Annotated in this window: 40 protein-coding genes; 35 read left to right on the top strand and 5 right to left on the bottom strand. The window is 34.1% G+C overall.

Annotated features, from left to right (window positions below; genetic code table 11):
- Positions 1–24: 24 nt before the first annotated feature.
- Positions 25–1,098 (bottom strand): hypothetical protein, encoded by a 1,074-nt coding sequence (locus CKF54_RS00975; RefSeq protein ID WP_119524421.1) that lies wholly within the window; start codon positions 1,096–1,098, stop codon positions 25–27.
- Positions 1,099–2,458: 1,360 nt separating this feature from the next.
- On the opposite strand from CKF54_RS00975, the gene CKF54_RS00970 reads away from it, so the two are divergent.
- From CKF54_RS00970 to CKF54_RS00825, 30 genes are all read left to right on the top strand, one after another.
- Positions 2,459–3,445 (top strand): single-stranded DNA-binding protein, encoded by a 987-nt coding sequence (locus CKF54_RS00970; RefSeq protein WP_119524420.1) that lies wholly within the window; start codon positions 2,459–2,461, stop codon positions 3,443–3,445.
- A 2,124-nt stretch (positions 3,446–5,569) separates the two neighbouring features.
- Positions 5,570–6,202: a RusA family crossover junction endodeoxyribonuclease gene (locus CKF54_RS00965; RefSeq protein WP_222987466.1), complete on the top strand. Its 633-nt coding sequence runs from the start codon at positions 5,570–5,572 to the stop codon at positions 6,200–6,202.
- Between the two features lie 534 nt (positions 6,203–6,736).
- Positions 6,737–7,513 carry a hypothetical protein gene (locus CKF54_RS00960; protein WP_119524419.1) on the top strand — a complete coding sequence of 259 codons (777 nt, stop codon included), beginning with the start codon at positions 6,737–6,739 and terminating at the stop codon, positions 7,511–7,513.
- Between the two features lie 377 nt (positions 7,514–7,890).
- Positions 7,891–8,271 carry a hypothetical protein gene (locus CKF54_RS00955; protein WP_119524418.1) on the top strand — a complete coding sequence of 127 codons (381 nt, stop codon included), beginning with the start codon at positions 7,891–7,893 and terminating at the stop codon, positions 8,269–8,271.
- The gene (locus CKF54_RS00950) at positions 8,255–8,806 is read left to right on the top strand and encodes a lysozyme (RefSeq protein WP_119524417.1); all 552 of its coding nucleotides are present in this window, start codon (positions 8,255–8,257) and stop codon (positions 8,804–8,806) included. Before CKF54_RS00955 ends, CKF54_RS00950 begins: the two co-directional genes overlap by 17 nt.
- Positions 8,799–9,194: a hypothetical protein gene (locus CKF54_RS00945; RefSeq protein ID WP_119524416.1), complete on the top strand. Its 396-nt coding sequence runs from the start codon at positions 8,799–8,801 to the stop codon at positions 9,192–9,194. The genes CKF54_RS00950 and CKF54_RS00945 overlap by 8 nt, the downstream gene beginning before the upstream one ends.
- Before the next feature lie 224 nt (positions 9,195–9,418).
- Positions 9,419–10,291 carry a DNA adenine methylase gene (locus tag CKF54_RS00940; RefSeq protein ID WP_119524415.1) on the top strand — a complete coding sequence of 291 codons (873 nt, stop codon included), beginning with the start codon at positions 9,419–9,421 and terminating at the stop codon, positions 10,289–10,291.
- 17 nt (positions 10,292–10,308) lie between these two features.
- Positions 10,309–10,743 carry a DNA adenine methylase gene (locus CKF54_RS00935; protein ID WP_119524414.1) on the top strand — a complete coding sequence of 145 codons (435 nt, stop codon included), beginning with the start codon at positions 10,309–10,311 and terminating at the stop codon, positions 10,741–10,743.
- Positions 10,673–11,179 carry a hypothetical protein gene (locus CKF54_RS00930; protein ID WP_222987465.1) on the top strand — a complete coding sequence of 169 codons (507 nt, stop codon included), beginning with the start codon at positions 10,673–10,675 and terminating at the stop codon, positions 11,177–11,179. The genes CKF54_RS00935 and CKF54_RS00930 overlap by 71 nt, the downstream gene beginning before the upstream one ends.
- An 863-nt stretch (positions 11,180–12,042) precedes the next feature.
- The gene (locus CKF54_RS00920) at positions 12,043–12,762 is read left to right on the top strand and encodes a hypothetical protein (RefSeq protein WP_119524411.1); all 720 of its coding nucleotides are present in this window, start codon (positions 12,043–12,045) and stop codon (positions 12,760–12,762) included.
- On the top strand, positions 12,749–15,040 hold the full coding sequence (locus CKF54_RS00915; protein ID WP_119524410.1) for a terminase gpA endonuclease subunit: 2,292 nt from the start codon (positions 12,749–12,751) through the stop codon (positions 15,038–15,040). Before CKF54_RS00920 ends, CKF54_RS00915 begins: the two co-directional genes overlap by 14 nt.
- A gap of 166 nt (positions 15,041–15,206) precedes the next feature.
- Complete coding sequence (locus CKF54_RS00910) at positions 15,207–15,503, top strand: hypothetical protein (protein WP_147396799.1); 297 nt, start codon at positions 15,207–15,209, stop codon at positions 15,501–15,503.
- Positions 15,500–17,149, top strand: a complete 1,650-nt coding sequence (locus CKF54_RS00905) for a phage portal protein (RefSeq protein ID WP_119524408.1) — start codon at positions 15,500–15,502, stop codon at positions 17,147–17,149. Before CKF54_RS00910 ends, CKF54_RS00905 begins: the two co-directional genes overlap by 4 nt.
- Positions 17,142–19,634: an ATP-dependent Clp protease proteolytic subunit gene (locus CKF54_RS00900; RefSeq protein WP_119524407.1), complete on the top strand. Its 2,493-nt coding sequence runs from the start codon at positions 17,142–17,144 to the stop codon at positions 19,632–19,634. The genes CKF54_RS00905 and CKF54_RS00900 overlap by 8 nt, the downstream gene beginning before the upstream one ends.
- Positions 19,635–19,643: 9 nt before the next feature.
- Positions 19,644–19,985, top strand: coding sequence for a DUF2190 family protein (locus CKF54_RS00895; RefSeq protein ID WP_119524406.1), 342 nt, complete (start codon positions 19,644–19,646; stop codon positions 19,983–19,985).
- Positions 19,986–20,051: 66 nt separating this feature from the next.
- The gene (locus CKF54_RS00890) at positions 20,052–20,534 is read left to right on the top strand and encodes a hypothetical protein (RefSeq protein WP_119524405.1); all 483 of its coding nucleotides are present in this window, start codon (positions 20,052–20,054) and stop codon (positions 20,532–20,534) included.
- A gap of 27 nt (positions 20,535–20,561) precedes the next feature.
- Positions 20,562–21,320 carry a hypothetical protein gene (locus CKF54_RS00885; RefSeq protein WP_147396798.1) on the top strand — a complete coding sequence of 253 codons (759 nt, stop codon included), beginning with the start codon at positions 20,562–20,564 and terminating at the stop codon, positions 21,318–21,320.
- Positions 21,321–21,322: 2 nt separating this feature from the next.
- Positions 21,323–21,796, top strand: a complete 474-nt coding sequence (locus CKF54_RS00880) for a hypothetical protein (protein ID WP_119524403.1) — start codon at positions 21,323–21,325, stop codon at positions 21,794–21,796.
- Between the two features lie 9 nt (positions 21,797–21,805).
- Positions 21,806–22,528: a hypothetical protein gene (locus CKF54_RS00875; RefSeq protein WP_119524402.1), complete on the top strand. Its 723-nt coding sequence runs from the start codon at positions 21,806–21,808 to the stop codon at positions 22,526–22,528.
- A gap of 224 nt (positions 22,529–22,752) precedes the next feature.
- The gene (locus CKF54_RS00870) at positions 22,753–23,151 is read left to right on the top strand and encodes a hypothetical protein (RefSeq protein ID WP_119524401.1); all 399 of its coding nucleotides are present in this window, start codon (positions 22,753–22,755) and stop codon (positions 23,149–23,151) included.
- A gap of 83 nt (positions 23,152–23,234) precedes the next feature.
- Positions 23,235–23,429 (top strand): hypothetical protein, encoded by a 195-nt coding sequence (locus CKF54_RS00865; RefSeq protein ID WP_147396797.1) that lies wholly within the window; start codon positions 23,235–23,237, stop codon positions 23,427–23,429.
- Positions 23,430–27,194, top strand: coding sequence for a tape measure protein (locus CKF54_RS00860; RefSeq protein WP_119524399.1), 3,765 nt, complete (start codon positions 23,430–23,432; stop codon positions 27,192–27,194).
- 4 nt (positions 27,195–27,198) lie between these two features.
- On the top strand, positions 27,199–27,348 hold the full coding sequence (locus CKF54_RS08110) for a hypothetical protein (protein WP_222987464.1): 150 nt from the start codon (positions 27,199–27,201) through the stop codon (positions 27,346–27,348).
- Positions 27,341–27,697: a phage tail protein gene (locus tag CKF54_RS00855; protein ID WP_119524398.1), complete on the top strand. Its 357-nt coding sequence runs from the start codon at positions 27,341–27,343 to the stop codon at positions 27,695–27,697. Before CKF54_RS08110 ends, CKF54_RS00855 begins: the two co-directional genes overlap by 8 nt.
- Positions 27,697–28,281: a hypothetical protein gene (locus CKF54_RS00850; protein ID WP_119524397.1), complete on the top strand. Its 585-nt coding sequence runs from the start codon at positions 27,697–27,699 to the stop codon at positions 28,279–28,281. Before CKF54_RS00855 ends, CKF54_RS00850 begins: the two co-directional genes overlap by 1 nt.
- Positions 28,268–28,681, top strand: coding sequence for a Mov34/MPN/PAD-1 family protein (locus CKF54_RS00845; RefSeq protein ID WP_222987463.1), 414 nt, complete (start codon positions 28,268–28,270; stop codon positions 28,679–28,681). Before CKF54_RS00850 ends, CKF54_RS00845 begins: the two co-directional genes overlap by 14 nt.
- Complete coding sequence (locus CKF54_RS00840; protein ID WP_147396796.1) at positions 28,617–29,759, top strand: MoaD/ThiS family protein; 1,143 nt, start codon at positions 28,617–28,619, stop codon at positions 29,757–29,759. Before CKF54_RS00845 ends, CKF54_RS00840 begins: the two co-directional genes overlap by 65 nt.
- Positions 29,759–34,357 carry a phage tail protein gene (locus CKF54_RS00835; protein WP_119524394.1) on the top strand — a complete coding sequence of 1,533 codons (4,599 nt, stop codon included), beginning with the start codon at positions 29,759–29,761 and terminating at the stop codon, positions 34,355–34,357. The genes CKF54_RS00840 and CKF54_RS00835 overlap by 1 nt, the downstream gene beginning before the upstream one ends.
- An 8-nt stretch (positions 34,358–34,365) precedes the next feature.
- On the top strand, positions 34,366–35,127 hold the full coding sequence (locus CKF54_RS00830) for a hypothetical protein (protein WP_119524393.1): 762 nt from the start codon (positions 34,366–34,368) through the stop codon (positions 35,125–35,127).
- An 18-nt stretch (positions 35,128–35,145) separates the two neighbouring features.
- Positions 35,146–35,877 carry a hypothetical protein gene (locus CKF54_RS00825; protein ID WP_119524392.1) on the top strand — a complete coding sequence of 244 codons (732 nt, stop codon included), beginning with the start codon at positions 35,146–35,148 and terminating at the stop codon, positions 35,875–35,877.
- 110 nt (positions 35,878–35,987) lie between these two features.
- On the opposite strand, the gene CKF54_RS00820 is transcribed toward CKF54_RS00825, so the two are convergent.
- From CKF54_RS00820 to CKF54_RS00805, 4 genes are all read right to left on the bottom strand, one after another.
- The gene (locus CKF54_RS00820; protein ID WP_119524391.1) at positions 35,988–36,920 is read right to left on the bottom strand and encodes a hypothetical protein; all 933 of its coding nucleotides are present in this window, start codon (positions 36,918–36,920) and stop codon (positions 35,988–35,990) included.
- A 7-nt stretch (positions 36,921–36,927) separates the two neighbouring features.
- Positions 36,928–38,061, bottom strand: coding sequence for a tyrosine-type recombinase/integrase (locus CKF54_RS00815; protein ID WP_119524390.1), 1,134 nt, complete (start codon positions 38,059–38,061; stop codon positions 36,928–36,930).
- A 206-nt stretch (positions 38,062–38,267) separates the two neighbouring features.
- Entirely contained in the window at positions 38,268–39,440 is a 1,173-nt protein-coding gene (locus tag CKF54_RS00810) for a DNA repair protein RecO (RefSeq protein WP_119524389.1), read from the bottom strand.
- A gap of 18 nt (positions 39,441–39,458) precedes the next feature.
- Complete coding sequence (locus tag CKF54_RS00805; protein ID WP_119524388.1) at positions 39,459–40,457, bottom strand: MurR/RpiR family transcriptional regulator; 999 nt, start codon at positions 40,455–40,457, stop codon at positions 39,459–39,461.
- Positions 40,458–40,568: 111 nt separating this feature from the next.
- On the opposite strand from CKF54_RS00805, the gene CKF54_RS00800 reads away from it, so the two are divergent.
- The 5 genes from CKF54_RS00800 (at position 40,569) to CKF54_RS00780 (ending at position 47,102) form a co-directional block, all read left to right on the top strand.
- On the top strand, positions 40,569–42,542 hold the full coding sequence (locus CKF54_RS00800) for a Mur ligase family protein (protein WP_119524387.1): 1,974 nt from the start codon (positions 40,569–40,571) through the stop codon (positions 42,540–42,542).
- A 243-nt stretch (positions 42,543–42,785) separates the two neighbouring features.
- Entirely contained in the window at positions 42,786–43,757 is a 972-nt protein-coding gene (locus CKF54_RS00795) for a helix-turn-helix domain-containing protein (protein WP_119524385.1), read from the top strand.
- 176 nt (positions 43,758–43,933) lie between these two features.
- Positions 43,934–45,052, top strand: coding sequence for a flavodoxin-dependent (E)-4-hydroxy-3-methylbut-2-enyl-diphosphate synthase (gene ispG / locus CKF54_RS00790; protein WP_119524383.1), 1,119 nt, complete (start codon positions 43,934–43,936; stop codon positions 45,050–45,052).
- Between the two features lie 83 nt (positions 45,053–45,135).
- The gene (gene hisS / locus CKF54_RS00785; protein ID WP_119524381.1) at positions 45,136–46,389 is read left to right on the top strand and encodes a histidine--tRNA ligase; all 1,254 of its coding nucleotides are present in this window, start codon (positions 45,136–45,138) and stop codon (positions 46,387–46,389) included.
- A gap of 14 nt (positions 46,390–46,403) precedes the next feature.
- A complete protein-coding gene (locus CKF54_RS00780) occupies positions 46,404–47,102 on the top strand; it encodes a YfgM family protein (RefSeq protein ID WP_119524379.1) in 699 nt (232 codons plus the stop codon).
- The last annotated feature ends 34 nt before the right edge of the window (positions 47,103–47,136 follow it).

Raw genomic sequence — 47,136 nt, 5'->3', positions numbered from 1 at the left:
GTGGTACTTATTTTTTATTTTTATTTATTGTTTTGGTCTATAACGGAGCGAACAAACTCCTAAAATATTTATATTTTCATAAAGTTCAGACAGCAGGCAAGCTTTAGTATCTTCAACACTTTTCACAATATAAATGGAGTCAGTATCTTGTATTTTTTGATGATCTAATATAGCAAGAGTTTCCCCCTCATCTTCATTGTTCTTTTCTGTTATTAAATATATACCGTTGCCGTTAAATTTATCGTATAAGGTAAATTCTAAAATATCTCCGTAAGAAGCCGCTGGGCTAAGTTTTGCATTGGTTATTAATACATGCTTATGCTCTCTTATATTCCAATCTTCTAAAGCATCAGTTCCAGTGGGTAGCATTGTAATTGTATAATCTTCTAAAGAAGAAACAGATAGCCCTGTAGATTTATTTATTTCTTCAGATAATTTTTTTAATTTATCTCGTGTACTATCGTTATCGAAGAAATTTATAAAGTTATCATCACTATATAGTTTTTTCTTATCAAGCCAACCCTTAGCTTCGCAATATTCTATAAAAGGCATAAAGTTATTTTCACGGAGATCGTACCTTAAACTAAGAGCATGCAAAACATTTTGCGCCATTGTAGAGTTATACTTTAATTTATTAATATACGAAGAAGCAAAACCTAACTCTAATGATAGTTTAGTTCCATTTGTATCTAGGTATTTATAGATATCAGATAAGAACTCTAACAATTGAGATGAACTTAATTGGATAAAATTAGTAAGATGAGCTAAGTCTTTATTAAGTTCATTATTTTTTAACATCTTTATACTATACATATCTGTTTCTGTGTATAAAAATGATTGAAAATTTATTGAGTAAATATCAAAAAAAGTTAACAGTTGCTTAGCGGTAACTTTGTTTTTAAAACTTAAAGGTAATATTTTATTATCAGAAATAACATCTTTAACAAAAATATCATTCCCTTTGGTTATACGTCTTATAATTTCTTCATTGTCAATGTTTTTTATATGAGCTAGACCATGATACCAGTCTAAAATATATTTCTTTTCTTTAACATTAACAAGAGATAATTTTTTAAAAAAATTTACTATTTTCGTCATTATATTTTCTTTCACTTGCAAGTTAGTATAATTATAATACTTTTTTGGGGCATATGTTTGCTTTCTTTCTAGCAAAAAAATAAAAAGTAAATATTTTCTATCCTAAAAAATGAAAGGATGCCCCTAAAAAAATTAAAATTTAGGAGCGAAAAATAATAAACTTTTTTATTAAATTAGTTTACTTTAGTAAAAGGCATAATAAGAAGTAAGCTAAACTTAGTTAAAATATACATTAAGAAAATAAAAAACAATTATAAAGTTCGAGAAAACAATGCTAAAGTAAAAAACAAAGCTAAAGTAAAATAACTATTTTTTATAAAAATTTAAAAATAACTGAAAAAAAATGAAAAGTATGCTAAAATCTGAAAAAATTAATTTGAATTTTTCTTACGATTTTAATTTAAATATTTAAAATAATTTATTTTTGACAAGGATAAAGTCTTACTCTTAATTATAGTAATATTGCCCTTAATTTAAGAATATTAAAATTTAAAGATTAATTTACTTTTTATTAAAACTAGCTTCGCTATTAAAGTAAAAAAGAAATTAATTTATCCTTGACAAGGGTGAGAATATACGTTCTATTCCAAAACAATTAGGTTCGCTATAGAAAATTAAACTTTCAAATTAATTTTCTGTTGTAAGGGGGGTATATCCTTAATTATCCTTAATTTATTTACAATTAACAATTTTTAACATTTTTAACATTTAGAGATTTTCTAATATAAAATAAAAACCAATTGTTAACTGTTATACTCCTGACAGAAAAGAATTAAATTATAATCTTATACATTTTTTTATGAAATTTAATTTTAAGAGTTAGTAGAATATTCTTCCCCATGTCAAAAAAAAATTAATTTTCTAAACTTAATATTTGCTTATGAAATTTAATTTTAAGAGTTAGTAGAATATTCTTCCCCATGTCAAAAAAAAATTAATTTTCTAAACTTAATATTTGCTTATGAAATTTAATTTTAATAGTAATAGGATATTCTTACCCTTGTCAAAAATAAATTAATTTCTAAACTTAATATTTGCTTATGAAATTTAATTTTAAGAGTTTATAGAATATCCTTACCCTTGATAAAAAAGAATAATTTTTTATTTTTAAACATTTGATAATAAGATTAAAATTTTATATTTACTTTTCTGTTTTTCTGTGAAAATATAATTTTAAGAGCTATCAATTATATTGGTAGCTCTTTTGCTTTAGAATGCAATCACAAAATAGGGTTACAAAATACCCCATTTAGGTATTGACTGGCTTAAAAAATTATTATATAATTACAAGCGTAAACAAAAAAAGATTTTTAAACTCTGTATTTATCGATTGATATTTTTTTAAATTAAGGATTGATAAATGCAAATTATATTTAAAGGTCGATTAGGTCAAGATCCAACATTTTACAATTCACGCCAAGGTGGCAATGAGTTTGTAACTTTAAGCGTTGCTTATAATCAGGTCTCTTTTGATCAAAGTAGCAATCAATGGGTTACCGAGTTCGTTGAGTGGTACAATGTGGTCTGCTATAAACCGAACATAGTTGAAAGATGTAAAGCTTTAGCTAAAGGTTGTGAAGTTGTCATTATAGGCGATTGTTCGTTTAAGGACTATATCGATAAAAATGGTATTCAGAAAGTAAGTAAGAATATCACAGCGAGTGATATTTTTTACACAGTAACAGGTCGTAATGCTATCTTAAAATCTATAGAAGCAGTTAACGATCTTCTTAATCAGTATTCGAACGGTAACGGCCAAGGTTATAACAATAACCAAGGCTTCAAAAATCAAAATCAAGGTTTTAACAACCAAGGATTTAATAATAACCAAAACCAAAGTTTTAATAACCAAGGTCAAGGTTTTAATAATAGTATTCAGACGAGTTCCAATTATAATTCAGGGTTTAATCAGAACCAAGGCTTTAGTAACCAACAACAAGTGGGTAGTTCACAAAGTCAAGGCTTTAGTAATAACTCTGGTTATAACAATAATAATGGTTTTACTCAAAACCAAAATAATAATATTCAGACGAGTATCAACAACCAAGGGCAAGGATTTAATCCTAACCCTGGATTTTCAAACCAACCAAATGGTTTCAATAACGTAGGATCAGATTACGATCTACGTAAAGGGTTAGAAGAGCTAAAGGATAAATATTCTGGCGCTCATATAACCACTACAAACGAGGTGGCTAAAGCTCCTACAAGCGCAAGCAATCCGTACGAGCCAACCCCTCCGCAACCACAGAGCCGACATGTAAATAATGGCGCTAGGGTTGCAAATGATTTCAGTTCTGGACGCTCTGATGAACAGACGAGCATACCAGACGATGATATGCCTTTTTAAATACAATTTTGCTTCTTCAATTTACTCTTAGTTCTTTTCTTAATACTTTGTTGTTTGGATAATACAGTTACTTATTTAGTAATATTTTGAAGTTTAAGCATGTTACAGAACGATTTCGTGGATTTTTTATAGTTCCGTTTCTCCTAATGGGTCTCTCTAAAAATAAATAACCTAGTAACATGCTTATGCTTTTTTATGCAGAAGAAAATTTTTTAACAAACAACATGAGGGGAGTAAATTCGAGGGGAGTAAGTTGATATTTAAAAGTTCTTCTTTAGGGATTAAAATTGCTAACTAAATGTTAGCTAGTATTGATTTAATTTTTGCCTCATTGTAAACCTTTATTTTATAGTTTTGATTGTGACTTGTTTCGTTTAATTAATAAACGGTCACTAATTAAAAGCGTATCTTATGATCTAAAATTTTACCCAATCAATTAGATACCGATTAGTTCGAGAAATCTGCCTGATATCGAGCTAATCCTCTGATAATTGTGGTAAAATGTAGGAGAATTTGAGGGCTTTTAATTCAGAGCCGTTTTTTAAGTGACCGAGACGTTATAAAAGCCTTTTCTTTTCTCAAGTCCGGAGGAGGGGGGAGGCTTTTTTTGCCTATTTTTTGGCAAGCAAAGATCAGACTAAATTGCTGGATTGGCAACTTTAAAAACTAAGCTCCAGTTATATTAATAGGATTACTAGAAAGCAAACCTCAAATAAGCTACATATTGCGCGAAGCGCAAACAGTGCTAAAGTTTTCATAAAAACGCTAAAGAGCTAAAGTTACTATAATAATACTTCAAGGGTTAATAACACTTCTTTAGCTTGTGCTAAGCATGTAAATACATGCTAAAGTAGATTAGTAGCTAACTTATAGTTTAAGGGCTAAAGCTATTACTGTTAAGCTAGCTTTGCTAATAAACAAGAGCAATCGATACAAGAAACTAAAACATAACACCCACATGCTTTGAAACAAAAATAACATTATTAGGAGTTGACAAGCAAACATAAATTTGCTATTCTAGTAATGGTTTAATATTGATTTATCTCCATAATGGTATATTAAAACCTCTGTTTATATTTTTTAGTGAAGTGTAAGAATTCTTTTACTAACATACTTCTTGAGTTTAGGCTTGAGATACTCAAGCTTAAACTAAGCAATGCAGTATGGGATAGTAAAGAGAACTTTTATTAAAGTACTAATCTAAAACGACTTACCATTGTGTTAAGACACGACGGTAGGTCGTTTTTTGTCTAAAAATCATAAAAACTTTCCCCTTTAAATTTTAAATTTAATATAATATAAGGGATTACTATCAAATGAAAATTTAAATTAAGTTCTCTTAGTTATTATATTTTTTAAGTTTTAAATTCCCTAAAAATTTCCTAATCGGTCTTAAATGTGTTAATAACACTTTTAGGACTTTTTTTAGGCTTAAATATTTCTGACCATTTCTGAACCTTTAAAAATAAACTTACACAACGCTTGGATATTTTGTCTAAATATCATTAAAAACTTTAAACTGATATTAAAAATTGGATATAATAAGTATTATCTTCATAGTTATAAATCAAACTCTCCTTATCTTTATCATAAGGTTATTCTTAATTTTATGGGCATTCATTTTGATCAATTTATACTTTGAAGTATTTTTATTCAAATTCATTGTTTTCTTAATTTTTTACATACAATTCTCAAGTCCTTCCGGTCTTAAATGTGTTAGTAGCACATTTAAGCCGTTTTTTTTGGTTTAAATAATTCTGACTTGTTCTGATTACTTCAGAGCTATTAAATCATTCATTACTTCATAAGAAACTGTTATTAGGTTACAACGTATGAGGTTGTTAAAAAAAGTATAAAAAAGTTTAAATTTCGTATTGACAGAGTTGTCAGAATATGATAATATTAAAAAAGAAAGATAGTATAATGGTTTTATAATTTTTCTATTGATTTATAATATTATTTTCCAATGTAGAAGTACCTGTCAGGTTAAGCTTGGGACTCCCAAGTTTAATTCTGGCTATTTAAAAGACTTCTAAATGTCTCACAAACAGGTTATTAAAAAACGGCTTACCTTTGTGTTAATCGCACAACGGTAAGCCGTTTTTTGTTTGAAAAAATTTAAATATGTTATTAACGCTAGATTTCCCTGTTACTGCTAATCAGATGTATATCTATCGAAGTCCACGTGGTAAAAAAGGGACTAAACAAAAAGATAGGGCAATTACTCCTATATATAGAGCATTCAGAAATAAGCATATTTTTCTTATCCGTAAACAGATGAGAGAACAACTCTGGGAGGAGCCTATTCCAGACAATAGATATGCAGTCAATATTATCTTATCTCCAAGTGATAACACTAGAAGAGATATAGATAACTATACTAAGACGCTTTTCGATACCTATACTAAGACGCTTTTCGATACTATGACCAAGGCAGGTGTATGGTGTGATGATAGTCAAGTTATTCGTTTATCGATTTACAAGATAGAAAATATCATCGATAAGACTAAACCCGCCCAGTGCTTCGTTCAAATCACTAAAGTTGCAACCATAAGTAAAGAAGAAAATACAAAGAGCGCTAGCAAAGCTAAAGCTAAAGCTAATAAAAAAGCCCCTGCTAAAGTTGCAAACTATCGCCCTCTTACAAAAGAGATGAAAGTAAAACTTAAAGCTTATACAGAGGGTAAACTTTTAAAACTTGAAGAGCGTTTTAAATTGGATCACTCTATGAAAGTAAACACTAAAAAGAAATCTTAAGCCACTTAGATTTCCTCTTGCTTTAGCTTTTATTGCTTTAGCATTAATAACTTATTTTCCTCTTTTCTTATCCACACAGAATTGCTCCTTTAACAAAAACAAACTAACAAAATAACTTAGAGCTCAATTTAGTTATAAACTGATTAGCTATGGTTATTAATAAATTTATCTTTTAACTTAAGGCTAATTTGTGTGGATATAAAACTAAAAAATAAATTACAAATTTCTAAATGAAATTTAAAAAATAAATTACAAATTTGCAAACGAAATCTAAAAAAATAAATTACAAACTTTCAAACGAAGCTAAAAAGAAATAAAAATCAATAAACTAAGTTTAAAATAAATAAATTACAAATCATAAACTTAGTCTAAAAAATAAATTACAAATTAGTAAAAAAAAATAAATTACAAATTTGTAAACAAAATAAAAAAAATAAATTACAAATCAACAAACGAAGCTTTAGCTTATTAGTAACAAACATAATGAAGATTTACAATAAGGCTCCTTTACCCTTTACAGGGCAAAAGAGGAGAATGTTAGATAATTTTAAGCTTGCATTAAACAAGATACCTGACCAAGGTCAAGATTGGATTATAGTTGACCTTTTTGGAGGTTCTGGTTTATTAGCTCACATTGCTAAACGTCTAAAACCAAACGCTAAAGTTATTTACAATGACTTCGATAACTATGAAGAGCGTTTGTTACATATAGAAGACACAAACAGATTGATAAAAGATCTTTATTCTACTTACCACAATGTGGTGCCTTTTAAGCAAAGGTTAGACGATTATAAAGATGAGATTATCAATAAGATTAAGAACTTCGACGGTTATCTAGATATACCTACATTAGGCGCTAATTTACTATTTAGTAGTATTAACGCCACTACGTGGGAGCATATTGAAAAGAACGCATTTTTTAATGTAATTACGTCAGGTAATTATAGTGCATACGAGTACTTAGACGGTTTAGAAATTACCAGACAAAATTACGATGAACTAATTGAGCAATATAAAGAGTATTCAAAAGTTATGTTCATTATTGACCCGCCTTATATTTTCACAAGTCAGAGCGCCTATAAGAGTGAGTTTAATATTGAGGATCTAGTTAAGCTAATTAGCTTAATTACTCAAAATAAAAATAAGTTCATAATGTTTGGCTCTTCAAAATTCAACTACGCTCAATTAATGATTGCTTTAGGTAAGTACCCAATAGATTGCGAACAACTGCGTGATTTTAACACATACAAGGGGTTTGGATCTACCCATGGGGGGGGGTATTACGATGATATTATGATAGATAATTCATAGCGTTATGCGGGTTAAAAAGCTTATATTAATATGTTTATGTACCTTATTGTGGCTACTCTGGTTACTAATGGCAAGCTCAACAAATTTATAAGGACGTATTACTTTGAACAAGCTAGTGAAATTAATTTGTACGTTGGAGGTGGTTAGATTTGGGATCTATTATCCATTATCACAATACTATGATAGTGGCATGATTACCTCTAAATTCTTTATCTACCTTTACTATTACTTAGTAGGTTTCTACAACTATTATGATTATCAGGTAGTGGTTATGGTGGTTTTAATTGGTTGTATTTATTTCACAAATTTCAAACCTAGTAAAAATAAATCCTCCCATATACACAAGCAATCCCTTAACTCTAATAGTAGAAATATAAATGAAGTCGACAAGCGTAGAACTTCCTAGAGTATTCAGTGACTTTCAGACCTTTATCGAGTTCTTTATTAATTTACAAAGTTTAAAATGGGCGCTTATTGGCGTAGCTTTCTACCTGTTTAGGTTCAAGAGGGACGGAAAACGAACTATTCTTAAATATTGGTATGAAGTGCTCTTCATATTTAGCGCTGTCTATATTGGCGCTCCAATTTGCATTCTCCATGGTATACCAGAGCAATACTTACCAGTATTGGCCGCCATAGTTGGATATGCAGGGATAGATAGCACAGTTAGCGCTGTGCAAAAAGTGATTACTAAAGTGTTCGATATTTTTATAGATAGAAAATTAAAGTTTAAAGGTAAAGATGACAACGACAAATAATTACATCGATGAAGAAGAATTAATTAGAGCTGAGATTGACGCTAGAGCTCAAGCAAATAAAGAAAGAAATAGAAAATTAGCTGTAGCTAAAGCTGTCCCATTTATTGCAAAGTGGGAGGGGTTTAGAGAAAAGAAATATCTGGATCAAGCAGGTATTTGGACTATTGGCTACGGCTTTACAGATAAGGCAATTCTAGCTAAGTATGAGAATACCCCAATGACTAAAGAGGAGGGTATGGAGCTAATCAAATTGCATGTTGATAAACTTTCGAAACAGATTGAGCTTTTAGTAGAGCGTACATTAAACTCAAACCAATTAGCTGCTCTTTATAGCTTAGCTTATAACATTGGTATCGGTAGATTTAGCACTAGCACTCTGCTAAAGGTGTTAAATAAAAAACCTCATAGCCCTGAAGTTGATAAGCAATTTAGAGTATGGCGATACGTAAGCGGTATGGTATCAAGTGGTTTGGTTAATCGAAGAAATGATGAAGTTAAACTCTATCATTCTACGGAGGAGTTAAACAATGCTTAGCTTTTTAAAGTTATTCTCTAAGTACTTTCAGACTAATGCGACTTCTCTTATTATGATGATTTTGCTAGCGTATGTGGGTATTACCCAATACCAAACAACTAATAAGAATGAAGAAATTTATCGATTAGCAAAACTAAACGGTGAGTATATCAAGCAGATTGAACAAGAGCAAAGATATGCCAGTGAAATGCGTCAACGTATTCTCGACATGCAGAAAGCTTTGCAAGAAGCTAATGATCAAAAAATACAATTCAACAAATCATTTCAGTCCGCCCTAGAGTTGCTATCCGATGAGCTTAAAGTTAATCAATGTTCTGCTATCCCTATCTCTGATAATCTTGTTAAGTGGTTGTCAGAGAACAATACCGAGTCAACAACAAGCAAGTAGCACAGTTAATCAGTTAACTGTGATTGAGGTCTTGCCTAACGAACTTTTAGCTATTTGTGTAGTCCCTGACTTTAAAGGATCTACATGGGGAGATGTATATAGATACGCTATTCATTTGCAGAATGCGTCAAGGACGTGTGCCATAACACACAACACACTTGTAGATATCCTCCTAAAAGAAAAGTACAAAACTAACAAGTAGCTAAACTTTATTTATTCAAACTATGAAAACTTATAGCAAGGCGCCAGTACCATTTCATGGACAAAAGCGCTACTTTCTACAAGATTTAAAATCCTTTTTAGAGAAAGCAATAGGCAACGCTAAAGGTGACGGCTATACCATTATTGACCTCTTTGGAGGTTCAGGTTTATTAGCTCACAATGCAAAACGTCTCTATCCTAATGCTAGAGTTATCTACAACGATTTTGATAACTATGCTAAAGAGGTGGAGAAAATACCAGTCGCCATGCAGAATTGGTTAGATCTCAAAGAGATTTTAAAAGGTAAAACTTATAAACATAAAGAGAAAATTACCGATAGTAAAGTCCTATCAGATATTAGAGATTATATTAATAATCAATCTCTTAAAGATGAGAGTAGTTTAAACTTTCGTTTTCTTTCTTGTTGGTTTTTATTCTCCGGTCGTATTGCAAGAGACAAAGAAGAATTCTTGTATCATCTAAATGATCTCTATCATGGTATCCCGCAAAAGCAAATTAATCCTTGCACGGGATACCTTGAGGGGCTTGAGATAGTGCAATGTGACTTCAGAGAGATTTTAAACAAAGAAGAATTTAAAAAGGATAAAGTAATTTTCTTATTAGATCCGCCATATCTTGGCACTAACTTAAAAGGATACTCTCAACAAGGTCGAGAATTTAATTACGCAGACATGCTTATGCTCATGACGCTAATTAGACCGCCTTATATGCTTTTCTACATTAACAATCAGTTATTACAGATAGAAGACCTTACAAAGAAAATGCTAGAGCAAAATCTAAATGCTAAAGCATTTCGTTATATGCAAATGTTACATAGAGATGTAGGTTTAAATGTATCTGCAAGTAGAAAGGAGAGCATCTACTACCATTTATAAAAATATTTTTGTTAGATATGAAGATTTACAACAAGGCGCCTGTGCCATACTTTGGGCAAAAGCGCTATTTCTTAAAAGATGTAAAGGCATTTTTACAAAAGGTTATTTCTAACTCCGACGGTGCTGGTTACACAATAGTTGATCTATTTGGTGGCACTGGATTGTTAGCACACAACGCTAAGCGTTGGTTTCCAGAAGCTAAAGTGGTATATAACGACTTCGATCATTATACAAATGAGCTAGCTAATATTTCAGTGGCAAGGTCAAATTGGTCTGACATTACCAGAATTATCGGAGAGAATAAACCTAGTAGAATGGGTAAATTAGACGATAAGAACATCCTATCAGAAATTAAAAATTGGCTTAATAATCAAGAAGTTAATGGGGGGGGGGGTAAACTACCGCTTCCTGTCTGCTTGGTTTCTTTATTCGGGCAACATTGCCTTAAATAAAGAGCAATTTTTAAAATACATTAACTGCCTGTATTACCGTGTGCCACAAAAACAAATTGAACTTTGTGAGGATTATTTAGACGGTATTGAAGTAGTCCACTGTGATTACAAAGAATTATTAACCGCTAAAGAATACCAACATGACAAAGTGGTGTTTTTATTAGACCCCCCTTATATAGGCACTAACCTAGAGGGATATTCTGAAGAGGGTGAGACTTTTAACTACGCTGACTTACTTGAGTTAATGCTGTTAATAAGACCGCCTTATCTCTTCTTCTACATCAATAACAGATTTCTTCAGATCGAGGATTTGTTTAAGAAAATGGTTAAGCATGATCTAAATGCTAAAGCTTTTAGTGACGTGCAAATGGTTGATAAGTGTGTGACAATGAGCCCAAACGCTCGACGTAAAGAAACAATATATTACCATTTGTAAGTTAGCTATAGGCTAAAGTATCCGCCCCATAGTTAATTGGTTAACAAAGCAACAATTAATTATAGGGGGCATTGAGTAGCTGGTTATGTAACTTACATGGCTAGTGAGGTGTGGGACAGATATCTAAGCGGGCAAGGTATCCGATTGGGTGGATAAGCATAAGGCTGATATGTGCTCTTAGTGATGTGGGTGGGGGCACATGATCAGATAAGCTCGCATTGTTATGGTGAGCCAAGTGACCATAACATACCATAGGCCTAGAGGGTGGGTGGCATGCCCCTCCCCCCTACCCTTATCTAATAGAAAAATATAATAATTATATCAAAGCCTAACCTTTAATTTATAACATTAAAAGCATAATAAAGGGAGGGTGAGGTAGGTCTAAGGTACTTTATAAAACCCGTCGCGTTTGGGGGCGCTTCGCCAAACCAGACAAAAGGTGTTTTTTTTTGCACGCAACTCGTTGACGCCGTTTTTTTGGTATTTTGTTGTTGCTGCGAAAAAATTTTAAAAAAATCGATAAAAAATCGCTTGGTTTTTGGGATAATTTCGGGGTTTTTTATTTTGGATTTTTTAGTGCCAAAAAAGTTAAAAAGAAGACATAATGCAGAGCGAGTTTTCATAAATTTTTTTGAGTTCAAAAGTTTAAATTTTTCTCGATTTTGGAGATTTTGAAATTTTTGGATGACGAAAAATTTGGTCGTTTTAGAAAATTTTTAACTTTCATTTTTTCGAAATTTTATTAATAACATGAGTTAATTAATTCTATCTTAAGGGTATAAAAGCGTAGCTTATTATTGTATAACTAGAAAGTCTTAATAAGTGCATTTTGTTTATAAAAAAACTCGCTGGAGGTTTGAGTTTTGTCTAGTAAGAAAACACAAAAAGAGCAGTTAAATCTACCTGCGAAATTACACTGTAAGCATGTAGCGGACGACCTAAATATTGACTTCAGAACTCTTAGAAAAAATTTAGAAAGAATTGGAGTCCCAATTGAACGCAATTATTTTTCTACTAAAGATTTTTTTAAATGGTTCTTAGAGTATTGTCAAACGCTAGACAAGCGTAGAGCAATAAACAAAGCAGGAGACAGTTCTGATGATATTTACTCAGAGAAGTTAGTCAAACCATTTGGCAAGCTTCACTTAAAAAATCCAGCAAAGTATGATCAGATTTTTAAAGGATTATATTCTCAGATAAGAGTTTTATTAGCTACTGAAGTGTTAGTGCATGAAGACGATGTGAGAAGATTAATTTTTGTTATGTTTTCAAAACTGTCGTCAATTCTTACAGGATACTCAAAAGAATTAACAGATCAGGGGGTTGAACCTAAACTATTAGATTTATTAGATCCTTTAATCCATAGACTTCAAACAAAGATCTATAAGGATCTAGCGGAGACTATAGAAGAAATAACAATGGTAGAGGGCGAGGAGATTTCCTTGACGCAAGTAATTGAAGGATTAGGAGTAGATATCCATGCAATTGCCCCTTACCCAGTTGATTATGTACCTCAAAAAAAGAAGAATGAGGATTACATAACAGATGAAGATGATGATTTTTTAGACGATGGTGAAGAATGATGAAGAATTCGATTTTCCCAACTTCAATGAAATAGATGCATCTCCTTATGGCAAGAAAAGAATAAGAGAAATAGACGAAGAAGAGTTAGACGAAAAAACTGATAGAGTTGTTAAGAAAGAAGTTAAAAAGATTATCAAAAAAGGCAACTTCAGAACTTTCAACGTAACAAAATTAGTTCCTCTTCTTAGTTTAAAATCCTTATTTAAGGATCTGATTGAGAGTTTAAAACCTCCGCCACGTGAGCCGGTAAGCGCAACAGTTGAGCGCATAATGAAGATACCTAATAAGTCTGGTTTACCTTTAGACTTTAGTGTTCAAGGTAGAGCCGCTTATATGCGTGAGCCTATAGATTTACTTAACAGTCGTCACTACAATGAAATTATTTTCATGGGGTGCGCACGTTCAGGTAAAACAGAAGCTCTGGTTAAAGGTTTCGCTAGTTATGCCATGTACACGGCGCGCGATATTATGATCTTGCAAATGAGTGGGGAGAAAGCGATTGAGTTTGCAAAAAAAGACTTTCAACCGACTATATTTGCAAGTCCAGAATTAAAAGATTTAATTAGAAATCGACGAGAAGATTTAAACCTCAAAAATTATAGTTTGAAGAAAGGCTCATGGGTGCTGATCCGTAAGCCTGCGGTTACAGACTTAGCGGGTACAACAGTTCAGTATGTAGTACTTACCGACTACGACCGTATGGATCAAAACCTTGACGGTGAGGGTACGCCTTGGGCTCTTGGACGAACAAGAACCACAACTTATGGCTTTGACGCCATGGCGGTGGCTGAAAGTTCTCCGGGCTTCCCAGTGGTTAATACAGAGCAATTGCTTGAACCTCATGACGCGTACGACTGTGAGGGTATTGCTGCTCTATACAACCAAGGTGATAAGCGCTGCTTCTATTTTCAATGTTTAAATTGCAGAGAATGGTTCTGGGCAACTCCTGAAACCATAACGTGGGATAAACAAGAAACTAATGACACATTAGCTTCGCGTACTGCAAGAGTTGAGTGCTCACACTGTTTTCACAAACATACTGATGAAGAGCGTTTAACAACTTTAATTCCTCGAGGTAAGTGGATACGTAAGGGGGAGAAAATTGATAAAGACGGTAATGTTAGTGGTGCAGTAACTGAAAGTAAGACCGCGTCGTTTTGGTTAAGAGCTCCAGCGTGTGGTTTTATCAGTTTAGAGGAGATTGTATACCGTTATTTATCCGCCCTAAGACAATTTGAGAAAACAGGCGACGAGCAAAACCTTAAGGCGGTCGTTAACACTGTTTTCGGTGATCCATTTATAACTCGCAACTTAACAAACAACGCAAATGTAATCAAAGAAAAACTTGAGGAGTCTAACGATCAGGATGAGATTGGAGTAGCTCCGCGTGATACGGTTATGATTGTCGCGGCTGTAGACCAACAGTGTGGTAATAAAGACTCCAGATTTGTAGTTCAAATTTTTGCGATAACTAAATCCAAACGTTATTTTTTAATAGATAGATTTGACATCACAGAGTGGAATGGTAAAAGGATAAACCCTGCGGTTAATGACAGTAGTATGTACGATTGCATTGACAAAATGGTAGTCGAATATAGAGCAAAAATTAAAGATACTAATTTGACTATGGCTCCTTATATCACATTGCTTGATATTGGTGGGGCGGGTAATGCTACTGTAAACTCATATAGTTTTTATAGGTCAATGGTTAAAAAGCGTAAAAGCGACAGGATCCGCTTAGTTAAGGGAGAGAATAAAGTAACTCCTTTTAAAGTGTATGGCATTGAATTCTGGTGTAGATATGGCGCTGCTGTAACTTCAAGAGCTAAGGCAAGTAGTTGGAAAGCAAACATATTTAGAATTGTGCCTAACTTTTTTAAGCATAGACTTTTTAATATCATACAACGAAACAGTGAAGAGCCTTATAGCATTACTTTCAATAAGGGGATACCGGAGCAAGTAGCTAAAGAATTAAGTGCAGAAACTCTTGACGAGCGTGGGGTTTATGTAAAACGTTATAACGGTATACGAAACGAAGCAATTGACTTGTTTGTGTACTTTTTAGCACTAGTTGAGGATCTTAAAATTGAGGTTAAAATCGACGAAAATGCAAGACCTAATTGGCTATTAACTGCTGAAGAGGGTAACGCTTACTGCTATGACGCTGTAACTAACACATTAAACGCTCCTGCTCGAGAACCTAAGAACAAAGATAAAAAAGTTACTAAGGGTAAAAAAGTTAAGAGCTTTTCATTTATCGGGGAGAGTAGATTTTAATTAAGGTAAAAAGTAAATGAGTGAAAACGGATATTTACAACTCAAAATTAGTGAAAAGGCGTATGCTCAACTAAAAGCTAGGCGACAGAAGCTAGAAGACGATAGAGAGCTTTTGACTATTGAAGAAGCTGAAGAAAGGTTACAAGCTTATAGAGAAATTTATAACATGTACAAAAGAGATGTAGATGAGCTTGACCCTAACCATGAAAACCGAAAGCTTCGAAAACTTCTGTACGTATTTAAAGGTTTCTTTAAAACATTAGACGAGCGATTAAGTGTGGACAACTCACATGTGCACTCTATCGCTGAAGAGGGCGGTGGTACGATTGAGTTTGTTGGGATTAATTCAATCGTTGCACAATTTAATAGCGCGTCAGATGATTTGGATCATGAAATCGAAAGGATTAACGGTGTACGTAGCAAGCGACGCCGTGGTAAATTTTTAAAGGCGGTTAAACGATGATTTTCAATATTTTCAACAAGCATAAAAAAGAGTTACGCAAAGCTGAAGAGAAAAAAAAGCTGTTACAGGCACAGATTGAAAATCTTCGTTTAGAAAATGAATTGCATGATCAATCAGTTCTAAAAGAGCGTAGAGAAAAAAGAGATAGAGCTTCTAATCTTTACGACGCCGCTAGACCGTCAACTTACCATAAGCCACAGTTTGATAGAAGAAATATTAACGACACGCTAGCGCAGGAGGGTCTTTCTCTCATGCAACAAGCACGTAATGCTGTCGCAAATAATCCTCTCTGCGTGGCAATTATTAACCAATATCAGGCTTTGCTAGTTGGTAAAAATGGGTATAGTCTACAACCCCAACCACTTGATAAAAATGGACAAGTTGACGAAGAATTAGCAAAAGAGCTCTCTATTGCGTGGCAAAAGTTTTGTTTACAACCTGTAATTAACTCAAAAGAGTTAAGTTTTACAGGATTATTAAATCATATTGTTGCTAGGTGGTTGACAGACGGAGATGTGTGTTTAGAACTAAAAAAAGACTACGCTAAACACGAGTTTAAGGTGCGCATGTGGACGGCTGAAAGCCTTGAGTATAGTAAGCCAGAGCCTTACTTTCAGAGCAATTCTATACCATTACCTATCGAAGTTAATGAGTTAGGTATGCCTGTCCGTTACAACTTTAAAGATAGGTTATTAACTCCGCCAAGTTTATATCAGTATGTTTCAGTCGAAGCCGAGAATGTGTTACATATTGCTGAAAAACGAGAGCCAGAGCAATTACGTGGCGTTAGTATATTAGCGCCTGTGCTGAAATTAACTGCGCAGATTAATATTTACGCTTCTACTGAAATTAACAATACTTCATTAAATGGTAAATTCTTAGGTATCCTCACACAAGCTAGTGCTGACACAGTGGATGACGAGCCTGATGTGGATATGATTGAAATTAATGATAGTATTGGTTACTTTAAACCGCCTAATGGCTTCAACTTTAACTTAAATAATGCCCAAACTAGAACTAACCCGTCGGCTGGTGAGTTTATAAAAACAATGACCAGAATGGTAGCCAGTGGGGTGGCATTAGACGCTGAAAGTATCTCAAACAGTTTCGAAAGCTCTTATTCTGCTGCACGTCAATCAATGATTTACACAGAAATGAAAGTGGCCAAAAAAGTTGACCTATTGATTAGTGCAATCATTAGACCACTGTACAGTGCTTTTGTTAACTTCTACTTAGATACAGTTAAGTTGGGAGTTATCTCTAAGAGTGATTATCACTGGATAGATAAGGTTGTTATTAATAAGCCTAGATTGCCAAGTATTGACCCAGTTAAAGACGCAACTGCTAATAAGCTTAACTTACAGTTAGGTGTTACTACACTGGATAAATTAGCAAATGAGCTAGGTGTTAATAGTCTAGACAATCTTCAATCTACTACTAACTTTAAACATATCTGCGAAGAGTTAGGTATCCCAGAGCTTTACTATGGAATATATGAACATGGTGATAAAGCAACTCAAGATAACCAAGGAAATAAAGCTGTTAATGTAGAAGAGCAAGACCAAGATCAAGAACAAGAGCAAGAAGAAAAAGAAGCCACTGCTACTTCTGAAAATAAGGAGGAAGATCAGGTAAATAATGATTAAGTTTTTCGAGAAAGATAAACAGAACTATCTTTATTTGATCGGCGTAGTTGGTTATGACTTTACTGCTGAAGAGTTGCAATCTCTCATATCACATGATGATGTTGATGTCAATACCCCCTTAAATATCTATCTGGATAGCCCCGGAGGATTTATTAATGAGGGCTTGACAATTCTCTCATTGTTTGATATGTACCCCGGAGAAAAGCGTGTAAGCGTTGGCTTTCAGGCGTCTTCAATTGCTTCATTTCTTGCATTATGTGGTTCGCATTTAAGAATGTCTTACTTGTCGCAAATGATTGTGCACTCATGCAATGTGAGTTATGAGTTTGTCACGTTATCGATTAAAGAAATCGATGAGCTTAAGACTTTAATGACCACTCTGAACAACAAACTAGTTGATGTCTATGAGAACTTATTTAAACGTAAAAATTTAGAGGAAGCTCATGTGGATCAACTTACAAATTTGTTCAGGTCATATGTGACTAGTGGAAACGATAACATTCTTTTACCTAGTAAGTTGCAGGAAATAAAGCTGTGCGATGAAGTAGTAGACATAAAAGAAGTTTTACCATTTAAAACGTTCAAGGAACTACTTGAATGTTATGGTCAAAAGAGTAAAAACGACGCACAGAATAGGGGTCTTAGTAAAGAACAAAACGCGAGACTAAATGGCATTTTTTCACAGTTCGATAATTTTGAGGACTTACTTAAATCTGAAAATAAAGAGGAGATTGAGTTCTTTAAGAATAGCGTAGCTTACCAAAACAATGCTAGCTTAGTTAACTTTGTTAATCAAGTCAAGGATAGCTTAGAAATGACAAATAAAGATTTGAAAGAAGAAAATAAATCTGCTACAGAGCAAGAAGAAAAGGATCAGGTGGAAAAAGAGCCTGAAGATATGCAAGAGGAAAAAGAAGAAAAAGCTAATAATTTTGCAAAAGAAGACGAAGAAGTCGAAGAAGACGAAGAAGTCGAGGAAGAAAATAACACTGAAGAAGATGACGATCAGGAAGAAGAAAAAGAAGACGAGAAATCAGAAACTAAAGCGCAAGTTTCAAGGGAAGAAAAGAGAGTTTCTAATCGAGAAACTAACGCGTCGCTTTATAAGAAGATTTCTAATCTGTTCAAAGATCGCCTGAATATTAAGGGCATGCCAGAGCTTATGTTAGATTGCATTGAGAAAGGCATTTCAGTTGAAGAAACTAAGAATAAAATTATCAATCATCTTCAGAATTTAAATAAACCGGAAATTAAAGAGGTAAAAGTTAACAACATGCACGTGACCGAGACAGAGAATGCAAAACCTACTTTATTACAAGCAGTAAGCTATTTATTAGCCAAAGAAATCTCAAACCAAGGCTATGACGCTGGTTTAGCTAAAGCTATCCAGTCAAGAATGCACATCTTAAAAAATGAGAATGTTGCTAACAGAGTAAATGAAGCATTTGCTCATGCTTCACAAAATAGCACACTGACTTCTCAACAGAAGCTGGGGGTATTATTTAATACTTTCGGGGAGAAAAAATTTAGAGGTGAGCCGTCATTAAATAACTTATCAAGTGGTGATTTTAAAGAGTTAACAGAGCTATTTTATAGAGTTGAAGTTGAAGCAGAGCTCGAATACTCAATGGAACAAACCTTAAGCTTAACTGCAAACAAAGCAACAGGAGACTATAACGATATTATTGTATCTACTCAGGAAGCTGGTCTGTTTGAGTTTGAAGAGGTTACAGAGGGCGCTAAGACCCCTATGAAAGGTTTAGATTATAAAACTAAATCTATCAACTTAAAGAGCTATAAACTGGGTTTTAACATGACTTTTGAAAGTCTACGCAAAAGTTCAGGCTCAATCGATGTGTACCTAGACCATGTGCGTAAATTAGCATTAAGTGCAATCCACACTCTACGCGTGAAAGTTTTACAGGCTGTAGTTAATGCTGAAAAAGCAACGGCTAACATTATCGAAGTTCAGAACCCAACTTATATGTATGACGTTCTAACTACTGTTAAACAAAAATTTGTTACTTTAAAAGATAAAAACGGCGTTCATTACAATGCACAACCGAAGTACTTATTAGCTTCAGGTCAATTAGAAGCGCTAATTAATCCATTTATGGATAATACTACAGTGCCGGGGCTTGCAAATGCCGAAAGTAACCCATTCTATAACGCATTTACACGAGTTTATGACTCCAACCTTGAGAAAGCAAACGCGGAGAGAAAAGGCGGAGCTTTAAACCCGTTAGATATCTACATTCTGCCGGATAATCCTATCGTTGTTTACTCTTTAGAAGCTCAACCTTTAACGATTAACACTGACGTAACTATCACTCCAGAAAAAGATGTGGAAGTGCGTTCACGTATGGATTTCGTGGTTTATGTGAAAAAACCGGAGCAAATTGTGCACGTTAAACTAAAAGCAGACGGCAAATTTGAAGATCTATTATTACCACAAAAACCACTTTTAATGAAGACAGTTAAATAGGAGTAAATAATGGCTAATTTAGTAAGACATGACGGAGCACTATTATTTGACGCGACCGTAGCAATTGAAAACGGTGAATTATACCAAGTAGGTGATGTGGTAGGCGTAGCCTCAAAAGATTTCGAAGTAGGAGAGAAAGCTCTTATTTACACATATGGATCTTTTGAAGTTAAAGCTAAAGACGGAGACACTTTTACCCAAGGTAAAAAGGTGTATTTCGATAAAACGACCAAATCAGTGACGACTGAAAAAGGAACTGGTGCAGGCAATCCAGTAGTTGGTTATGTATTTACTCCTCCACAAACTCAAGGCACAGATAGAGTGGTAGAAGTAATGCTGAAGTTTGGTTAGTATTTATAATTTTTCTCTTACTCATTTCACGAATAGTGAATGGGTAAGAGTTAACTATCATGAGCTATGAACTTATTTAGTAAGCTAAAACGTAAATCAGGCTTTTATAAGCAAATAGAACGCGTTTATTGGCAAGATTTTGAGATATGCGTTGAGGGTCATAAATATTTAGATTTTACTCAAGAAAAAGCGGATAGAGATAGTTTATTTAAAACTATTAAAGCAAACGTACTTCAAGATAATGAACCTAGAACTGAGTCCGATATCTTAGGAGCTCAACCACGTCTAACACAAATCAAAACAAAAGTCAACTACGAGCGTTTTCTTGAGACTTTCAAGGGTGTAGATGAGATTTTAAATAACATAGTATCATTTAACGATACTAGTATGTTTCAAAGCGTGCCTGAAGTTAAAATTTTGGGAAGAGAAGTTGGTAGTAACCAATTGTATCAATTGATTAGTTGGAATAGACGAATAGAGTATATCTATCTAACCTTTGAAATCATAGGGTATGATCTTGAAGATGGATTTAGAGAATATACAGGTTAAAAAACTTTTAATTTAAGGGGGTAGGTCTTGGCAAGAAATGACATATTTGACCCAAGAGAATACAATAGAAACATGAAAGCCCTTGAGAAGAAAATCGAAATTTTAAGTGGTAAAGAATTAGATAAAGTTAGAAGTGCAATTGTTGCTAAAGCTGGAAGTAAAGCCTCTCTATTTCTAGGTGCTTTATTAAGGCGTGACTTTAGGACAATACCGGATGGACTGGATCGTAAAACTGCAGAACGATACAACATTAGCGGGGGAAAGGGGAATACTAGTAGCTTATTAGTTGATTATAAATTAACTTCTAGCGGTTCATCTACCTCTTTAACTGCAGAATTTGATACTGTTAGGATTGTAGATTTGAAAGATAGTAGTTTAGATCATTATGAGCCTAGCTATTATGGACCTAAAGATTACGATATAGAGCTATATTATTGGTTCACTATGCATGAAAAATTTCGTTTTTTAGGTAACTATACTTATGACCTTTTAACTACACTAGATAAAGGCTTTATTATGCGTTTCAAAGATGGAGGAAGTGTTATAAGGCAATCTAATCCGAAGGTTTACCTTGGTAGTGAAGAGTTTGCTAACGATACTAAGGTGGAATATTATACTAAGCGAGGAGATGTCAACACTTTGTACATAGGAGTTGTTGATATTAGTCCGGTGTTCGAGGAAGCAATGTCAGATTTTTTTAATGATAATAAACTGCTAAAAGCAACTTTTGGACGTGGATATTTAAGGCTAGCTCTTGGTCTATACAAAAGCAAAAAGGATCCATAAAAATGATTATTTTTGAAGTAGCAAATAAGGCTATGAGCCAGTTAATTAGGGATTACTCTAACAAGTACAATGTTCAAGTTAGTACCGACGTAAATCGATACGAGCCTGTCAATAGAGTACCTCTAACTTTGTATTATAAGATTTCAGGCGCTGTAGTTGAAGAGCTAACTTTAGGAAATCCTATAAGTAACAATTGTCAGTTCGTTACTATTTTTAGACTATCAAAAGCTAAAGGTGACAGTAAATCCATAAACATGTATATGGAAGCACTGTTCAGGATGTTAAGGGCTCCGAAAACCGTATCACTTGAAAATCTAGCATTAGATACTGTTGAAGACGTGGATCTAGAAATCTATAAGAAATATAAGTATAGACTTGTTATAGCGGGTAGAACAAAATTTAATATAGATAACGATAAGAATATCGAACATATCACTGTACAGTGTGAGTTCAAATTATTGCCAGTAAATTATTAAGGATTTTAAATGACACAATTACAAAAAGATGACGGTGTAAAAATTTATCTTACTCCGCAATTTGGGCTTTATATCCAGAAATCTTTACAAGTAGCCCAAGATGTGGACGAGATTGATTTTGACAATTGCAAAATTACTTTAAAGCAAAACGTATCTGCGTTATTACTAGACGGCACTACGATTAAGCTAGAGGGTGGACCTAGTGGTTTAAATGGTTTCTGGGTAGTTGAACGAGTAGAAGCAAATACCAAAGAGATTACTATTAAATCAAGTTTAAAAAATCGATTTAAAGAACTCAAACCTATTGACTGGGCTACTGCTAAGGCAAAAGTAACAGGTTGTAAGCTAAGAGTTGTCACATTTAGCGATCAGGTAATTAGTGCGACAGAATACGCAACCCCTGGGTCGAGTTACGATAGTATTGAGGTGACTTCAACTGCAAACTTTAAGAAGCAAACAGTAGCGGGTAATGAAACATTTAATGAGGTTAATTTTGAGCTCTTATTTGATCCGGAGAATGAAAGTCATCTCCTACTAATAGAAGCTTATGAAAATAAGCAAGTGATTGCCTTTAAGAATGTATTGTCAGGTGTCCATTCTGTTTACTTCTTTGGTACCGTTATGGGCAAGGACGACATGCAATTCTCCGCTGGTTCTTCTGACGCAATGAAGCGAACATTTAAGCTTGCAGTTAATGACGCTTATGAAATTTTTGCTACAAAAGCGTCATAGGTCAGACGCTGTAAAGTAGTGTAGATTTCTCTCTAACATACAATTATATTTTTGTCAAGTTTTAGGTTTACTATCCATTTTTAGGTAGTACCTAAAAATGGATAGTAACTAATTATTAACTAGCCAGTACCTAAATTAAACCTACTACATACTATAAAAATTAAAATTTGTCAAGGTTTGGCTAGTATCTTCTTGATTTTCATTAATTTAAAAAGGATTTTCTCATGAGTTTAAAAGATTTAGAAAAGTTATTAAAAGATTTACCAGAATATAAAGATTATACAGTTGAGTTTGAAAATGGGCAAAAATTTGAGTTCAAATATATTTCTCCTAAACTAGGTAATTACTATATCTGGTCAAAAAAATTGAACCACATCCAGAACCTACTTAAAGATGGGCATGAAAAGAAAGCAGAGGTTGATTTAGGACAATACGAGAGCGATATTATTGATTTTTACTGCAAACATTTATATGTAGAAGACGGTAAAAATGACTATGTTCAGTTAACTGAAGAATTAGCAAAAGCTCTCTTCTATAAAGGCGGTTCTGATAATAACTTTTTATTACTTATGACAGTATTAGAGGGTAAAGACTTTAATACTTTATTAAAACCAAAGAATTAAGTCGTGATGAGATCTTAATTTGTGAGTTGGCTATTCTTTTAAAAAAGACGCCTGAAGAAATTAGAAACATGGAGGTTGAGGATATGAAGTTGTTGCAACGTTATACCTCAACCTTTCCTACAGGAGACAGACATAAAGAGCTACTTGCTGGGGGGATAATTTCTTTACTCTACAAAATTCTTGTCACGGCGCCACACGTAAAAGTAACTAATCCGCCAAAAAATTCTATAGTTGACGATTTCATGCCATGGCATGCTCAAAGAGTAGGAGGTTTATAAATGGCGTCGTCTCAGCAAACTTTCAGTTTTAAGTTAAATTTTGATACGTCTAGCGCAATAAGTGCGGCTAAAGCGGGCTCTAAAGCTTTAGGGCAAACAAAAGATACTATCGACAGCTTTAACTCAAGCGCGGATAAGGTAGAAAAATTCTCAAACAGTATCGAAAAAGGTATTGGAGGATTAGCAGACCTAGTAAATGCTAATAAAAAATCTTTTGACAGTATTGAACAGGTTTCTGTTAAGACTAACAACTTAGCAGGTAGTTTTAACTCTGCAGTCAGCTCTTTGGGTGATTACGATACCTTAATAAATCGAGTTAATGAACGATCTTTAACATTTGCTAGATCGTTAGATAGCATAGGCAAAGGATTAACAAGCTCAAGCAATGCCATTAAAGATGTTAACGCCTTAAAGGAGTTAGGAAATGCAAAGTTTAAGCTCCCGGTAACTGATACACAAGTCCGTAAATTAGTTAACCTAGGGGAGCAAATGTCGGGCTTGAATAAGTCAGTTACCCCTACAGCTAATAGCTTTGCAAAGTTAAAAAATCATTTAGGTACTGTTACAGCAAGCGTGGACGCACAGCGTAGCAGTATCTCAAAATACCTAACCACAATTAAATCTTTTCAGAGTAGTGTTAAAGATATAAAAACTATTAGCAACGATTTAAAAGCTATAGATAAAAAAATCGATAACACACGAGCTTCAGCAAAGAAAGCTAGAGAAGAAACTAGTCGCTTATCTAATACTGTGGGAAAGTTAAACAATAACTTAGATAATGCAACTAAAGACCCCTTAAAAATCACTAACGACCAAGTTAACAAACTACACAATGTTAACGAAAAATTAAGCACTTTCACGGAAAAAATGCCCGCTTTTTTACAATCGTTAAACGAAATTAGCAAGGCTTTGCCGTCCGTGTATGAAGTGCAATCAAAGATAATTGGCGAACTACCTAAGTTTTTAGAAATTATCAAAGAAAGTGGTAAATTAGGCTCTGTTTTAAGTAGCTTAGCCAGTCAAATTAATGCGACAAATCAAAACATTAATAACCTAAGCAACTCTTCAAATAAGGCTAAAAAAGAAGTTAAAGAACTAGGTACTGAAGTAGACAACTCAACCAAAGATATTGAAGAGTTAAAGGACAAAACAAATGAAGCTTCAAAAGAGTTGAATAACTTCGGTAATGTTGCTGGTAATGTGCAGGGAAATTTTAGTGGACTATTTACAAAGTTAGCAGGTCTATTTGCAATTAATTTCAGCTTTGATCAGGTTAAAAGTTCAGCAGTTGCATACCAAGATCTTACAACTAAATTGACCCTTATCAAAGACCCTGCAGAGAGTACCACTACGATTTTGAATGAGCTTTTTGCAGTTAGTTCTGACGCTCGTCAACCAATTGAAGCAACTACAGAGGCTTACGTAACATTACGTAAAAGTACCGAGGGATTAGGGTTAAAACAGAAGGATCTTTTAGGGATTACTACTACCTTAACCAAAGCTATCGCTATCGGGGGATCAAGCGCAGAAGCGACTAAGAACTCTATGGTTCAGTTCTCTCAAGCCCTTAGTATGGGTTACTTATCTGGGCAAAACTTTAACTCTGTGGCAGAGCAAACTCCGGGCTTAATTGACGCTATCGCCCGCGGTATGGGTATGACTACCTCGCAATTAAAAGAGTACGCAAATAGCTCAAAATTAACAACCGAGGATATTGTTCACGCCTTACAAGCAACAGCAACTGAAACCGACGCAATTTATAGCAAGGTAACGGTATCAGTAGGGTCTGCAATCACTGAACTCAAAAATAAATTTACTCAATTTATTGGGCAAAATGATTTTGTATCAGAAAGTTTGGCAAATGTAATCCTCTCTATTGCTAATAATTTTGAGGGTATGCTTCAAGTTGCTAAGGCTGGGTTAGCGGTATTTGCAGGTTATAAAGCCTTGCAAATGATTGAGTATTTTAAAGGTCTGGACAAGCCAACTGTTGGATTTATTGGAAGCCTTAAGCAGGTAGTGACAAATCTAAGAAGCGTAACTGTTGAAAGTATTAAGGCAAAGGCAGCCTTAACAGCTAAAGCAGTAGCTACAGGGATAGCAACGACAGCAACCACAGCGTTAGGGATTGCGTTTAAAGCATTAGATACTCTAGTTAAGTCAACAGTAATTGGCGCCGTTATGTGGGGTATTGTTGAAGCAGTTAAAGGCGTTTACACTTGGATAACAAGGTCTTACGACAGTTATAAAAAGTTCGCAGACGCTTCTCGTGTACATAATTTAGCAGAAATAGAGAACCTTGACGATAGGATAGCTAGAGGTGAGGAGTTAATTAAAAACGGTCAAGAGTTAATAAAGACTAAACAAGAACAGCTCGAAGATGCACAGGAAGATCTAGATAATTATAAAAAGTTAGGAGTAGCAGCTAGGGATTTAGCCGAAGCAGCTCAACAGAGGGTCGATGCACTACGAGCAGAGATTACAGCACAACAGCAAATAACTGCGGAAATGCAGGCGCAAGTTAATGAAGCTAAAAACCTAAAAGCCGCGCAAAATAACGATAAGCCTCAAGAGGTTGCTACCAAGGCGCCTGTAGTTGATAAAACAGCAACAGCAGTCATCAGCAAGTATCAGCAAAACATAGATCAGCTTAAGGGAACTATTTCAGAAGCAAACGCTAAATATCAAATTCTTCTCGAGACTGGTCGAACTCAAATGACCCAGTTAGATCAGGTTAATGCAAAAATTCTAGCTGGAGCAGAGGGCTATCGTAATTTAACCCAGTCGCAAATTGACAACTATCGTGCATTAGCAGAGCAAATTGATCACATTAATGCGTCTACAAATGCGCAAAGAGCAATGCTAGAAAATGACCAAACAATTGAGCGCTTACAATTTGAATTATCTTTAAAAGGGTTAGATCAAGAGATTGCAGAACAACGTCTACTCCAACGTGAAAGAGAGATCGAACTTAAGCAAATGTCAATGGGTTTGGATTATGAAGAAATGGAAATGTTACGTCAGAGTTACGAGGAACGTTGGGAATTAGAGGATAAGCTTAAAGCTAAAACTGAAGATAATACAAACTTATTTGTGAAATCTTTACAGCAAGCAATGCCTACTATCCAAGACTTTCAGAATACAGTAACCAGAGGCTTCGGTTCAGTAGTTGACGGTATGGCGCAAATGGTAGTCACAGGACAAGGTTCTCTAAGAAAATTATTATCTTCATTTACCAAAAGTATTGCGACTATGTTAGTTAAGGCCGCAATTGTCTCAGCGCTGTTAACTACAATGAATTACATCGTGCCGGGATCAGGTCAAGCGATTGCTACAGCGTTTAACGTAGCCGGTCAGGCGGCTATGCAATCCGGTAATACTGGAATGTTAGGGGCTAACCCTATCGGCGCAATTATGGGGTTCTCTAGTGGGGGATACACTGGTAATGTTGGTACTAATAAAGTCGCCGGCGTTGTGCATGGTCAGGAGTATGTTCTTAATGCACAGGCTACCTCAAAATATGGGGTTGACTTTTTAGATAAGCTTAATAATCAAACGTTAGAGTTCACATCTTCAAGTAGTAAAAACAGCAAAAGCGGTTCTGGTTCAGATCAAGGATTTGCTCAAACTATTAACGTTTATAACTATTCTTCAGACGTAGACGCAGAAGTAACACGTCAAGAAAATGGAGATCTAGATATCTACATAACTAACAAAGTACGTGAAGAAGTGGCTAATGCTCTGGTAGAAAGGGAAATGAGGTAAGCACATGAATAAGAAGTTAAATATTACTAGTAAGAATGTAAATATTACAGTGTATAACAATTTGCCTGATGCAGAAGTTCAGGTTGCAGGCGATGATGACGGAAACTTTGATATTTTTATCGTAGATCAACGAGGTACGAAAGTAGATGAGTAATCAAGAATTAGAAGTATTTGCTTGGGAATTACCTAATGGCGTATCGTTTAGTCATGAGAATACTACCAAAGAGCATGATTATGGTTTTGGTTACTCTGAAAGGTATTCTCAAGACCCTCATGGTCCAAGTATCAAAATAAGTGCAACGATGAACCACAGAGTGGAAGAGATTATAAAAGTTAGGGATTTCTTACTTAGACACTACAAGGATGGAACTAGCTTTATCGTTCGCCCTATGGTCTTAGGCAAGAGGGAGGAATACGTAGTGGTATGTGATGGAGTTTCAACTGTAACGCAAAAGAATGCCGTTGAGGCTTCTATTGCGTTTAAGTTTAAAGGAGTTAATTAGTGGTCAGAGCGCCTTTAGTTTTCTTATTTGATATTTATCTAAGATTTGCTAAGACAACATTAAACGAAGATTTTGAACACTTTTACATGTGGTTAACTAACTACGACGCAGGGAATGGGGTTCTAAATTACAACGGAACCCCATATAAACCGTTTAACGTTAAGTTTAGTAATTTGCAGGAAGAGATTGCTAGCAACAGTAAAAACAAAGTTCAATTAAGTAACCTTAACCAAAGGTTTGCTTCACTTTTTGCATTGCATGACAACTTCATCGGCGGAAGTGTAAAAGTAACTATTATCTACAAAGATAACTTAATTATTAAGTCCCCAGAATGGTCTAAAGAATTTCAAATCAGTGCGTTTAGCTCATACGATGTGGATAAACTTGTGTTAGAGATTGTTACTTACTTAGACCAAGAGAGAACCTTACCTCCAATAGATTGCCGTGAGCTATGTCCTAATGATTTAGGAGATCGTGATTGTGCATATGTTGGGGAGGAAACAGAATGCAATAAAACATTTAAACGTTGTAAAGAATTAAATAATACAGACAGATTTCGAGGGGTTGAAGTTGGAACTGAGTAAAGAGCAAGCAGAGCAATTACAAGCCTTAGCAGATAAATATCCAAATGGAGAAATCAGTGTGTTGGTTATTGAGAACATACAAAACGGATCTATAGAATTGCTTGATGTCACAGCAGATGATCCTGAAGAAGATAAAGCTTATTTTGCTACACAGAAGTATTTCGAGCACGTTAAGAATGGTACGCTCAAAGCAATTGTTCACTCTCATCCTGCTAAGGGTAAATTAGAATTTTCTGAAAAAGATTACGCTCAAATGCAATTCTCGAGCGAGGGTTGGTATCTGTTTTTAGCGGGTAACCAAGAAAGAGAATATTTATATTTTCAAGGAGTAGATTATGAGAGTGAAACTATACAGCCATTTAGCACGCAAATTTGCCCCGTATTGCGACGTAAATATTAGATCAATAGGAGAACTAGCAGAATGCCTTGAATGTCGTTATAAAGGCTTTAAAAATGAATTTAAACGCATGCAGGGGGCGGGTATAGTATTTATCTACCTTTTAAACGACAGCTTAACGCCATTAGAAGATGTTGATGTTGTCTTAAAGGATCAAGATGAACTGCATATTATCCCAGTTTATACGGCTAGCTTTCTTGGCAAAATTTGGAAAGGAGTTAAGAACCTCTTTAAGGGCGTGGTAAATGTCTTCAAAAGTATTTTAGGCTTAAAGAAAAAAGGAACTGACTCCACTACACAGAATAACGACGAAGACGGCGAGGGTAAAGACGCCTTTACAAATAACATGAAAAATGATATAGAGGGCAAAACTATCCCTATCGTTTACGGCAAAATTAAGACCGGTTCGGTTGTGTTATCTAAGCACTTAAATAGTCAGATTTTAAGCAAACCTAGCACTGAACAAACTCAAGCAGAAACTAAATTGTTAGAGAAAATTAACACTGGTAAAAGTGAAGAAGAAAAAGTAAACTACGCCGACTTATACAGCGCACATCAGCGTACGATTGACTTCGCAAGCATTGCTATCGAAGAGCAAGAAAGAAGAAAGCTAAGCAATGAACGAGCCACTATGCTTGAAAAGAAATATCAAGATTATCGTATTGATGTAACCGTATACAAAGATGAGAATATTAAGAGATATCATAATAGAAGCGCCACCCATTTAACACAAACTCAAAATCAGCGTAATAGTAAGATTAATGGCAATAGCTACTATAGTTATGAAATCTCAACAGAACAATATTCTTACATTGTTTATGGGAGATACAATGATAAATCTGGGGGGCAATCTATACATAGGTATACTTATACCCGTTACTGGCTTCACCCAACTAAGGACTTAATTAGTGCCCAGTTTGCTTTTGAAGATCTGACACAAGATGAGACTTTTCAGAAAGTAGAAGCATACTTAGAGTTAGCAATTGCACAGGCGTACTACCAGATTGGCGAAGACGGAAAAAGTGGAAAAACATTTGCACAAGCTAAGAAGAATTACGTTAAGTTAGGGGGAACCTTATAATGTCTGAGGTACAAAATGATGATTTATTTCAGAAGTTAAACGAGAGAGAATTAGCTTTTAAAAGCTTACATCTATCTCCTTACAAAATTAAGGTTAGTAAAGAGCCACCTTATAAAGAATTGTATAAAATTGCAGTTCAGTATATTGAGCAAGTTGATGATATTTTGCGCTTTTCAGAACCTGACGCCTTAGATTTCTTTAAAGAACGTTTTAGTTTTACCTATTACAGTGAGTATGGTAAAGCTTTTATTAACGTGACGCAATACCTAATTAATGTGCTGGTTAGAGAAGCGCAGGAAGCATTTGATAAGCGCGAAGATGTTCAGGAACTGCTTGCAAAATTACAATCTTACAGCGAAAGTGAGGGGGCTTATTTCTCTCAATTTTACGGTTGGGCACTAGCTCTTAATAATTTAAATTTTAATAGTCACGTACTGGATTATTATCGTGCTAGCTACCTTAATGGTAGCCACGAAAAACAGAATGAAATTCTACTAGATATTAAAAGTTACATCACCCTAACCCAGAGTATTAGTCGCTCTGGTAAAAGAGTATTAAATGAAATTCTTTCACAGAACTCACAGATAGCAAAACTAGTTAGAAGCTTTAAGGCAAACATACCTAGTGGGGTCGAAAAGGTTGAGCAGAGAGTTGTACCTGACACCTCTAAAGGTTCGAAATTAGTTGCTAGATTATTTAAGCGAAGCGTTACGCCTAAGATAGATTACCCAACCAATACCTTAGTGCAACAGGAGAATGTGATAGATGTTTTATCTATTGGACCTATCGGCGGATTAGTTGACGGGCATAGAAGTATTTACATCGATGACACACCTATCTTGAACGCTAAAGGTATCAAAATGTTGCCTAATGTGCAAAGTGAGTTAGTGCACGGCTGGGCAACCCAAAGTATACCTTACTTAAATAACTACCCTAGTGTAACTAAGAAAGTAGATAAAAGCGTTCATCAAGATACCCCAGCAGTTGTAACAGTTAATTACCCTAACGCTTCTTATGTTGAAGTAGTTTTGTTAATCCCACAGTTAATTGACGCAGAAGTCAAAGCAAAAATTGAAGTAACTAATGCACAAGGGGAAAAATATACTCTTTTCAAAGACACCATTACAGGCAAGTGGACCAATGATAAGGAATTTAGTTTTAAGTACTACGTCACAAGTGATGAAGAATATCCTTTAACTATCACAGTTTACCGTGAAAATGAAGAGATTGAAGACGACACAAACCGCTCTAACCCGTTGAAATTTAGCAGGGTTCAAGCCGTTAGAGAATATACTCCGTCGTACCCGTCCTTAGCTTATGTTACTAGTGTGTGGGACAATAAAAGCTATACCAAAGAACCAACTAGAAAATTTCATATCTATGGGCGTCTTGTAAAAATACCTACTAACTATAATCCTTATTCTCGTCAATACACTGGAGAATGGGACGGTAAATTTAAGATTGACTGGACAAACAACCCTGCGTGGATAATTTACGATTTATTAACAGATCTTTACATTGGCTTAGGCGCACAAATCCCAATAGATAAAGTTGATAAATGGAGCTTTTATAACTGTGCACAATACTGTGATGAGTTAGTTGACGGTACACCGAGATGGACGTTCAACGGGGTAATTACAAAGACAGCTAAAGCGTTTAACATTATCAATCAGATCGCGGGGGAATGTCGTGCCAATATCGTAGATAGCGATACCGGAATTAAAATGCTCATAGAGCGACCGCAAAGCCATGTTTATATGTTTGCTAACTCAAACGTAATTAATGGTAAATTTACCTACCAAGGTTCAGCATTACGTACACGTAACAAGAGAGTTGAGGTTAAATATAGCGATCCAGATAATGACTATAACACGAGTTCAGTTTTCGTAAATGATAGTAAAAACGCGAGCGATTATCGTGCTTCAAAAAGTGTGACATTAACAGGTTGCACAAGCAAAGAGCAGGCAATACGCTATGGAAAATTTATCTTAGCAGTTGAGAAGTTTGAAACTAATACGGTAAGCTTTACTGGTAATTATGACAGCATTATGGTAGAGGTTGGCGATGTGGTTGCAATCTCTGATTATATTGTTTCAGGTATGTATGCTAATGGTCGCTTTAAAGCAATCACAACAAATGGCACCACCGCAAATCTATACTTTGATATCTTGGACGATAAACTTAAAAAAGAGAAAAAGATTTATCTTCAAGTGTCAAGTGGTAAAGATCTTTTAACTTATGACTTACACGATTTGCAAAAAGATGATAAAGGTTATTACGTAACCATTGATATCACTGAAGCACCACCGCCAAAAGTCTACGATACTTATACGGTTTACACCACAAACTTCACCCCGTCATACTATCGTATTATTAGCAAATCGATTAGCCCTGACCATACAATTACTTACCAAGCACAAAAATATAGTAATGTCAAGTTTGACGTTGTAGACGGTAAGGTTGATATAGGTTTCACAACCGAGTCTAACAACTACGGATTACAAATGCAAGTTAGTAATCTTAGCAGTGCTAAAGCTAATTTATCTCTAAGTAATGGTCAAGTTAAACTTACTATTACATGGAGCGATCAGTCACGAGGAGACGGTACTAACTACCGCGTGTTAGTTAGTAATAAGAAAACTCAAAGCGCACTATTTAGTGGGATAACAGACACTAACAAAATTATTTTTGTTTGCGATCAAAGTTTACCAGTGACTGATACTGAAATTTTAATCTATCCAGTAATTAATGACACAATTAACCAGTCTGGTTATTTAAAATTTGATTACAAAATTAACATACCTAGCTTAGTACCTAGCAAACCTAAGATTAATAATCTAAGTATTGTTACAAAGAAATCTACCCGTTCAAACATTAACATTTCTACCTCTGTTAACTTTACAGATGTAATCAATGAGAAGAACATAGAAAACGTTAAATTAATGTTCAGCTCTGACCCTAAAAACTTACGTACTAATGCGAGCGAACTTCTAACTGAAAGCAATAACAAGATAGTTGTTATTGATGTAAGCAAAAGTAATTCTGCACGCATAAATGCAACCTTTTCAGCAAATGAGATCGAAATTTTAAAACTTCAGAGCTCTCTTTTAAGTAAGGACATCGACGGCGTAAGTTACTATTACCGACCTCTGTATTGTAAAGTTGTACCTGTTAATCGTGCTATTAATCAACTATTACCTAAGAATTACAAGAATGATGACTGGGGCATTATTGACTGTTCTTTTTACGCTAAAGTTGATACCCAATACGCACAGTTATATGTTCATAACAGCGTAAGGGGTAATAACAAATTAGAGATTAATACACCAAGCAATGATCAGGTTGTTAATGTGCCTTTATTTGCAAATATAAGGGTCAAATTGAACGATGTAACCATTAAGACGGACAAAAGTATATTCTCGACTAAAAGCTCTTCTATTACGTTTAAGTACGATCTTTTTGATGTGCTACGTTTAAGGGAGAGTAAATCTTACAAAGTAGAATATTCTAGCTTAATTGGAAAAGAGTATGAGCTTGTTGAAGAGGTTGATTTTAATATCTCTGGCAACGCACCAGAAGCTAAAGTGGATATTAATGGCACCTCAGCGCAAATTATGCTAGTTAATGATAACGAAGCTAAACCTGACTGGATAATACTGGACAAAACGAGTACCAATTGGCGCTTTTTAAAGTACACCATTCTATGGAATAATCAAGAAGTTAGAACTCAAGTGCAAACTCCAATTTTCAGCGTTAGTGAACTATCAAAGAAAAAATACGCATACGAGTTCAGATGTTTCAATGTTTATGATTTTCAATATTTTAAAAAGGGGTCAGTTAGTATAAAGAGCAATAACACTACACAGGTTAATATACCTAACTATGTTATTGATATTTCGCGTTTAACTGTGCCGGGCAATAGTGGACGACCTTATCATCGTGAAAACAATACTAAGATCAGAACAGTTGCATTTTCTCCAGCAACTTACAGAGCTATTTTTACAGGCGACAGGGTAAAAACTTATCGCATAAAATCCGTTAACAATCGCTCCTGGAGAGATCCAGATAACTTTGCTATGGCTGGGGATTACAAGTCAGTTGTATCTTTTAAAAGTCTAGATAAGAGTGAACAAGATTTAATCAAAAATAGTGATGAGCTTTTACTTAGAGGGGTAACAATTGGCGGGGTAAATGTTGAAAAAGTAATAACCACCAAAAGCACTAGTGGGTATTATCTGGATAAGGATAACTTAGCCTTAGGTCTTAAATATGGAGCTAAAGAAGATTTAAACTCACTTATTTACGACCTTACCGCTATTGAGGTTATTAGAAATAGCACAACCGTAGAAGAGAAAACTCAAGGCTTATCGATTGTTACAAATAGCAAAGGAGAGGGCACTTTAGTTGTAAGTTCAACTGAAATGGTAAACATTTTAAGAACTGAAATAACTAACACAAACCCAAGCAATGCACAGGCTTATGTACGTTATGATGACGACGTAAGTAGCAATAAGAGAACTTTTAAGGCGACTACTGTAGACTTAGAAAACAAACCTATTTCTGCAAGAGTAAATTTTACCGTTTACTACACAAATTAAGGATTTAAATGGCGATTAGATTATTAGAGATTATAGGATCAGATCATAATCCTATTGATGTATTTGATACTTTTAAAGCAGGTTTAACTTACTCATTAACCATGCAAGCCCCCAATACAGCTACCAACCTAGAGGGGCAGGTATTTTTTGATAGTAATTATAAGAGCTTAAATTACATCACTGACACAGGAAAGAGTAATTACAAGAATATCTGGACAACTGACTACACATGGGAGAATGCTCTACCAGCAATCTATGCACAGCGCACAGCTAATTCTGGACAGAACCATAGTCCAGAACATTTCTTAAAGGATCTAACCATTTATCAGACTGGTAAAAGTTCAGCAGATCTTAATAATGAAAGTAATCAGCTAGTAACTATGGACGTATTAAAGCAAGTACTTCTAGCTCTTGCTTTCTTTGAAAATAGTCCAAGAAATTACAACTCTGAAGCAACTATAAGCGCAAAACAAAAACCAAACGGTACTAATGAGCAATTTTCATCAAAACCCGGCGGGCTAACTATAAAAAAAGGTTTATACTCTGATGTTAATCCAGTAAATACTAAAAAACGAGTTACTTTCACCAAGGCATTTGATAACCAGTGTATGTTTGTGTTATTTTCACCATTTGCAAGTAAAGCCGGCAAAACAGAGGTTTACCTTGATGAAGATAGTAACTTAAACGATAAAGAGGGCTTTACTTTTTACGTTAAAGAAACGCTAAGCAATAATAGAGTTAGCTTTCTTTGGTTTGCAATTGGATTTTAAATTTGATAAAGGAGAACTATGACTGAAGTTAAATATTGGTATGACCCAGATACAAATCAATTTCACAAAACAAATGGCACCACCTTAGCGCCAACTTTAACAAGTTTAGAAATTGATGAAGATGATTATGATTACTACTTAAGTAATCTGGAGTATGTTCAACCTGATAGAGAGGGTTATCCCTCACTACCACCTAAGCCATACATTGAGGACGATTTTGCCCACTGGGATAGAGATCTTCAGCAGTATGTGCAAACTGAAGAGGAAAGAGAACTGTACTTAAGTTATGTTAACTCTTCAGCAGTGGAAGAAGCTATGCGTATTATCCGCGAACGCGCGGATAAGTGGGTTACGCAAACACGTAACACTTTCTCTGATCAGTTATTAGAACGTCAGTTTTTACTAGAAGCACGTGAGTACAAAAATAAACCTGACAAGTTACCAAATACTAGCGAAATTTACAAGTACTGCTTACTAAACAACGTTACCGCAACTGACAAAATTGAGGATATCCTTAAAAATCAAGAAGTTGCGTTAAATTTAGCGCAAGCTCTGAACCACTTCGAAAGCTATCTGACCTTAAGAGTGAAAGAGAAGAAACTTCAGGATTTAGTTGGTAAAGAAGCAGATGAGTTCTATGATGAAGTACGTGAGTATGCTCCGGAGTTTATTACAGATCTGTATAAGCTTGCCTTGAGAAAAGCCGAAGAGGATAAAGCTAAGAAAGCTAAGGCTAAAAAATCCAACTAAAGCTAACAAAATTATTTTAAGCAATAAAAAAATGCCTACTTGAAAAAGTAGGCATTAAAATTTAGTTCTTATTGACCACCAAGATAAAATAAGAACTAAAGGCTAGAACATTATAATCCTAAAAGCTTATCGTCCCAAAAGTTTTCAGAGTTAAGCACTTCAGCGACGTCAGCAACACACTCCAGTGTGTTAGTACCATATTTTTGCATTGCACAAATTAGTGAGAACTCATCTCCTGTGTGCGTTGAAAAACAATTATCAACGACTACGTCTGTGACTAAGTTCTTGTTGTTTAATTTTTGCAACAATAAATTATTAAACTCACACCCATATTTCGGTACTAAATTATTGAGCGCTCTTGCTCTATGGTTGTGTATGTAGTTCTTAAATAAAAGAGATACTATTATCTGCTTTTGTTCATCTTCATAATAATCAGATGATCCTTTTAATCTTTGTAGTTGTACACCAGTTAATTCTGTTTTAATAAACAAGAGCCCCGGACAATATGCAACTTTGCCTGACCTCGTTTTAAAACTTAACTCTTTATTTCTCAACTCTCTTATGAAGTCAAGCGTGCGCTTGATATGGGGTTGTTCAATCATTAGATTAATTTTGTCCATATCAAACAAGTTGAGGGAGTCAGAATTATCTGGATTAATTAGATCCTGATCTGTTATCTTAATTTGTTCACTGATATGATTTGCTAAAGTATAGATTACACTAGAAATGGCAGATCTATCTAAGATAAATAAATGCTTTTCATCTTCACGATTACCCACCTCTAATTCCTCGGCAATTCTTTGCAAATCAAAATGCAAGTTATTATTGCCAGCTACTCCGAAAAGAATAGCTTGACTTAAAGGGTTAAGCTCTTTAATGTTACCATTGCCAATGTAATCACGTAGCCACTTGGTAAAGATTAAATCTTGTTTTAAGTCTGACACAACATGGACATTGATACCCATTAGCACTGTTTGCAATTTGTCAATAAAGTAAGACTTACCTACCTTATCAGCGCCCTCAATAATTAATATTCTTAACATTCTTCACCTATTTAAGTTTATCGATTAACTTCAAAATATTTGTATTCTCAACTAAGAGCTTAAACCATTCTTTAAAGAGAAATTCTTTTTCTGTTTGAAACTCATATCTGTTATAAAACTTATCGGCTTGGTTAACTACTTTTTTACCGTGTGCAATACAAGCAGATAGCGCCGCTTCATAATTAGGATATCTCTGATACATTGTGGTCATAAACGTAGTTCTAAAGCCGTGAAATGTGCAATTAAAGGGCTTAGTTATATTTCGATCTACATAACCACTATTAAACTCATAAAATAAAGGTTTGAGTTCATCAACTAAGTATATTTGATGTTCTCTTTTGGCTTTCATTCTCTCTTCTGGGATTATCCACCAGTTACCTTTTAACTCATCTAAATTTAGATTTTGCACCTCTTTCATCCTGCAAGCCGTGCAAATAATTAACACAGTTAGACGAAGTTGGTCATAATTAAAATCGCCATTTATTATATGATTAATAAAATCACTCATCTGAGAAAACTCAAGCGCGTTGTGTGATTTAACTTTATGATCTTCAAAAAGTAAGTTACTGTAATCAGGTAGCTCAATTGGATTTATTAACTGTTCTTTTGCCGCAAAAGATAACACTGATAGGAGATAATTATATATAGATCTCATAACCCTAGCACCACTATTTGACAATTTTTTAAACTCTTCACGTAATAAGCTAGGTTTGAGATCTATCGATTTTATGTTACTTAAAGAGATCTCTTTAAGTTTCTTATCTAAATATTTATAAGTTTTTAAAGAATTTTCTGATAGTTTCTTCTCTTTTGATGAAATATAGTATTGACTAAGTTCAGCCACTGTCGGATAAATAGATAGCTCGCGATTTTCTTGTACCTCTTTTCGTTTTAAATAGGTAGCCTCGCGAGCTTCTTCTACGGACATGCCTAGATTACTATCGTAGACATAATCTCCGATTTTAATTCTCTTAGTCACGCCATTAACGCGTGTATAATAGTACCAAGTACCTCTGCCCAATTGTTTTGGAGGTATTTCTAGAAAGAGAGCATTACCGTCTGATAAACGTACTCTTACCCCTTTTTCCAATGCTCTTTTAACGCCCTCTTTAATCTTTGTTTTGGTTAACTTACCATACATAAATTTAGCCTTATTAAAGTTAAAATTGAACTACAATTTTGTTAACAATTTAGTAACATGTTTTTAAAAAGATACCATATTATAGCATTTTTAGGTATCTAAGACGACGCAACGATGTGTAAATACTTAGTTGATAAATAAGCATTTTAACGTAAAGTAAATCTCTCGTTGCGTAGTTTTTCATAATATACCATTATACGCGAAAATTATGCAATTTCCAAATCGCGTAAAAGTTTTTTGTACTCTATTAATTTTTCTCGTGCGTTAATAACACGATTACCGAGTAAGACATTTAAAAATGTTCTACTTAAGTTAGCAGCCTGTTGCAAAAATAAACTTTGAGAGCTTTGATCAAGTTGAGCAAAAAGTTTATAGTTATAAAAGTTTTGCGCAAAAGCATCATTAGTTTGAGACTTTTGTAAAGCTTCAAATTCTTTGAGTTTATTAGCTAGAGCTTTTTCTAAATCTTCTTCTGTAAAGCTCTCATTTTTATATGAGGTACGGGTAATAACTTGTTGCCACTGATCAACTTCAACTCTAACTTTAAATAATTTATTATTGAAGCTTGTGCTTTGTAAATCTACTTGCTCAAGAGTTTGAGAATTTAGCTTATTACTAGTTGGGTAGTTATTAGCTTCAACTAAGAAAAGTTCTTTGAATAAGTGGAGATTTTTTCCGGTAAAAGTTAGCTTTTCTTGTTGCTGTAACTGTAAATGCTGAAATTCTAAATATTGCATAGCTAGAGGATCAACTTGATCTGGATTTTGCTCCCATTGTTGTCTTAACTGGGCTTCCTGCTCTAGGTATTGCAAATTCATATACTCTAGTTCTTTACTATCAATAAAACCTTGTTCCGAAACTAAGCAATAATTTTTACTTACTTCAATATCATTATTTAAATAATCTCTTGAAATATTCGGTAGTATCCCTAAAAAGTTAAGTAAGCTTAGTTCAAACTTACGTAAAGTTAAACTCTGTTGGTTATGATCATTCGCTAAAAATAACTCTAAAATGGTATCTTTATATAAGTTAAAAAGCTCAAAAGCTTCCTCTGCCATATAGCAATCAGTAGAGAGAAGCTTAATTAAGAGTTCATTTACATAGCAAGCACAGTAGAATTGTTCAATAGGGTAGCGAATTGCTAAACTCTCAATTTCAACTTTATTGATATAATTAAGTTTTTTGCCAACAACTTGTAAGTGTAGCAAAGAGAAATATTGTAAAGCAGGACCTAATTTTGAGCTTTTGCTATTTGCGCCTTTGCAATAGAGATGAACTAATCCTTGCTCTAAGCTAAGAAAGTATAGTCTAACCGTATTATTCCCATAGTCCTCTTTATAGAGTACAAAGCCAGTGTACCAAGTATCATTTAACGTCATATAAAATGTTGTCTCAGACTAACGCTTTTTACTCTGGTTTAATAGATCTAAAGCGTTGAGGTTGTTTAAACGACTATTAGTTGAACGTTGAATATCTAAAGCTGTTACTAGCCCGATAATGCACTCAAAAATTAATAATTGGCTAACACGGGTATAAATGCTATCCTGGAGGTTATGATAGTTTTTATCATAAGTACCACTTGAGGTAAAAGCTAAATCGACTTTTACACTAAGATCAGCACGGGCGTCATTACACATCCCTATAGTAAAAACTCTTTGCTTTTGTAAAAGCGAGATTATGCTTAAGATATCCTTATTGTAGCCTGAACTTTGTACCGCAATAGCAACGTCACCTTTATGAAGAAGACAAGCTTTACTGATTATATCAGCAGGGCTTGAAGCGCAAATCGCCATAATACCAATTGTATTAAAACGATAGGCAATCTCTTCAATTAAAAAGCGATTAGCTTCTGTACTAATTAAAAGAAGATTACGCGCACCATAAATTTGCTCTGCAGCTTTGCTTAAGATATTTATTTGTGAAGACAGTTTGTGTTTAGTTTCTAGAGAAACAGAAGCTAAGTAATTTGTTGCTTTTGTAAGTACATCTGCAGGATTTGATTTAGTATTAACATCTAAATCATAGATGTCATCTGGATTTATTTCTTTTTTAGGGATATCGAAGAAATGGTCGATAAAATACTTTTTAAAATCAGTAAACCCTTTAAATCCCAGAAGCTTGCAAAAGCGCATTATAGAAACTTCACCAATGTTTAGTTTTTTCGCACAAGAGGCTAAAGTATTATCACGTAAGATATCAGGGTTAGCTATAACTTGGTTAGAGATAGCTCTCATTGACTTAGTAAAGTTTTCTTGATGTGAATCAAAATACTTTTCTATAGCTTTTAGATTAGGAACGCCATAAGCTAATTTATCTTTATGGGTTGGTTTAGCTACTACCTTTTCTGTTGTAGTCGTTTTGTTGCTTTTAATTTTTTTTATTTTTTTTATAGTCATGATAGGGTTTGCTACTTACTTGAAAGCTACCTTTTGCTTGTAAGCTTTTTCTGTAAAAATTCCTAAAGATTATTATAACCCAGTTTATTGAAAGTTTAGATATTGATCTACATGAACAAACAAATATCATTAAATGACTTTGTTAATAAGTCATTAACGGCAAAATCTTCTCCGCAAATTGAAGATTTGACCAGAATTTCCCAGTTAATTCGTATTTTTGTTTTAACTTGGCAAGTATACAGTTTAGTTGCGAATTTAAATAGATCTAGAAATTTAGTAAGTGAAAGAGATCTTTTGTCAGAAGTTAATCGTAAGTTATTAACTTTATTGATTTGTCAAAAGGACTTGCTGCCTCAAGATAATTTTCTTGCTTCTATCGATCTCCAAAAATATCTTTCATTTTTACAGCAGACCTTACAAGATAAGCAAAAAGATCAATATCTTGTTACCCAAGAATTAGAGCAAAAGTTACATCTAATTATTCAAAGAATTTCACCACAAGCATTTAACAATGTGGACATTTTTAATGCAAGTAGAACAGATGCAACTTTGGTAAAAACAAAGAGTTCACTTCCATTTGTTATAACAGTTGGTGGGACTAATGGTAAAGGGACTACTTGCGCATTTTTAACTTCTCTTTTAAAAGATTTGCAGGTAATAACTTTAACCAGTCCACACTTGTTAGACTACCGTGAAAGAATTTTATTTAATGGAGAAAAGATAGCCGAGAATTTTTATCTTTGGGGCTTTAAAATCCTTGAAGATCTGTTAGCTTTGTTTCTATCACAAACAGAGCAAAGTCATGAGGTATATTTTAATTTTTCTCAACAAAATACTCTACTAGCTCAATTATTTGCTTACCTTTTTGAGGTAGATGTTTTAATTCAAGAAGTGGGGATTGGCGGATTATTAGATGCAACCAATACTTTAGATGCTCATCTTGCAGTTATTACGAGCGTAGATCTAGATCATATAAATATGCTCGGAAATAGTCATAAGGAAATTGCAGAGAATAAAATTGCGATAGCTCGTAAAGCTGGTAAAGTTATTTACTTGGCAGATGAAAGTTATCTTGCTCAAGAAATTAAAGAGCAATTAGATTTTCTTAAACTCTTTCCTAAGGATATAGTTAAAACTTTAGCTGGTAAAAGTAATTATGTGCTTTCTAACTTGCAAGCAGGTATCACCGCGTACAATTATCTCTTTACTTTAAAAGAAGAACAAGACGTAAGAATAGGTGTAAAAGAGCGATTTAGTTTAGGTAGATTAAATGATTTTACGACTAAGTCTAGAAGCAATATAACTAGAGGATCTCTAGAATTACGTAGTCCTAATTGCTTTTCTTGGGCTCTACAACACTTAAATTTAACTCCTCTTGTTAAGGGAGAAGCTGACTTTTTTCATAAAGCTATAGAAAGTATAAAACTTTATGGGCGTTTTTCTGTCTTAAATAAGAATGGTAAAAAAGAGTTTTTTAGTAAAACTTTAAATTACCTAATAGATTTACCATTAGAGCAAATTAATGTAATTTTTGATGTTGGACATAATCCGGCTGCTGTAAAGCAAACATGTCAGAAATTGTTAGCTTCTTTTACTGGTAAAAACATTTATCTGCTTTCGTTTGGTTTAGAAAAAGATATAACTTCTTGTCTTGAGCAAATTAAAGCTCTTGATGTAAATGCGGAGATAATATTACTGCCGATAAAGCATGAGCTTAGAGGTGTTACTCTAGAACAACAACTAAATCGTTTACCAGCTAACTATTCAGTTAAAACAGTTGAATCTTTAACTCAAGCGCTTGAAAGTTGTTTATATAAAAGCTTAGTTGAGAGAAATGAAAAGAATATCTCTAGAGATATCAAACAGCTCTCTAAAGTTCAGTCAAGCAATATTGGCAAGATAGTAGACGAGATAGTAGATGAAAACAGCTTAGAAGGGCAAGTAAACATTAAACTAACTAAGCTTGCTTTAGCAAGTGAGCCTATAAATTTAGTAATTATGGGAAGTTTTTATTTACTGGCAGATATTTGTTCAACTTACAATTTTGCTTTAACAAATGATAACTTTTTAGAAAAAGCTAATTAAAGAAGCGATATCTAAGTCTTTTAGCGCAAATATTTTAGAAAAATATTAATTTTTGTTAGTTTTCTTTTAAAAGTTATAGTAATTATTGGTATAATGTTAAAGAAATGTTTTATTATCTGAAGATAAGATATTTCTTTAATTTTTTATGTGATATCCATTTTTATATAGTAATGGATAGTGATTAGTACTTTTGCGTATGTTAAGACCTAGGTCTGGACACAAGTTATTTTTTTAAGTTTTACTATGACCTCTTTGGAAAATAATAAAGTAGAAAATCTTTCAACATTAGAAGATCAAACAGAACTCCAAACTCTTACCCCAGAGAATTTTGGAACTTATTTAAAGCAAAAGCGTAATGAAAAAGGTGAATCTCTAGAAGAGATCAACAAAAAAATTCACATTAATACTCGCGTATTAAAAGCTTTTGAACAAAACCATTTTACTAATATCGAAGATTTTGATAATGTTTATTTAAGAATGTACTTAAAAAAATATGCTGACTACTTAGGCATAGATGATTATTCTTTAATAGATAAACAGATTTTCGAAGATACAGCTAAACAAGTAAACCGTGCTGCTAAATTAGTTCCTGAAGCAGGAATTGAAGCTAAACGCAGTGCTAGTAGTAGTTTACGTAATAGCCATCTAAATAGTAGCTTTAATACTCCGTCGCGTGCTAGAAAACTATTTTTCTTAGTTTTATCGCTCTTAATTTTAATTGTAATTGGTGCGGTTGTAGTTAAATCAGTTTTTGTTGATAATCAATTATCAAACCCTACACCTGTGGTTGTTGAGAGTAATAATGCACAGGTGACACAAGAACAATCAAATCAAGAGTTAGCTCCTACGGCTAACCCAAATAATACAGAAGGAACTGCTTCTGATACAACAACAGCTTCAACTGCAGAAGAAACTGTTGCAGAACCTGTAGTTGTGGCAGAACCTACTGAGCTGATAGCTGAAGATGGTACTGCAGTACCTTTAAAAGGTGTATACATCAAATTAAGTGCAGATAGCTGGATTGGAGTAAAAACCTCTAGTTCTCAATCATCTTGGGGCGAACTAAAAGTTCCTTTAGATACTTTATTTGAAGTAGATACAAAATATACAGATTTACGCATTGGTAATGTTAAAGGGGTTAAATATCTTTACATTAATGGGGTAAAACAAGAATTACCTACAGCGCGTAACATTACAAATGTTAAATTAAAATAGTCTTCTAAAAAAGCTTCGCATAGCGAAGCTTTTTTTAGTTAAGATCATTTAACATTTAGCTAAGTAATTTTTAGTAAAGCAAACTCTTGGTTAGTGGCGATAATAAAAGATATTTTGGAGATATGGTATAATATCGACGAGTAAATCTAAATTATCAGATTACTAAAATAGAAAATATGAGTAGTGAATTTAAAGTTATAAAAGATCGTCGTCCTACCAGAAAAATTTGGGTAGGAGATGTAGCTGTAGGTGGTGATGCACCAATTACAGTACAGTCTATGACCAATACTAGAACTACCGATGTAGAAGCAACGGTAGCACAAATTAAGAGTTTACAAGATGTAGGGGTAGATATTGTACGAGTATCTATTCCAACTATGGATGCCGCAGAGGCGTTTAAAGAAATTAAGCAAAGTGTAGAAGTACCACTAATTGCAGACATTCATTTTGATTATCGCATAGCTTTAAAAGTTGCTGAATATGGGGTAGACTGTTTACGTATTAACCCTGGTAATATTGGTAACGAAGAAAGAATTCGCCGTGTAGTAGAAACTGCACGTGATAAAAATATTCCTATTCGTATAGGTATTAATGCAGGTTCATTAGAAAGAGATCTCCAAGAAAAATATGGAGAACCAACTCCGGAAGCTCTAGTTGAGTCTGCGTTAAGACATGTTGATTATCTTGATCGTTTAAATTTTGAAAATTTTAAAGTTTCAGTTAAAGCGTCAAATATTGATTTAGCTGTAGCTTCTTACCGTAAACTAGCGGAAGCTTTACCTATGGTTCCTTTACATTTAGGAATTACAGAATCAGGAAGCTTACGTTCAGGAACAGTAAAATCTGCAATTGGTTTAGGAATGCTACTAGCTGAAGGTATAGGTGATACTATCCGTATTTCTTTAGCTGCAGATCCTGTGGAAGAAGTAAAAGCAGGTTTTGAAATTTTAAAATCTTTAGGTTTACGCAAGCGAGGCATTAATTTTATTGCTTGTCCTACTTGTTCACGTCAAGAGTTTGATGTAATAGGTACAGTAAACGCTTTAGAAGATAGATTACAAGATGTTTTAACACCATTAGATGTATCAATAATCGGTTGCGTGGTAAATGGACCAGGTGAAGCTCTCGTAGCTGATATGGGAGTAACTGGTGGTATGCGTAAATCAGGTTTTTATGAAGATGGTAAACGCATTGACCGTTTAGATAATGATCTAATGATTGACCAACTTGAAGCTAAGATTAGAGCAAGAGTTGCGGTTGAAAAAAATCGTATAGAAATTAAAGACTTAAATTAAGCCAGTAAAGATAGCTGGCTTTTTTGTTATACCATTTTTTGGTATACTATAAGACGCTAGAGAATTTAAGAACAAAGTATTTTATGACTAAAGTTATCAAAAGTTTGCGTGGTTTTAATGATGTTTTACCACAAGATACATATATTTTTAATAAAACCTTAAAAACATTATTAGAGATTTTAGACAAATATAATGTTAGTGAAATCAAGACACCTTACCTAGAGTCAACTGCACTATTTGCTCGTGGAGTTGGGGAAGCTACAGATATTGTTGAAAAAGAAATGTTCTCTTTTACAACAAATGACCAAGAAAGCGTAAGTTTACGTCCAGAAGGTACAGCGGGCACTATGCGCGCTTGTATCGAACACGGTTTATCATATAACCAAGAGCAACGCCTCTATTACTTTGGTCCTATGTTCCGTTATGAACGTCCACAAAAAGGACGTTATCGTCAATTCCATCAGTTAGGGGTTGAAGTACTTGGGATTAAAAACCCAGCTTTAGACGCAGAAGTATTAATTATGATTAACGACTTCTGGAAAGCTTTAGGTTTATCTGAGTATATTAATTTAGAAATTAATAATATCGGTACTAGCGAAGCTCGTGCGCAATTTGGTAAAGCGCTATATGATTACCTAGTGCAATATAAAGAACAACTAGATGCAGATTCACAAAGACGTTTAGAATCAAACCCTCTACGTATTCTTGATTCAAAAGATGCAGGTACGCAAGAAATTTTACAAAATGCTCCAGTGTTAGAAGACTTCTTAGATCAAGAAAGCATTGAATACTTTGAGCAACTAAAAAATATTCTAACTGTAAACGGGATTAACTTTACAATCAATCCAAAACTAGTACGTGGTTTAGATTACTACAACGATACTGTGTTTGAGTGGACAACAACACGTTTAGGTGCACAAGCTACTGTATGTGGTGGTGGGCGTTATGATCGCTTAGTTGAAATCCTTGGAGGACATGCAACTCCAGGTTTTGGTTTTGGTTTAGGATATGAACGTTTATTACTATTAATTGAAGAGATTCATGGTAAAGAAGTTGCACCTCCAGCACAAGTATTTATCATTAATGATGGTAATGTTCAAGCTTATACTTTACAAGTTGCTTCTTTATTAAGAAATGCTGGTTTTAAAGTTCTAAATAACTTAGCAGGTGGTAAATTGAAAAAACAATTTGCTAAAGCTGACAAATCAGGCTCACCAATTGCTTTAATTATCAATGAAGAGTTAGCTGCAAAACAAGCTGTAAATCTAAAATACTTAGCAACAGGTGAACAAAAAGAAGTTATCTTATCTGAATTAGTTGAACATATTAAAATCTAAATAGGAACTATTCAATGGCATATACAACCGAAGAACAAGACTTCCAGTCTTTTATGTCCAAACTTCGTAAAAATTTACCATGGATCCTTTTTGCAGTAGCAATTGGTTTTGCGGTATATTTTGGAATTAATTGGTATAAAAATCAACAAACTCGTCAGTCACAAGCAGAGTACCAAGAATATGTACAAATTATGAGCGTGGCTAATCAAGGCGAAGGTGTTGAAACAAGAAATAATCTTCTTTTAAATTATATTAAGGATCACCCTAAAAAAGCTTTAGCAGCTTTAGGAATCTTAGACCAAGCAAAATACTTAGCTGACCAAGGTCAATATCAAAAAGCTTATGATCTAGTGAATGCTATTCCAGCAAATAATGAATTATCACCAGAGTTAATTGCAATTACTAAAGCAAAACTGTTATTACAATTAGGTCAAGGTGAAGATGGTATTCCTGGATTACACGCTATCGCTCAAGGTGATTGGTATGTAGACGCTCGTACTTTAGCGGGAGATATTTTCTTTGCTGATGGTAAATACCAATTAGCTTTTGAAGAGTATAATCATGCTAAAGATTATTTAAATCAACAAATTAACCAAGCAGGTACTGAAAACGTTGATTTAACAGCGTTACAAGAGAAAGTTTCATTTTTACAAGCACGTATGAACATTGCACAATCATATGTGAAAAACTTACCAGCGTCTCAAGGTAACTAATTTTTACTAAATGTAAGATAATAAAACGGCATCA

This window comes from Psittacicella hinzii, assembly GCF_003585885.1.
Lineage (GTDB): Bacteria > Pseudomonadota > Gammaproteobacteria > Enterobacterales > Psittacicellaceae > Psittacicella.
The sequence above is the reverse complement of the archived record's forward strand: the minus strand, read 5'-3'. Positions and strand labels throughout refer to the sequence as shown.

Excerpts from the sequence above, each read along its gene's own strand:
- CKF54_RS00975 (WP_119524421.1), bottom strand. The coding sequence starts at position 1,098 with ATGACGAAAATAGTAAATTTTTTTAAAAAATTATCTCTTGTTAATGTT.
- CKF54_RS00970 (WP_119524420.1), top strand. The coding sequence starts at position 2,459 with ATGCAAATTATATTTAAAGGTCGATTAGGTCAAGATCCAACATTTTAC.
- CKF54_RS00965 (WP_222987466.1), top strand. The coding sequence starts at position 5,570 with ATGTTATTAACGCTAGATTTCCCTGTTACTGCTAATCAGATGTATATC.
- CKF54_RS00960 (WP_119524419.1), top strand. The coding sequence starts at position 6,737 with ATGTTAGATAATTTTAAGCTTGCATTAAACAAGATACCTGACCAAGGT.
- CKF54_RS00955 (WP_119524418.1), top strand. The coding sequence starts at position 7,891 with ATGAAGTCGACAAGCGTAGAACTTCCTAGAGTATTCAGTGACTTTCAG.
- CKF54_RS00950 (WP_119524417.1), top strand. The coding sequence starts at position 8,255 with ATGACAACGACAAATAATTACATCGATGAAGAAGAATTAATTAGAGCT.
- CKF54_RS00945 (WP_119524416.1), top strand. The coding sequence starts at position 8,799 with ATGCTTAGCTTTTTAAAGTTATTCTCTAAGTACTTTCAGACTAATGCG.
- CKF54_RS00940 (WP_119524415.1), top strand. The coding sequence starts at position 9,419 with ATGAAAACTTATAGCAAGGCGCCAGTACCATTTCATGGACAAAAGCGC.
- CKF54_RS00935 (WP_119524414.1), top strand. The coding sequence starts at position 10,309 with ATGAAGATTTACAACAAGGCGCCTGTGCCATACTTTGGGCAAAAGCGC.
- CKF54_RS00930 (WP_222987465.1), top strand. The coding sequence starts at position 10,673 with ATGGGGGGGGGGGTAAACTACCGCTTCCTGTCTGCTTGGTTTCTTTAT.
- CKF54_RS00915 (WP_119524410.1), top strand. The coding sequence starts at position 12,749 with ATGGTGAAGAATGATGAAGAATTCGATTTTCCCAACTTCAATGAAATA.
- CKF54_RS00910 (WP_147396799.1), top strand. The coding sequence starts at position 15,207 with ATGTACAAAAGAGATGTAGATGAGCTTGACCCTAACCATGAAAACCGA.
- CKF54_RS00905 (WP_119524408.1), top strand. The coding sequence starts at position 15,500 with ATGATTTTCAATATTTTCAACAAGCATAAAAAAGAGTTACGCAAAGCT.
- CKF54_RS00900 (WP_119524407.1), top strand. The coding sequence starts at position 17,142 with ATGATTAAGTTTTTCGAGAAAGATAAACAGAACTATCTTTATTTGATC.
- CKF54_RS00895 (WP_119524406.1), top strand. The coding sequence starts at position 19,644 with ATGGCTAATTTAGTAAGACATGACGGAGCACTATTATTTGACGCGACC.
- CKF54_RS00890 (WP_119524405.1), top strand. The coding sequence starts at position 20,052 with ATGAACTTATTTAGTAAGCTAAAACGTAAATCAGGCTTTTATAAGCAA.
- CKF54_RS00880 (WP_119524403.1), top strand. The coding sequence starts at position 21,323 with ATGATTATTTTTGAAGTAGCAAATAAGGCTATGAGCCAGTTAATTAGG.
- CKF54_RS00875 (WP_119524402.1), top strand. The coding sequence starts at position 21,806 with ATGACACAATTACAAAAAGATGACGGTGTAAAAATTTATCTTACTCCG.
- CKF54_RS00870 (WP_119524401.1), top strand. The coding sequence starts at position 22,753 with ATGAGTTTAAAAGATTTAGAAAAGTTATTAAAAGATTTACCAGAATAT.
- CKF54_RS00865 (WP_147396797.1), top strand. The coding sequence starts at position 23,235 with ATGAAGTTGTTGCAACGTTATACCTCAACCTTTCCTACAGGAGACAGA.
- CKF54_RS00860 (WP_119524399.1), top strand. The coding sequence starts at position 23,430 with ATGGCGTCGTCTCAGCAAACTTTCAGTTTTAAGTTAAATTTTGATACG.
- CKF54_RS08110 (WP_222987464.1), top strand. The coding sequence starts at position 27,199 with ATGAATAAGAAGTTAAATATTACTAGTAAGAATGTAAATATTACAGTG.
- CKF54_RS00855 (WP_119524398.1), top strand. The coding sequence starts at position 27,341 with ATGAGTAATCAAGAATTAGAAGTATTTGCTTGGGAATTACCTAATGGC.
- CKF54_RS00840 (WP_147396796.1), top strand. The coding sequence starts at position 28,617 with ATGAGAGTGAAACTATACAGCCATTTAGCACGCAAATTTGCCCCGTAT.
- CKF54_RS00835 (WP_119524394.1), top strand. The coding sequence starts at position 29,759 with ATGTCTGAGGTACAAAATGATGATTTATTTCAGAAGTTAAACGAGAGA.
- CKF54_RS00830 (WP_119524393.1), top strand. The coding sequence starts at position 34,366 with ATGGCGATTAGATTATTAGAGATTATAGGATCAGATCATAATCCTATT.
- CKF54_RS00825 (WP_119524392.1), top strand. The coding sequence starts at position 35,146 with ATGACTGAAGTTAAATATTGGTATGACCCAGATACAAATCAATTTCAC.
- CKF54_RS00820 (WP_119524391.1), bottom strand. The coding sequence starts at position 36,920 with ATGTTAAGAATATTAATTATTGAGGGCGCTGATAAGGTAGGTAAGTCT.
- CKF54_RS00815 (WP_119524390.1), bottom strand. The coding sequence starts at position 38,061 with ATGTATGGTAAGTTAACCAAAACAAAGATTAAAGAGGGCGTTAAAAGA.
- CKF54_RS00810 (WP_119524389.1), bottom strand. The coding sequence starts at position 39,440 with ATGACGTTAAATGATACTTGGTACACTGGCTTTGTACTCTATAAAGAG.
- CKF54_RS00805 (WP_119524388.1), bottom strand. The coding sequence starts at position 40,457 with ATGACTATAAAAAAAATAAAAAAAATTAAAAGCAACAAAACGACTACA.
- CKF54_RS00800 (WP_119524387.1), top strand. The coding sequence starts at position 40,569 with ATGAACAAACAAATATCATTAAATGACTTTGTTAATAAGTCATTAACG.
- CKF54_RS00795 (WP_119524385.1), top strand. The coding sequence starts at position 42,786 with ATGACCTCTTTGGAAAATAATAAAGTAGAAAATCTTTCAACATTAGAA.
- ispG (WP_119524383.1), top strand. The coding sequence starts at position 43,934 with ATGAGTAGTGAATTTAAAGTTATAAAAGATCGTCGTCCTACCAGAAAA.
- hisS (WP_119524381.1), top strand. The coding sequence starts at position 45,136 with ATGACTAAAGTTATCAAAAGTTTGCGTGGTTTTAATGATGTTTTACCA.
- CKF54_RS00780 (WP_119524379.1), top strand. The coding sequence starts at position 46,404 with ATGGCATATACAACCGAAGAACAAGACTTCCAGTCTTTTATGTCCAAA.